General features: G+C 70.4%; 38 protein-coding genes and 1 riboswitch. Of the genes, 34 read left to right on the forward strand and 4 right to left on the reverse strand.

Going from position 1 to position 43196, the window contains the following annotated elements; translation table 11 throughout:
• The first annotated feature begins 235 nt into the window (after positions 1-235).
• The 13 genes from ACGFY5_RS30100 (at position 236) to ACGFY5_RS30160 (ending at position 13058) form a co-directional block, all read left to right on the forward strand.
• Positions 236-2203: a primosomal protein N' gene (locus ACGFY5_RS30100; protein WP_392725074.1), complete on the forward strand. Its 1968-nt coding sequence runs from the start codon at positions 236-238 to the stop codon at positions 2201-2203.
• A gap of 112 nt (positions 2204-2315) precedes the next feature.
• Positions 2316-2864 carry a peptide deformylase gene (gene def, locus ACGFY5_RS30105; RefSeq protein WP_392724975.1) on the forward strand — a complete coding sequence of 183 codons (549 nt, stop codon included), beginning with the start codon at positions 2316-2318 and terminating at the stop codon, positions 2862-2864.
• The gene (gene fmt, locus ACGFY5_RS30110) at positions 2861-3823 is read left to right on the forward strand and encodes a methionyl-tRNA formyltransferase (RefSeq protein ID WP_392724977.1); all 963 of its coding nucleotides are present in this window, start codon (positions 2861-2863) and stop codon (positions 3821-3823) included. The genes def and fmt overlap by 4 nt, the downstream gene beginning before the upstream one ends.
• Before the next feature lie 215 nt (positions 3824-4038).
• On the forward strand, positions 4039-5013 hold the full coding sequence (locus ACGFY5_RS30115; RefSeq protein WP_392724978.1) for a hypothetical protein: 975 nt from the start codon (positions 4039-4041) through the stop codon (positions 5011-5013).
• Positions 4905-6737 (forward strand): RsmB/NOP family class I SAM-dependent RNA methyltransferase, encoded by a 1833-nt coding sequence (locus ACGFY5_RS30120; RefSeq protein WP_392724979.1) that lies wholly within the window; start codon positions 4905-4907, stop codon positions 6735-6737. The genes ACGFY5_RS30115 and ACGFY5_RS30120 overlap by 109 nt, the downstream gene beginning before the upstream one ends.
• 10 nt (positions 6738-6747) lie before the next feature.
• Complete coding sequence (rpe, locus tag ACGFY5_RS30125) at positions 6748-7431, forward strand: ribulose-phosphate 3-epimerase (RefSeq protein WP_392724980.1); 684 nt, start codon at positions 6748-6750, stop codon at positions 7429-7431.
• Between the two features lie 54 nt (positions 7432-7485).
• Positions 7486-8544: a response regulator gene (locus tag ACGFY5_RS30130; RefSeq protein ID WP_392724981.1), complete on the forward strand. Its 1059-nt coding sequence runs from the start codon at positions 7486-7488 to the stop codon at positions 8542-8544.
• A gap of 140 nt (positions 8545-8684) precedes the next feature.
• A riboswitch (FMN riboswitch) is annotated at positions 8685-8818 on the forward strand.
• A gap of 104 nt (positions 8819-8922) precedes the next feature.
• The gene (locus tag ACGFY5_RS30135; protein ID WP_392724982.1) at positions 8923-9522 is read left to right on the forward strand and encodes a riboflavin synthase; all 600 of its coding nucleotides are present in this window, start codon (positions 8923-8925) and stop codon (positions 9520-9522) included.
• Positions 9519-10784: a bifunctional 3,4-dihydroxy-2-butanone-4-phosphate synthase/GTP cyclohydrolase II gene (locus tag ACGFY5_RS30140; RefSeq protein WP_392724983.1), complete on the forward strand. Its 1266-nt coding sequence runs from the start codon at positions 9519-9521 to the stop codon at positions 10782-10784. Before ACGFY5_RS30135 ends, ACGFY5_RS30140 begins: the two co-directional genes overlap by 4 nt.
• A complete protein-coding gene (gene ribH, locus ACGFY5_RS30145; protein ID WP_392724984.1) occupies positions 10781-11287 on the forward strand; it encodes a 6,7-dimethyl-8-ribityllumazine synthase in 507 nt (168 codons plus the stop codon). Before ACGFY5_RS30140 ends, ribH begins: the two co-directional genes overlap by 4 nt.
• 138 nt (positions 11288-11425) lie before the next feature.
• Complete coding sequence (locus ACGFY5_RS30150; protein WP_392724985.1) at positions 11426-11689, forward strand: phosphoribosyl-ATP diphosphatase; 264 nt, start codon at positions 11426-11428, stop codon at positions 11687-11689.
• A gap of 29 nt (positions 11690-11718) precedes the next feature.
• Complete coding sequence (hisG, locus tag ACGFY5_RS30155) at positions 11719-12573, forward strand: ATP phosphoribosyltransferase (protein ID WP_392724987.1); 855 nt, start codon at positions 11719-11721, stop codon at positions 12571-12573.
• Positions 12574-12575: 2 nt separating this feature from the next.
• Entirely contained in the window at positions 12576-13058 is a 483-nt protein-coding gene (locus tag ACGFY5_RS30160; protein WP_392724989.1) for a PH domain-containing protein, read from the forward strand.
• An 85-nt stretch (positions 13059-13143) separates the two neighbouring features.
• On the opposite strand, the gene ACGFY5_RS30165 is transcribed toward ACGFY5_RS30160, so the two are convergent.
• Both ACGFY5_RS30165 and ACGFY5_RS30170 read right to left on the reverse strand, forming a co-directional pair.
• Positions 13144-13296, reverse strand: coding sequence for a hypothetical protein (locus tag ACGFY5_RS30165; RefSeq protein WP_392724991.1), 153 nt, complete (start codon positions 13294-13296; stop codon positions 13144-13146).
• A gap of 165 nt (positions 13297-13461) precedes the next feature.
• Positions 13462-14703 (reverse strand): hypothetical protein, encoded by a 1242-nt coding sequence (locus tag ACGFY5_RS30170; protein WP_392724993.1) that lies wholly within the window; start codon positions 14701-14703, stop codon positions 13462-13464.
• A gap of 344 nt (positions 14704-15047) precedes the next feature.
• Here ACGFY5_RS30170 and ACGFY5_RS30175 point away from each other — a divergent pair, with 344 nt between their 5' ends.
• The 6 genes from ACGFY5_RS30175 to ACGFY5_RS30200 all read left to right on the forward strand — a co-directional run bounded on the left by ACGFY5_RS30175 (position 15048) and on the right by ACGFY5_RS30200 (position 25296).
• On the forward strand, positions 15048-15332 hold the full coding sequence (locus tag ACGFY5_RS30175; RefSeq protein WP_392724995.1) for a hypothetical protein: 285 nt from the start codon (positions 15048-15050) through the stop codon (positions 15330-15332).
• 5 nt (positions 15333-15337) lie between these two features.
• Complete coding sequence (locus ACGFY5_RS30180; RefSeq protein WP_392724997.1) at positions 15338-15691, forward strand: hypothetical protein; 354 nt, start codon at positions 15338-15340, stop codon at positions 15689-15691.
• Positions 15692-17961: 2270 nt separating this feature from the next.
• Entirely contained in the window at positions 17962-21219 is a 3258-nt protein-coding gene (locus tag ACGFY5_RS30185) for an ATP-binding protein (protein WP_392725075.1), read from the forward strand.
• A gap of 401 nt (positions 21220-21620) precedes the next feature.
• On the forward strand, positions 21621-23435 hold the full coding sequence (locus tag ACGFY5_RS30190; protein ID WP_392724999.1) for an MFS transporter: 1815 nt from the start codon (positions 21621-21623) through the stop codon (positions 23433-23435).
• A 166-nt stretch (positions 23436-23601) separates the two neighbouring features.
• The gene (locus ACGFY5_RS30195; protein ID WP_392725001.1) at positions 23602-24126 is read left to right on the forward strand and encodes a hypothetical protein; all 525 of its coding nucleotides are present in this window, start codon (positions 23602-23604) and stop codon (positions 24124-24126) included.
• A gap of 9 nt (positions 24127-24135) precedes the next feature.
• A complete protein-coding gene (locus ACGFY5_RS30200; protein ID WP_392725003.1) occupies positions 24136-25296 on the forward strand; it encodes a M23 family metallopeptidase in 1161 nt (386 codons plus the stop codon).
• Here the strand turns inward: ACGFY5_RS30200 and ACGFY5_RS30205 are convergent.
• Together ACGFY5_RS30205 and ACGFY5_RS30210 are read right to left on the reverse strand one after the other, a co-directional pair.
• Positions 25285-26070 carry an arginase family protein gene (locus ACGFY5_RS30205; RefSeq protein ID WP_392725005.1) on the reverse strand — a complete coding sequence of 262 codons (786 nt, stop codon included), beginning with the start codon at positions 26068-26070 and terminating at the stop codon, positions 25285-25287. The genes ACGFY5_RS30200 and ACGFY5_RS30205 overlap by 12 nt on opposite strands.
• Positions 26071-26074: 4 nt before the next feature.
• Positions 26075-26440 carry a DUF1844 domain-containing protein gene (locus tag ACGFY5_RS30210; protein ID WP_392725007.1) on the reverse strand — a complete coding sequence of 122 codons (366 nt, stop codon included), beginning with the start codon at positions 26438-26440 and terminating at the stop codon, positions 26075-26077.
• A 228-nt stretch (positions 26441-26668) separates the two neighbouring features.
• Between ACGFY5_RS30210 and infC the strand changes: the two genes are divergently transcribed.
• From infC to tyrS, 15 genes are all read left to right on the forward strand, one after another.
• On the forward strand, positions 26669-27247 hold the full coding sequence (gene infC / locus ACGFY5_RS30215) for a translation initiation factor IF-3 (RefSeq protein WP_392725077.1): 579 nt from the start codon (positions 26669-26671) through the stop codon (positions 27245-27247).
• An 82-nt stretch (positions 27248-27329) separates the two neighbouring features.
• Positions 27330-27524, forward strand: a complete 195-nt coding sequence (gene rpmI / locus ACGFY5_RS30220; protein WP_035850665.1) for a 50S ribosomal protein L35 — start codon at positions 27330-27332, stop codon at positions 27522-27524.
• A 79-nt stretch (positions 27525-27603) separates the two neighbouring features.
• The gene (rplT, locus tag ACGFY5_RS30225) at positions 27604-27993 is read left to right on the forward strand and encodes a 50S ribosomal protein L20 (RefSeq protein WP_035850667.1); all 390 of its coding nucleotides are present in this window, start codon (positions 27604-27606) and stop codon (positions 27991-27993) included.
• Positions 27990-28832: a TrmH family RNA methyltransferase gene (locus tag ACGFY5_RS30230; protein ID WP_392725078.1), complete on the forward strand. Its 843-nt coding sequence runs from the start codon at positions 27990-27992 to the stop codon at positions 28830-28832. The genes rplT and ACGFY5_RS30230 overlap by 4 nt, the downstream gene beginning before the upstream one ends.
• A 194-nt stretch (positions 28833-29026) precedes the next feature.
• Positions 29027-30097, forward strand: a complete 1071-nt coding sequence (gene pheS, locus ACGFY5_RS30235; RefSeq protein ID WP_392725010.1) for a phenylalanine--tRNA ligase subunit alpha — start codon at positions 29027-29029, stop codon at positions 30095-30097.
• On the forward strand, positions 30097-32592 hold the full coding sequence (pheT, locus tag ACGFY5_RS30240; protein WP_392725012.1) for a phenylalanine--tRNA ligase subunit beta: 2496 nt from the start codon (positions 30097-30099) through the stop codon (positions 32590-32592). The genes pheS and pheT overlap by 1 nt, the downstream gene beginning before the upstream one ends.
• A 678-nt stretch (positions 32593-33270) precedes the next feature.
• A complete protein-coding gene (gene argC, locus ACGFY5_RS30245) occupies positions 33271-34299 on the forward strand; it encodes an N-acetyl-gamma-glutamyl-phosphate reductase (protein WP_392725080.1) in 1029 nt (342 codons plus the stop codon).
• Positions 34296-35447, forward strand: coding sequence for a bifunctional glutamate N-acetyltransferase/amino-acid acetyltransferase ArgJ (gene argJ / locus ACGFY5_RS30250; RefSeq protein WP_392725014.1), 1152 nt, complete (start codon positions 34296-34298; stop codon positions 35445-35447). The genes argC and argJ overlap by 4 nt, the downstream gene beginning before the upstream one ends.
• A gap of 11 nt (positions 35448-35458) precedes the next feature.
• Positions 35459-36346 carry an acetylglutamate kinase gene (gene argB, locus ACGFY5_RS30255; RefSeq protein WP_392725081.1) on the forward strand — a complete coding sequence of 296 codons (888 nt, stop codon included), beginning with the start codon at positions 35459-35461 and terminating at the stop codon, positions 36344-36346.
• Positions 36343-37503 (forward strand): acetylornithine transaminase, encoded by a 1161-nt coding sequence (locus ACGFY5_RS30260; protein ID WP_392725016.1) that lies wholly within the window; start codon positions 36343-36345, stop codon positions 37501-37503. Before argB ends, ACGFY5_RS30260 begins: the two co-directional genes overlap by 4 nt.
• Complete coding sequence (gene argF, locus ACGFY5_RS30265) at positions 37500-38423, forward strand: ornithine carbamoyltransferase (protein WP_392725018.1); 924 nt, start codon at positions 37500-37502, stop codon at positions 38421-38423. The genes ACGFY5_RS30260 and argF overlap by 4 nt, the downstream gene beginning before the upstream one ends.
• Entirely contained in the window at positions 38420-38947 is a 528-nt protein-coding gene (locus ACGFY5_RS30270; protein ID WP_392725020.1) for an arginine repressor, read from the forward strand. The genes argF and ACGFY5_RS30270 overlap by 4 nt, the downstream gene beginning before the upstream one ends.
• Positions 38938-40371, forward strand: coding sequence for an argininosuccinate lyase (gene argH / locus ACGFY5_RS30275; protein ID WP_392725082.1), 1434 nt, complete (start codon positions 38938-38940; stop codon positions 40369-40371). The genes ACGFY5_RS30270 and argH overlap by 10 nt, the downstream gene beginning before the upstream one ends.
• On the forward strand, positions 40310-40969 hold the full coding sequence (locus tag ACGFY5_RS30280) for a DNA-3-methyladenine glycosylase (RefSeq protein WP_392725022.1): 660 nt from the start codon (positions 40310-40312) through the stop codon (positions 40967-40969). Before argH ends, ACGFY5_RS30280 begins: the two co-directional genes overlap by 62 nt.
• On the forward strand, positions 40962-42233 hold the full coding sequence (gene tyrS / locus ACGFY5_RS30285; protein ID WP_392725024.1) for a tyrosine--tRNA ligase: 1272 nt from the start codon (positions 40962-40964) through the stop codon (positions 42231-42233). The genes ACGFY5_RS30280 and tyrS overlap by 8 nt, the downstream gene beginning before the upstream one ends.
• Positions 42234-43196 lie beyond the last annotated feature (963 nt).

Here is a 43196-nt window from a genome sequence, read left to right on the forward strand (position 1 = left end):
CGACGCGCAGCCCGCGGTGGCCGAGCCCGCGACGAAGCCTGCGTCCCCCCGCGAGCCCGACGCGGCGCTCCCGTTCGACGTCGCTTCGGACGCGCCGCCCGGCACGGACGAGACCGCGGCGGATTCGGCCGAGCCGGCGGTGAAGCCGGCGAAGAAGCCGACGCCTGCCAAGAAGAGGGGGGCGGCCAAGCCGAAGGGGGCGCGGGAGCCCGCGGCGGAGCTGCCGGTCGCCCGGGTGTGCGTCGACCTGCCGCTCCCGCACCTCGACCGCCCGTTCGACTACCTCGTCCCGTCGGACCTCGCCGACACCGCCGTCGTCGGCGGCCGGGTCCGTGTGCGCTTCGCGGGCCAGCTCGTCGACGGCTACGTGCTCGACCGCGTCGCCACCACCGACCACACCGGCAAGCTCGCCTACCTCGACCGGGCGCTCTCCGCCGAACCGGTCGTGAGCCCCGAGATCGCCCGTCTCGCCCGCGCGGTCGCCGACCGCTCCGCCGGCACGCTCGCCGACGTGCTGCGTCTGGCGATCCCACCCCGGCACGCCCGGGCCGAGTCCGCCCGCCGGGGCGACGGCGTCCTCCCGGTCGACGAACAGGGCCGCCACCGCCCACCCACCGACGGTTTCGCCCGCTACCGCGGCGGAGCGGCCTACCTCCGGCTGCTCGCCGACGGCAACTCACCCCGCGCCGTCCTCGCGGCACTCCCCGGCGAGGACTGGCCGCACCGCATCGCCGAGGCCGTCGCCGCCACGCTCGCATCCGGACGAGGCGCGGTCGCGGTGGTCCCCGACGCCCGCGACCTCGACCGTCTCGACGGCGCCCTCGGTGACGTCCTCGGCTCCGGCCGCCACACCACGCTCGCCGCGTCCCTCGGCCCGGAGGAGCGCTACCGGCGCTGGCTCGCCGTGCGCCGCGGCGAGGTGCTCGCCGTCGCCGGCACCCGCGCCACCGCGTTCGCCCCCGTCGCCGACCTCGGTCTGGCCGTGCTCTGGGACGACGGCGACGACCTGCACGCCGAGCCGCGCGCCCCGTACTGCCACACCCGCGACGTGCTCCTGGTCCGCAGCCAGCTCGCCGGTGCCGGGCTGTTGATCGGCGGTTACGCCCGCACCGCCGAGGCACAGCTGCTGCTCGAGACCGGCTGGGCCAAGTCGCTGGAGGCCGACCGCGAGGTGGTCCGTGCCGCCGCGCCCCGCGTCGTGCCGGTCGGCGACGACCGCGACCTCGCCGCCGACCCCACCGCGTCGGCGGCCCGCCTGCCCACGGTGGCCTGGCGGGCCGCCCGCGAGGCACTCGTCGCGGACGCCCCGGTGCTGGTCCAGGTTCCCCGGCGCGGATACGTGCCGTCGGTGGCCTGCAGCCGCTGCCGCCGGCCCGCTCGCTGCACGGTCTGCTCGGGGCCGCTGGAGCTGCGCAACCGGAGCGAGGCGGGCGAGGGCGACGTGCCCTCGTGCCGGTGGTGCGGCCACCTCGCCGGAGGCTGGGCCTGTCCCGAGTGCGGGAACCGGGGTCTGCGTGCGTCGATCCTCGGTGCGCGGCGCACCGCCGAGGAGCTCGGCCGCGCGTTCCCCGGCTTCACCGTCCGTACGTCGGGCCGCGACGGCATTCTCGGCTCGGTGGGTCCGGGAGCCGCGCTCGTGATCGCGACGCCCGGCGCCGAGCCCGTCGCCGAGGGCGGCTACGGCGCGGCGCTGCTCCTCGACACCTGGGCGCTGCTCACCCGCGCCGATCTGCGGGCGTCCGAGGAGGCGCTCCGCCGCTGGGCGAACGCGGTGGCGCTGGTGCGTCCGGCCCGTGCGGGCGGCCGGGTGGTGATCGCCGCCGACGGCGCGATCCCGGTCATCCAGGCGCTGCTGCGGTGGGATCCGGCGTGGCACGCGGCGCGTGAGCTGGCCGACCGGGCCGAACTCGGGTTCCCGCCCGCGGTGAAGATGGCCAGCGTCACCGGCACCCCGGACGCCGTCGCCGACCTCGTCCGGCTCGCCGAACTTCCCGCGGAAGCCGAGGTGCTCGGCCCGGTGCCGATCGCGCCCCCGTTCCGTGCCGGCGCGGAGGACGAGGAAATCGAACGCGCCCTGATCCGCGTGCCCCGAGCCCTCGGCCCCGCCTTGGCCAACGCCCTCCACGACGCCGCCTCCGTCCGCAGCGCCCACAAAGCCCCCAGCCCAGCCCGGGTCGAAGTAGACCCCTTGGAGCTCCTCTGAGTGGCCGCCCCTGCGCGGATCGGACGTACCGGCGTTCGCCGTAGACTTGGGGGCTGGCGCGGTTGGGCGCGCCGGGTTCGTCGTGCCTGCCGCTCGTCGTGAGAGGAATTGCGTGTCTGTCCGTCCCGTCCGGCTCTTCGGAGATCCGGTTCTGCGCACCCCCGCCGACCCGGTCGTCGACTACGACCGGCAGCTGCGCAGCCTGGTGAAGGACCTCACCGAGACGATGCTGCAGGAGCGCGGCGCCGGCCTGGCCGCTCCGCAGCTCGGCGTCCCGCTCCGGGTCTTCACGTTCGACGTCGGCGACGTCGTCGGTCACCTGGTGAACCCGGTGCTGGAGTTCCCCGACGAGCAGGAGCAGGACGGCCCGGAGGGGTGCCTGTCGATCCCGGGCCTGTACTTCGACACGAAGCGACGCCTGAACGTCGTCGCCACGGGCTACGACATGCACGGCGAGCCGGTGCAGATCGTCGGTACCGAACTGATGTCCCGCTGCCTCCAGCACGAGACCGACCACCTCGACGGCGTCCTGTTCGTCGACCGGCTCGACGCCGCGACGAAGAAGGAAGCGATGAAGGCCATCCGCCAGGCCGAGTGGGCCAACCAGCCCGTGCCGACGGTCAAGCAGAGCCCGCACCCGCTGTTCGGCAAGCTCCGATGAGGCTCGTCTTCGCCGGAACGCCGTCGGTTGCGGTGCCGCCGCTGGAGCGGCTGCTGCAGACCGGGCACGAGGTCGTCGCGGTCGTCACCCGCCCGGACGCTCCGGCCGGTCGCGGCCGCAAGCTGCAGCGCTCGCCGGTCGGCGAGGTCGCGGACGCGCACGGCATCGAGGTGCTCACGCCGGCGAAGGCCGGTGACCCGGAGTTCCTGGCGCGGCTCGCCGAGCTCGCCCCCGACCTCGCGCCGGTCGTCGCGTACGGCGGTCTCATCCCGCCGTCGGCGCTCGCCGTGCCGCGCCTGGGCTGGGTGAACCTGCACTTCTCGCTGCTGCCGGCCTGGCGCGGAGCCGCGCCCGTGCAGCACGCGATCCTGCACGGTGACGAGCTCACCGGTGCCGCGGTGTTCCAGCTCGAGAAGGGGCTCGACACCGGGCCGGTGTTCGGGCAGCTCACCGAGGTGATCCGGCCGGACGACACCTCCGGAGCGCTGCTGGAGCGCCTGTCCGAGGCCGGGGCGGAACTGCTCGCACAGGTCGTCGACGGCATCGCGGCCGGGGCGTTGACGGCGGTGGCGCAGCCGGTGGACGGGGTGTCGCTGGCGCCGAAGCTCACCGCCGAGGACGCGCATCTCGACTGGTCGGTGCCCGTGTTCGCGGTCGACCGGCGGATCCGGGCGTGTACTCCGGCTCCCGGTGCCTGGACGACGTTCCGGGGCGACCGCGTGAAGGTCGGGCCGGTGCGAGCGACGCCGAGCGCCGGTGCGGGCGCGGGTACCGATGCGAGCGCGGACGCGGATCGGCTCGCACCGGGGGAGATCCGGGTCGAGCGGAAGCGGATACTGGTCGGCACCGCGACCGACCCGGTCGTGCTCGGCGAGGTCGTTCCGCCGGGCAAGAAGGCGATGCCGGCGACCGATTGGGCGCGCGGCGCCCGCCCCGAACCCGGCGAGCGGTTCGAGTGACGATCTTCTCCGAAGTGAAGGTGCAGCAGTGACCGAGGGCCAGGGCCGACCCCAGGGGAGCCGTTCCGACGGCGACCCCGACGCTTCCCGCTCGGCGGGTCGCCCGCCCCGAGACCACAGCGCCGACCGCGCCCGCCCCGACCGCGGCGCCGACCGTCCCAGCGGCGGACGTCCTGACCGCGGCGGCGACCGCCCGGACCGCGGTCGCTTCGACCGTGATGGAGACCGTCCGGACCGCGGGCGTTTCGATCGTGGCGCGGACCGTCCCGGCGGCGGGCGCCCTGATCGTGGTGGCGACCGTCCGGACCGTGGTCGCCCCGACCGCAGCGCGGACCGTCCCGGCGGCGGACGTCCTGACCGCGGCGGCGACCGCCCGGACCGCGGCCGCTTCGACCGTAGCGCCGACCGCCCCGACGGCGTACGCCCTGACCGCGGCGGCAACAGGCCGGACCGAAGCACGGATCGCCCTGACCGCGGCCGCTTCGACCGCAGCGCCGACCGCCCCGACCGCGGACGTCCCGATCGCGGTGGCGACGGCTCGGACCGCGGTCGCTTCGACCGCGGTGGCGATCGCCCCGACGGCGCGCGTTTCGATCGCGGTGGGGATCGGCCCGATCGGGCTCGCCCGGATCGTGGTGCGGACCGTGCGCGTCCAGCGCGAAGCGGCGACCGTCCTGACGGTGCCCGCTCCGACCGCGGCTTCAGCCGCCCGGACCGGGAGCGTCCGGCTTATGGCGGGCGGGGTGACGGTGGCTCCGAGCGTGGGGCTCGGCCCTTCCGGGGTGACCGGCCGTCGGGCGGAGAGCGGGGTGCCGGACCCCGTGGTCCGCGTCCCGAGCGGGGTGTACGGCCCGACCGGGGTGACCGTCCCGAGCGGGGTGTACGGCCCGACCGGGGTGACCGTCCCGAGCGTGGTGAACGGTTCGACCGGGGTGAGCGGTCCGATCGGGCCGGTGGGGCGCGCGGGGCGCGGGCCGGTGGCGAGCGGCCGCGGAACGCCGCAGGGCACGAGGGCGAGAAGCGTGCCTGGGGTTCGTACCAGAAAGCCACGCCCGACCCGGCCCGCCGAGCGGCCTTCGACGTGCTCGTCTCCGTCGCGGCCCGCGACGCCTACGCGAACCTCGCGCTGCCTCCGCTGCTCGTCGAACGCCGCATCACCGGCCGTGACGCGGCCTTCGTCACCGAGCTGACGTACGGCACCCTGCGCCACCGCGGCACGCTCGACGCGATCCTCGCCGCGGGGAGCAGCCGTCCGATCGACAAGGTCGACCTGCGGGTGCTCCAGGCGCTGCGGCTCGGCGCCTACCAGCTGCTCTTCACGCGCGTGCCGGACCACGCGGCGGTCGCCGGCACTGTCGAGGTGGCGCGGGTCGCGCTCACCGACGGTCCCGCGCGGTTCGTGAACGCCGTCCTGCGCCGGGTCGCCGAGCGCGCCCTCGACGAGTGGCTCACCGAGGTCACCCCGCCCCTGGGCGAGGATCCGATCGGGCATCTCGCGATTCGCTACAGCCACCCCGAGTGGGTGGTCCGGGCGGTCGCCGACGCGCTCGGCGAGGACACCGCCCGCCTCGGCGAGCCCGACAGCGAGACGGCGAAGGCGCTCGCCGCCGACAACGAGCGCCCGGGCGTCGACCTGGCGGCGCGCCCCGGCCGCATCGAGCCGAAGCAACTAGCCGCCGAAATCCAGTCCGAACTAGGCCGCTGGACCCGCCCACCCGCCCCCACCACAGCGCCCGCCCCGGATGCGTCCGCCGCCACACCGGTCGCAGATGCGGCCGTCGCCGCACCGGCGTCGGGCGCGGTCCCTGCCGCTGACGCGGCCGCCGCGACGGCCGAGGGCGCCACCCCAGCCGCGGGTGCCGAGGGCGCCACCCCAGCCGCGGGTGCCGAGGGCGCCACCCCAGCCGCGGGTGCCGAGGGCACCGCGTCGGCTGCGTCCGCCGAAGGCGTCGCCCCCGCACCCCCGGCTGCGGATGCCGACGGCGTCGCTGCGGCTGCGCCCGCCGAGGAGGCCGCGCTGGTCGGAAGTGATGAGGGACCGGCCGAGGGCGTCGTCGCCGAGACGGCGAGTGACGAGGAGGCGGAGGGCGAGGCCGATGCGGGCGGCTCAGGAGCGGCGGACGACGGGGTGGCGGAACTGCTCGGGCGGTGGTCGCCGGTCGCGGTGAAGCTCCCCGAGGGCGCCCCCGGCAACATCGCCGCGATCGCCGACGGCCGCGCCCACGTCCAGGACGAGGGCAGCCAACTCTGCGCCTGGACCCTCGCCACCGCCCCGCTCGAGGGCCAGGACAACCGCTGGCTCGACCTCTGCGCCGGCCCCGGCGGCAAGGCGGGCCTGCTGGCGTCGATCGGCGCCGATCGCGGCGCGCACCTCCTCGCGGTCGAAGTGACCGAACACCGCGCCAAGCTCGTCGAACAGGCAGTCGAGGGCATGCCCGCGACCGTCCTCACCGCCGACGGCCGCGACGTCGGCACCCACCCTGACCTGCCCGAAGGCGGGTTCGACCGGGTGCTGGTCGACGCTCCCTGCACCGGCCTCGGCGCGCTCCGGCGCCGCCCCGAGGCGCGCTGGCGCAAGGAGCCGGGCGACGTCCCAGCGCTGGCCAAGCTCCAGCGCGAACTGCTCACCGCGGCGCTCAAGGCCGCGCGGCCGGGCGGGATCGTCGCGTACGTCACGTGTTCGCCGCACCTCGCGGAGACCCGCGTGCTGGTGGCCGACGTCTGCCGTCGCACCGGCGCCGAGCCGATCGACGTCCGCATCGTGCCGGAAGCGGCAGCGGCCGCGGACCTCAACCCGACTCCGGAGCGCGTGAGTGCGGCCCGGGCCGCCGCGCTCCAGCTGTGGCCGCACCGCCACGGCACCGACGCGATGTTCCTGTCGCTGCTGCGCAAGCCTGTCGGAGGCCACGACTAAGCTTTCGGACGTGGAGCTATTCGTCGCACCGAGCATCCTGTCCGCCGACTTCGCCCGCCTGGCGGAGGCTGCCGCCTCGGTGGCGGGCCGTCCCGGCACGCCGGGCGCGGACTGGTTGCACGTCGACGTCATGGACAACCACTTCGTGCCGAACCTGACGCTCGGCCTGCCGGTCGTGAAGAGCATCAAGGCAACGACGGACATCCCGCTCGACTGTCACCTGATGATCGACGATCCGGCGCGTTGGGCGCCGGGGTACGCCGAGGCGGGTGCGCACAACGTCACGTTCCACGCGGAGGCGGCGGACGATCCGGCCGCGGTGGGGCGCGACCTGCGGAAGGCCGGGGCGAAGGCCGGGCTGGCGCTCAAGCCCGGCACCCCGCTGGAGCCGTACCTGGAGATCCTGCGGAACTTCGACACGCTGCTCGTGATGACTGTCGAGCCGGGCTTCGGCGGGCAGGAGTTCATGGCTGAGGTGCTGCCGAAGGTCACCGAGGCGCGCAAACGTGTCGAGACCGGGCATCTCGAGCTGCGCATCGAGGTCGACGGCGGCATCAACGCCGACACGATCCACGCCGCCGCCGAAGCCGGCGCCGACACGTTCGTCGCGGGCTCCGCCGTCTACAACGCCGACGACCCGGCGAGGGCGGTAGCGGCCCTGCGCGCGTTGGCCGACAAGGCAGCGGCCCGGTGATCCGCCACGCGGGGCACCCGTGATGACCCCACTGCGCGCGCGGGGGACCGATCGGTGAGTGGGCATGCCGCGGACGCTCCCGGCGGGAGCATCAGGCGCGGCTCCGACGGGCTGATCCTCGTCGTCGACGACGACACCGACGTCGCCACGCTGGTGGCGATGAACCTGCGGTTCGAGCGGTTCGAGGTCGTCACCGCCAACGACGCCCGCAGCGCGCTGGCCGCCATCGAACGCCATCGGCCCGACCTCGTGCTGCTCGACGTCATGATGCCGCGCGTCGACGGCTTCGAGCTGTGCCGGCAGTTACGGGCCTCACCGCTCACCGCCGCGCTGCCGATCATCATGCTCACGGCCAAGGACCTCTCGGCCGACCGCATCCAGGGCCTCACCGCCGGCGCCGACGACTACATCGTCAAGCCGTTCGATCTCACCGAGCTCGTCGCCAGGGTCAAGTCGACACTGCGCCGCAACCGCGAGATGCGGGACGTCTCGCCGCTGACGGGCCTGCCTGGCAACACCCGCATCCTGGAGGCGATCGCCGAGCGGATCGTGGCCCGGCAGGAGCACGGCTGGGAGTACGCGGTCTGCTACGTCGACCTCGACAACTTCAAGACCGTCAACGACGTCTACGGCTTCTACCGGGGCGACCAGATGCTCACCGCCGCCGCCGGGGCGCTCCACTCGTCGACGATCGGGGTCGCCGGTTCGGCGCCGTTCCTCGGGCACATCGGCGGCGACGACTTCCTCGTGGTGTGCACGCCGGAGCAGATCCAGCCGATCACCGACCGCGCGATCACGCTGTTCGACCAGGCCAGCCGCGTGTTGTACGACCCGGACGATCTCGCCCGCGGGTACTTCGAGGTGCTCGACCGCCAGGGGCGACTACGGCGCCACGGGCTGCTGACGCTTTCGATCGGCGTCGCGGTGTCCACTCAGCGCCAGTTCAGCGACCACCGTGAGGTCGTCGCCGCGGCCAGCGAGATGAAGTCGGTGGCCAAGCGCACCGAGGGCTCGATGGTCGCGATCGACCGTCGGCGTGACCCCGAACCCGGGCGTGGTCCCGCGGCACGCCATCTGGCCGCGATCGAGCCCCTGGTCGATCCCGAAGCGTGATCCCTGTCGCATCCGGCCGGTCACAAAGAGGTAACCGTGCCAGACTGGCCCGTAACGGTGGGATTTCGGCTGTATCAGTGGCGATCTCCCGTCGAACGACGTAAGACAGAGAAAGAGCACCAGACAGAAAGCAACGCAGTACGCGCGCTCCGGGGTCGGTGAAATTCCGAACCGGCGGTTACAGTCCGCGACCCGTGAGCCCTTCGGGGCGAGCGGTTGACCCGGTGGAACTCCGGGACCGACGGTTAAAGTCCGGATGGGAGGAAGCGCGCGGGCTGGCTGGCGTGCCCATCCGCGGGTGACGCCGTCGCGCCCGTGCATGCCCTCCTGCGCAGGAACCTCCGGAGCCCGCCCGAGGCGAGGAGGCGCACGGCGCACATGTTCACCGGCATCGTGGAAGAACTCGGCACGCTGGCCGGGGTCGAGGAACTCGACAGAGCGGCCCGGCTCACGCTGAAAGGTCCACGGGTCGCCGTGGACGCGACGCACGGCGACTCCATCGCGGTCAACGGCGTCTGTCTGACGGTCGTGGACAACACCGGCGACGAATTCACCGCCGACGTCATGGCCGAGACGCTCTCCCGCTCGGCGCTGGGCGGGCTCGCCGCTGGTGACCCGGTCAACCTCGAGCGCGCGGCGACGCTCAGCACCCGCCTCGGCGGCCACCTGGTCCAGGGGCACGTCGACGGCGTCGGCACGGTCCTCGAGCGGCGTCCGGACACGCACTGGGAGGTCGTCCGCATCGGTCTGCCCGCGGACCTCGGCCGGTACGTCGTCGAGAAAGGCTCGATCGCTGTCGACGGCGTGTCGCTCACCGTCACCGCCGTCACCGGGGACTGGTTCGAGGTGAGCCTGATCCCGACCACACTCGCCGTGACCACGCTCGGCACCCGGGCGGTCGGGTCCCGCGTCAACCTCGAGGTCGACGTCGTCGCGAAGTACGTCGAAAAGCTGTTGCCCGGAAAGGAGCAGTCATGACGTTCGGCACCATCGGGCAGGCGATCGCCGACATCGCGGCGGGGAAGGCCGTCGTGGTCGTCGACGACGAGGACCGCGAGAACGAGGGCGACCTGGTGTTCGCCGCGTCCGCGGCGACCCCGGAACTGCTGGCGTTCACGATCCGGTACACGTCCGGCGTGGTGTGCGCTCCGGTCACCGAGGCCGACGCCGACCGGCTGAACCTGCCCCCGATGCACCACACCAATCAGGACAGCAAAGGCACCGCGTACACCGTGTCGGTGGACGCTCGGGACAAGACCACGACCGGTATCTCGGCCGCCGAGCGGGCGTCGACGATCCGGCTGCTCGGAGACCCGGCGGCCACCGCGCACGATTTCACCCGTCCCGGCCACGTGTTCCCGTTGCGTGCGGTCGACGGCGGGGTGCTGGTCCGTCCCGGTCATACCGAGGCCGCCGTCGATCTCGCCCGGATGGCGGGCCTGTATCCGGCGGGTGCGGTCAGCGAGGTCGTCAACGACGACGGGACGATGAGCCGCCTGCCGGACCTGATCGAGTTCGCGCGCGAGCACGATCTCACGCTGGTGACGATCGCCGATCTGATCGCGTATCGGCGGCGCACCGAGAGCCAGGTCGTGCGGGAGGTCGACACCCGCGTCCCCACCCGCCACGGCGCCTTCCGCGCCGTCGGCTACCGCAACACCGTCGACGCCACGGAGCACGTCGCGTTCGTGCTGGGCCAGGTCTCCGCGGGCGACGACGTGCTGGTGCGCGTCCACTCCGAATGCTTGACGGGCGACGTGTTCGGGAGCCTGCGCTGCGACTGCGGGCCGCAACTCGAGTCGGCGCTGGCCGCGGTCGCCGCGGAAGGACGTGGTGTCGTCGTCTACCTGCGGGGACACGAGGGCCGGGGGATCGGCCTGCTGCACAAGCTCCGCGCCTACCAGCTGCAGGACAGCGGCTCGGACACCGTCGACGCGAACCTCGAGCTGGGCCTGCCCGTGGACGCCCGGGACTACGCGATCGGCGCGCAGATCCTGCTCGACCTGGGGGTACGGTCGGTCCGGCTGCTCACGAACAACCCGGCCAAGCAGGCCAGCCTGGAAAGCTACGGACTGCAGGTGTCCGGCCGGGTGACGCTGCCCGCCCACGCGCACCCGGAGAACGTCCGCTATCTGACGACGAAGAGGGACCGGATGGGACACGAAATCGTAGGCCTTCCCGACGAGGTCGCTGTGGCCTCGGCCGTGCTGGACCAGGCATCGCTGGGCGCGCCGGCGTGAGCGGCGGAGGGCTCGCCGACCTCGGAGCGGTCGACGCGGGCGGGGTGCGGCTCGGTGTGGTGTCCACGCGCTGGCACCCGGAGATCGCCGACCGGTTGCTCGACCGGGCCCTGGCCACGGCAGCGCTGAGCGGTGTCACCGACGTGCTCACCGCGCGGGTCGCCGGTGCCGTGGAGCTGCCGGTGGTCGCGCAGGAGCTGGCCCAGCGGTGCGACGCGGTCGTAGCGCTGGGCGTCGTCGTCCGCGGCGGAACACCGCACTTCGAGTACGTCTGCGACGCGGTCACCGCCGGCCTCACCCGGGTGGCGCTGGACGCCGGCACGCCGGTCGGCAACGGCGTCTTGACCTGCGACACCGAGGCCCAGGCCCACGACCGGGCCGGCTTCGAGAACAGCGCCGAGGACAAGGGCCGGGAGGCCACCCTCGCCGCGCTCGACGCCGCGCTGACCCTGCGCGACCTGCGCCGGGGATCGGTGCCGCAGGTGGGCTTCGGTGTGAGTTAGGCACGCGCCCGTCGCCGGGTGTACCGAGCGCTCCCGGCGACGGCGTGCCGTGTGCCGGAGCAGGGTTGGGCCGTCCTTCCCGGGGTCGGGGGTACAGCGGCACCCGGGCGATGCGTCGGCCCGTGAAAGACTGCGGTCGTGAAAACGTTCGATGCGCTGTTCGCCGAGTTGTCGGCCAAGGTGGCCGAGGGCACCCCGGGTTCCGGCACGGTGGAGTCGGTGCGGGCAGGCGTCCATACCGTGGGCAAGAAGGTCGTCGAGGAAGCGGCTGAGGTCTGGATGGCCGCCGAGCACGAGTCCGCCGAGCGGACCGCCGAAGAGATCTCACAGCTCCTCTACCACCTGCAGGTCCTCATGCTGGCTCGCGGTCTGAGCCTCGAGGACGTCTACGCCCACCTGTAGTTCCGCCCCCGCACTGGAGGAAACCCGGCATGCTGCGCATCGCCGTCCCCAACAAGGGTTCGCTCTCCGAGCGATCCACTCAGATGCTCGTCGAGGCTGGTTACCGTCAGCGTCGCGATCCCAAAGAACTGGTACTGACCGACGCCGAGAACGAGGTCGAGTTCTTCTACCTGCGCCCCCGCGACATCGCGGTGTACGTGGGCTCGGGCGACCTGGACCTCGGCGTCACCGGCCGTGACCTGCTGCTCGACTCGGGCGCCGACGCGGTTGAGATGCTCGCGCTCGGGTTCGGCAGGTCGACGTTCCGGTTCGCCGCCCGGCCCGGAACCGTCGAATCGGTGCAGGACCTGGCCGGCCGGCGGATCGCCACGTCGTACGCCGGGCTGGTGCGTTCGCACCTTGCGGACAACGGCATCACCGCCGAGGTCATCCGCCTCGACGGGGCGGTCGAGACCGCGATCCGGCTCGGCGTCGCGGATGTCATCGCCGACGTCGTCGAGACCGGAGCGACGCTCCGCCAGCAGGGCCTGGAGATCGTCGCCGAGCCGATCCTGCGCTCGGAAGCCGTGGTGATCCGCGGCAAGGGCCGGGCCGAGACCGGCGCCGACCACCGCATCGACCAGCTCACGCGCCGCCTCAACGGGGTGCTCGTCGCTCGTCGGTACGTGATGCTCGCGTACGACGTCGAACTGGCCCATCTCGACGAGGCCGTGTCGATCACCCCGGGCATCGAGGGCCCGACGATCTCGCCGCTGCACAAGGACGGCTGGGTGGCGGTGAACGCGATGGTGCCCCGCGACGAGACCAACCGGATCATGGACACGCTCTACGACCTGGGTGCGCGGGCCATCATCGTCACGTCGATCCACGCCTGCCGGCTGTGAGCGTGACCGATCAGCAGGCGGACGTCGTCCGCGCGCGTCCGCACCGGCTGACAATCGTGTGCTGGGCGCTCGCGGTCGCGGTCGTCGTGATCTTCAGCGTCGTCGCCGTGCTGCTGGGACGACCGACGACGACCGTGGACCCGGAAGTCGGGCCGCCGTTCGGTCTGGGCGACCAGATCGGCATGGTGTTCCTCGGCTTCCTGCTGGCCGCGGGAGTGCTGTCGCTGACCCGCCCCCGTGTCGTCGCGGACGCCGAGCAGATCAAGGTCCGCAACGTGGTCGGCGGCGTCACCGTCCCGTGGACGCTCGTCCGCGGGGTGCGGTTCGACCGCCATTCGCCCTGGGCCGCAATCGAACTCCTCGACGACGAGCTCGTCTCGGTGCTCGCGGTGCAGGCCGCTGACAAACAGCGGGCTCTGGACGCCGTGCGCGGCCTCCGTCGGCTGCACGCGGCAGCGTGGGAAGGCAAGGACCTGCCGTCCTGAAGGACGACTATTACGCCGCTCGGCTCCGCGGCAATGCGCAGCCGGGCGGCGTTCTGCTGTCGAGAGTTCTGAGTCTGTCGGCCGCCTAAACCAGGTTGGTGACGAACGCGCTCATGCCGCTGGCGATGTTCACGACGCCGTCCCCGAGCGAACGGACCACACCTGCGGCGTCCGCGGGTTGGGTCACTACGAAGAACACCAGCAGGGCAAGTGCTCCCCATTTGAGGAACTTCTTCATGTCACGCCTCCTCGTTGCGGGGTTGGCGCCCACTCACTCGCAGTGCTAGCCGCAGAGTCACGATGCATATACCAACAGTTAGAATCTAACACGCAGTTGTGACTCAGTGACCCTTACGCTTCATTGTGTCGGATGACGAAGCGCGGCGAGTAGTCAGCCCTGGATTCACTCATGCTCATCTTTACCCGGCTCTCCTGGGCCGGTACTCGGGGCGGGATTACAGGTCGCACCGGATACCGGCTCGTTGACACCGTTCTCTTCGGTGAGTGGCGTCGCGGGCGGCTCCTCCTCGTCGGGCAGGACGGTGAGTTCGGCGGCACCGGCCCTGGTCAGGGTACCGACGGGCGCATCCGGCCCCGCGGGGTCGATCAGCGCGAACGACGGGAGCCCGAGCAGGGTGCAGGTGCCGTCCGCGGTGCCCACCGCGAGGAACCAGCCGTCACTCTCGTCGTGGTACATCCAGCCGGCGTCCAGAGCGCCCCACCGCGGTTCGTCGCCGATTTTCGGAGCCGCCTCCACAGTGGGTGCCTCGTCGTCGTCGGATTCGCTGGGTAACCGTTCGGCCGTGGGCGTGGCGGCGCTCGCCGGGGCCGGGTCGCGCTGGGATTCCGGGTCGCGCTGGGATTCCGGGTCGCGGTGGGATTCCGGGTCGCGGTGGGATTCCGGGTCGCGGTGGGATTCCGGGTCGCGGTGGGATTCCGGGTCGCGGTGGGATTCCGGGTCGTCCGGGGACTCCGGGTCGTCCGGGGTGGGGTAGCCGCGGGTCGGGCCGGGTGCCGGGGCGGCGGGAAGGGTGAAGTCAGTGGTCGGGTAGCCGCGCGCCGGCTCGTCCGGTGTCGGTGACGTCTCCCAGCCTGCGGTGGCGGGCTGCATAACGTCCGGATAGGGCGAAGGAGCAGTGGGGCGCGGCGGAACCGGGACCAGGGGCGTGGCGTACCCGAAGGGTGTGGACTCGGCCGCAGGCCGGGGACCGGGGATGGCGGGCAACGCACGCTTCTCCGGAGCGGGTGAGGCAGCCGCGAGGGCCGCCCGGCGCGGAGGTGGCGAGATCGGACGATGCACTTCCTCGGGCACCTTCTGCAGGCGACGCTCTTCGACGCGGTCGGCGACCCGGGCGAAGCTCGCCCCGACCAGTGCGAACAGGATCACTCCCGCGACGATCGCGGCCAGCACCGCGGTGGCGCCGCGATCCGGCGCGAGTCGCCAGCAGAGCACCGCTCCGGACACGCTGGTGAGCAGAAACCCCAGCAGAGCCGAGAGCGCGGCCGGGAACTGGGTGATCGAACTGTGGCGTGGACTGTCGACACGCACCGCGGCCCGAGCGTGGGCGAGGATCACCGAGCCGCCACAGGCGAGCAATAACCCCAGGCCGAGCGCGACGGCTGCGACCAGAGTCGTCCTGTCCACCGGTTCCTCCGCGCAATCGTGCGCATCCCACGCCGCCGACGGTCGCCGTGCCGCGTGTGAATCAGGGTAACGGGTCGCACAGGGGACGATGGTGACTGATGGTGGCGTTGATCGTCCGTACCGACGAGCCGCGGAGGTCCGGATGGGGTGATTCACCGGGCTCAAGAGCTGAACACTGTTATTACCAACTCTCCGGACGTAGCGGTAGCGTGTCTTAGCGTCACCAGAGAGGTGGTGGTACGTCGGCATGCCGATCGACGGATGCGGGAACCCAGTAGTGTCCGTGGCCGTGTAAGGGCCGAGGAGTCGGCGTACCAATGCGGGAGGTACAGATGCTGACCCACGTGATCCAGGCGACCGCAGGGATTCCTGACGAGATCCTTGCCGCGGCTGACCCGGGCGGCACGACGCTGAACACCGACGGCATCGTCGGGTTCATCGTTTCCAAGATCGTGCCGATCCTGCTGGCAGTCGTGGGTGTCATCATTTTGAGTAGGTCCGGTAAGGGCCAGTGGTCGGCGGCGCTGACCACCGGTGGTATCGCCCTGCTCGGCATCGTCTTCATCGCGGGCGCGGGGCTGCTCTTCGCGTTCGGGCAGAGCTTTGCCGAGCTCGTCCTCGGAGGCTGACCCGGATGCGGCTACGCCCGGATGACGACATCTACCGCGCGAAACTGCTCTTCCTGGGTCCGAAGGGCTTCACGCTACCGGTGCACCTGCCCTATGTGGCGTATCCACTGTTCGCTGTGGTGCTCGCCGCGATCATCCTGATCCGGTACGCGCTGACCCAGCATGTGGACTATTTCCCTGCGATCGAGATCGCCCTGTCGATCGTCCTGACCTCAGTGATCCTGCGCCAGGTGAGTCCTGACCGGCCGGTCCGTGCGGTGCTGCGCACCGCGGCGACGGACTGGCGGCGGGACCGGACCGCCGGTGAGCGTGGCGGGCGTGCCCGGTCCAGGATCGTCGTTCGGGAGACCATTCGATGAGCGGACGTCACTCCTGGGGAGACGCGGATGCGGCTGCGGCCGCGGAGGCGGCTGCTCGGGGAGAGCAGGGTGGTCCTGGCGCCGCCTCTGACGGCGGTACCGGCGCTGACGGCGTCGGGACCAACGGTGGTGGCGCTAACGGCGGTGTGGGTGCTAACGGTGGCGCTAACGGCGGTGTGGGTGCTAACGGTGGCGCTAACGGCGGTGGTGTGGGTGCCAACGGTGGTGGCGCCAACGGTGGTGGAGCGAATGGTGGCGCGGGCGCCGGTGGCGCTGGTGTCGAGGAGCGGGAGAGCGTGGCTGCCGGTGCGAGGCGGGGTGGGGCTCGGCGCTCCGGGTTCCCGGTGTTCCGGCCCGCTGGGGCGCGGGTGCGGGGTGGGGATGCTTCTCCGGGGGCGTCTCCGGCGCAGCCGGAGGAGTCTGTGGCTGGTGCGGGGGCGCCAGATGTGACGGACGCGCCGGAGGCCGATGCGGACGGTTCTACGTCGACGGGTTCGGGGTCGACGGGTTCGGGGTCGACGGGTTCGGGGTCGACGGGTTCGGGGTCGACGGGTTCGGGTTCGGGGTCGACGGGGCCGGCTTCGACGGGCTCTGGGGCGGTAGGGCCGAGTTCGACGGATCCGTATGACGCGGATCTGGAGTCGGCGATATCCGATGCGTTGCAGTTGGTGCCGCCGGCACCTGCCGATCCGGCGGGAACGCCGGATCGGCAGGAGACTGAGTCGCGGGCGCCAGGTGCGCGATCGGGGCCAGGGACGCGGCAAGGGCCGCCTGCGTCAGAGGCGCAGTCGGCGTCGGAGCCGCAGGGATTTGAGGGGCAGTCGGCGGGATCGCAGGGGGCTGGGCGGCCGTCGGCGCCGCAGCAGGGGCGGCCGGTGCCGTCGAGTGGGCCGCCCGGAACGGGCGCGCCGTACGCCGGGCTGGTGCAGCCGTGGCCGGGAGAGTCCGGTGCCGTGCAAGGGGACCTGACCCGGCCCGAGGCTCCGCCCTCACCGTCGGGGGCGCACTCCGCGCCCGAGGCGTTCCATCCGGGCGTGCCGCAGTCGGGCATGCCGCAGTCGGGCATGCCGTATTCGGGCGTGCCGTATCCGGGTGCCTCGCAGCCCGGTCCGTCGCAGTACGGGCCGCAGTCCTCGGGGCCTGGCCCGTCGGGTGTCACCCGGTCGGGACAGGTCCAGTCCGGGGTGCAGTCTGGGCCTCAGGGCGGGGCGCGGGGGACCGGGGAGCCGGCGACCGGGGAATCCCGGGCCGGGGAGCCTGGGGCTGGGGAGCGTGGGGCGGGGGAGCGGGAAGCCGGGGAGCCGGGGGCTGGGGAGGTCGGGGCGGTGGGGCCGCAATCGGCGCCGCCCAGTCGGCCGGGACCTTTCCCGCCGCGGATCATGCCGCCCGGCGCTCGGCCGAACTACGGCCAGCCGCCCGCGGACCCGAACGCCGTGAACGGACCTTCCGGCGCCCACCGGATCATCAACCAGCCGTCCGGCGCCTACCCGGTGCTCCCACCGAATGCGGTGCCGCCGAGCGTGGGCCAGCAGTCCGGGGCACACCGTGTGCTCCCGCCCAACGGCCCACCCCAGGGGAACTTGCCACCCGGCACCGTTCCCCTCGGAAACGTCCACTCACGCGGCAACCCACCGCCCGGCAATGCCGGCCCCAGCAACGTTCCCCCGGGCAGCGGCCCGCACGGCAGCGGCCCGCACGGCAGTGGCCCGCACGGCAGCGGCGCGCCCAACAGTGGGCCGCACGGCAGCGGGGCGCCCGATGGTGGGCCGCAGGGCAATTGGGCGCCTGGCAGTGGGCCGCACGGCAATGGAGCGCCTGGCCGTGGCGCGCCCGGCAATGTGGGGCCCGGCAATGTGGGGCCCGGTAGTGGGGCGGCGGGGAATGTGCCGCCCGGGGTTGGACAGCACTCCGGGGCGCACCGCGTGCTGCCTCCGAACGGGACGCACCCCGGCAACGTTCCGCCGAGCGTCGCTCAGCAGTCCGGTGCCCATCCGGTGCTTCCGCCGAACGCCGGGCCACATCCCGGCCCGGCGCAGGGCTACCCCGGCCGGTCCGCCGGCCCGGCCCAGCGCCCCGGCGCAGGACCGCAGAACCAGGCACCCTACGGCGCGCCCTCTCAGGGCCAGGCGCCTCAGGGCGGGGGCCCTCACGGCCCCGGACCGAACAACGCGGGTCCACAGCGCGCAGGCGGGCGCGACCCACGCGGACAGGGCGGCCCCCAGGGCCCCGCACCGCACTCCGCCCCGCCGAACACTGCGCCGCGCTCCGGCATACCGCGCGGTGGCGGCTACCCGACCCCCAGCGGCCCCCAGGGCCACCCTGCTGATGGCCGCCCCGACTCCGGTCAGGGCGGATACCCCGGCCCCGGGCAGGGCGGGCGCCCGGTCTCGGGTCCGGTGGGCCGTCCGGTGTCCGGTCCGGTGGGCCGTCCGGTGTCCGGTCCGGTGGAGCGGCCCGGGATGGACTCGGTTGGGCGGCCCGTGTCCGGTCCGGTGGAGCGCCCCGGGATGGACTCGGTTGGGCGGTCCGTGTCCGGTCCGGTGGAGCGCCCCGGTTCGGGCCTGGTCGGCCGTCCGGTGTCCGGGCCGGTGGAGCGTCCGGTTTCGGGTCCGGTTGGGCGCCCCGTGTCCGGGCCGGTCGGGGCGGACGGGTTGGAGCGGGGGCCCGGTCCCGCGCCGTGGCCCGTGCAGCACCCCCTGAACGCGGCACCGCGCAACGCGGTGCCGCCGTCGACGCTGCCCACTCACCCGGCATCGGTCGCGGTCGCGTCGCCGACCCGGATGCCGAGTCGTCCGGTGACCGGCATCCCGGCCTCCGCGCCGCCGCAGTCGGCCCCGCCGGTCCCGCTCTACGTGCCGGCGCCCGAGCGCTACCCCGCGCTGGCTCCCCCCGAGCCAGACGACCCAAAAACAGCTCGTGATGAGCGTCGATCTAAGAAACGTAAGCCACGACGGGTGAAGAGCCGGGCTCCGAAGGAGCGGAAGGACCGGGCGGCGGTTCATGAACTCGAGCTGCGCGAGATCGCCGGGCACCTGACCTTCACCCGCAACGACGTGACCGCGTGGTACCACCTGCCCGACATCCAGTGGGCGTTCCGCGCTGACAAGGAGCGGACGTCGATCCTGCTCGGGATCGCGGCGCAGTACGCCGCGCTGGGCGGGTACCGGCTGCACATGCGGCGGACCAACCGGCCGTATCCGGCCGTCGGCTGGGCGCGACGGATGGCCGCGCTGACGCCGCACCCGGTTCCCGACGTGCGGGGCGCACCGAGCTGGTCGGACCACCTCGAGGCGGGGCAGCGACGACTGCACGCCACGAGCCTGGCCGAGGGCGAGGTGTACCTCGGTGTCGTGTTCCAGCGGCGCACCATGCGCGAGCAGATGGTCGAGACGCTGAACTCGCTGCGAAACCGGGGCTCCGGCAATGCGGAGCGGGCACGGCTCGAACAGCTCGTCGGACGGTTCGACGAGGTGCTCGGCGCGTTCGGTATGCAGGCCCGTCCCGCGACGGCGAAGCAGGTGGAGTGGCTGATCCACCGGTCGGTGGCGCTGTGCATGCCGCCGCCGCCGGCGCTCTCGCCGGCCGAGTCGGGGGGCTGGGAGACCGGGGACCTGCTCGCGTTCACCGAGCACACGATGCGATACCGGTCGCCGTACGGCAGCACGGTCAAGCTGCTCTCGCGGATCGGCGACGAGCACGTCGAGCGACACGTCGCGGTGCTGACGTTCGGCCGTATGGAAGAGCTCGCGATCCCCGAGCGGCACGAGCCGTGGCTGCACTTCCACGAGCAGTTGCCGTGGCCGATGGAGCTGTCGAGCCGCGTCGACGTGCTCGGTCAGGGCGACGCGTTGCGTTCTCTGGAGCACAAGCTGCTGACGATCCGGTCGCAGCAGCGCGACTACCACGAACACGAGATGGACGCCCCGCCCGAGCTGGAGCGGCTCGCGCAGCGGGCACTGGACATCTCCGACGAGATGTCGACGGGTCTCGACCTGGACGCCGCCCGGATCCACGGCTGGCACCGCATCGCGGTGTCGGGGCGGACCGAGGAGGAGTGCCTGAAGCGGGTCCGGGCGCTGACCGACCACTACCGGTCGATGCGGATCACCCTGAACCACCCGCGTGACCAGCTGCGACTGCTCGACGAGTTCATTCCGGGCCAGCCGGTCGCGAACACCGGTTACCTGCGGCGGATGCCGGCGAAGTACTTCGCGGCGGCGATTCCGCAGGCCGCGGCTGCGATCGGTGACCGGCGCGGACCGATCATCGGGGAGACGTGCGGGACCTCGCACCGCCCGGTCATGTGGGATCCGCACTATGCGACGGAGGTCCGGGAACGGTCCGGACTGACGGTGTTCGTGGCCGAGCCCGGTGGTGGTAAGTCGACGCTGATGGGCGGTATCGCCTACCTGGCGGCACGGCGCGGGGTGCAGTGCACGATCCTCGACCCGTCGGGTCCGCTGGCGCGGCTGGCGACGATGCCGGAGCTGGCGCCGTACTCCAAGGTCTACAACCTGACGCGCGGAGAGCCGGGGACGCTGGCGCCGTACGGGCTCATCCCGACGCCGCGGCGTGAGCACTTCGGCTCGGACGAACTGGGTACTGCGGAGTGGAACTCGGCGATCGCCGCCGCGCGCGCCGAGCGGAAAGCGCTGGCCACCGACATCTGCATGATGCTGTTGCCGCCGCAGATCCAGCGCGAGCGCTCGTCGCCGATTCTGCTGCAGCGGGCGGCTCGGCAGGTGGAGCCGGAGGAGTCCGCGACGCTGGACGATTTGGTGGCCACCGTGGCGACGTTCGGCGAGGAGGGGGCCGAGCTCGCCGAGACCCTCGGGGACGTTCGGGACATGCCGCTCTCGCGGTTGTTCTTCGGGCGGTCGACGGCTCAGTACGGTCAGGACGAGGCGGTGCTGACCATCATCACGATGGCCGGGCTCGCGCTGCCGGACCTCTCGATCGACCGGGAGTTCTGGCAGCTCGAGGAGCGCATGGCGTTGCCGATGCTGCACCTGGCCACGGCGTTCACCACGCGTCGGGCGTACGGGCGGGCGATGAACGAGCGGAAGCTCGTCGCGCTGGACGAGACGCACTTCCTGGCCGGCTGGGGGTCGGGGCGGGCGCTGTTCACCCGACTGGCCCGCGACTCCCGTAAGTGGAACATCGCGGCGCTGGCTGCTTCGCAGAACCCCGTGGACATTTTGGGCCTGGACGTCCAAAATCTAGTGTCGACGGTGTTCGTGGGGCGTATCGCCGAGGATCCGGAGATCGCAGCGCAGGCTCTTCGTATGCTCGGTGTACAGCGTGGAATCGGGTACGAGAACACGCTGGCGCAGTTGTCAGTCGCGGATACTCAGAACGACCAGCGGCTCGGCTACCGGGAATTCGTCATGCGTGACGTTGACGGCCGGGTCCAGAAATTCCGGGCGGACCTGGCTTATGTGGCCGGGCTGCTCGAACACCTTGACACCACCGCCGATCCGCTCGGCGATGCGGGCCGGAGTTCCGGCCAGGAGGGTGATGCCCGGTGACCCTTTCTTCTGAACCGATTGCGGCTAGCGCGTCGAGTGGGTCTCGTGCGTCGAGTGGGTCTCGTGCGTCGAGTGGGTCTCGTGCGTCGAGTGGGTCTCGTGCGTCGAGTGGGTCTCGTGGGTCGAGTGGGTCGAGTCGGCGGGTTGTGCCGGCTGGGCGGGTGGTGGCTTGGGTTTTGACGGTGTTGGTGGTGGCGGTGGCGACGCTTTTTGCGTCGCCGGGGGTTCGGCCGGCGCAGGCGGCTTGTGGGCCGTCGGATCCGGCGGCTTGTTTGCCGAGTAGTAGCGTGGTCGATTGCCTAGACCCGCCCACCCCAGCCATGCCCGACACGGGCGCAACTAGCTTCTTCGTCAAAGAGCCGGATACTTCGGTCGGTGCTGCCGTAGGTACCACTAGTTCATTGACATATTACAAGTATGGTTATGCTGGCCTGCAGTATCACACTTACGATCTAGGTTGCGGTCCGGATGGTGCCGTTGCGCCGGACGCATTGGTCAACACCAGCATCTCGAATATGATGTTCAGTGTTGCGACCTTTATTACCGGACTTACAAACTCAGTACGTGAGCACGCTTTCGATCCAAAGCAAATGTGGGGTTGGACCGACGAACTAGTCGGCACTGCGAGTGATGCACTATATAAGAGGATTTTTACTACTCTGGGATTTATATCGATCGTCATTGTTGGCGCCTGGCTAGTCTGGAGCGCGAAACGCGGCGATATGTCCGACGCTGCGCGGACTGCTGGTTGGGCCGTTCTGGTTCTGATTGTGACGTCTGCAATCGCCGCCTGGCCAATTCGTGCCGCGACGGTCGCTGACAACACGCTCACTGGGTCGCTAGGGGTTATCAATAGCGCTCTGCACCCACAAGGGTCGGATCGCTGCGGAAGTTTTGACTGCCAAGATGTTGACCCTCAAAGTCAGGCAAGCGGAATCGTTACCGATGTCGTTCTGTATCGGCAGTGGCTTAGCGGGGAGCTTGGATCGGCGGACAGCAAGACAGCCAAGGAATATGGGCCGAAGCTGTATGATGCGTCTACTTTTAGTTGGCAAGAGGCTGCTGCAGTCCGCGCAGATCCGAAGACTCGTGCGGCTTATGTAAAGAAGAAGCAAGAGAATTGGAAGCAGTACGCTTCCGAAATTCAGAAATCCGACCCTGATGCATACGAATATTTGACGGGCAAGCAAGGCTCTTCACGTATCGGTTCATCCTTCACGGCTCTGATTGCGGCTTTGGTGGCTGCGCCTTTCGACCTAATGGCGTCAATCCTCATTATTATTGCTTTCCTAATCATTCGATTGGCGGTAATCTTCCTGCCGGCTATTGCTGTGGTGGGGATATTGCGGCCTGCTTCCGGGCCTTTGCGGGGGCTGTTTCGGACTGTGGTTGCCGCGATTCTCAACTGCGTGATCTTCGGCGTGGGCGCTAGCGTCTATCTGCTTGCCCTCGAACTGATCACCAGCACAGCCTCGCTCGCCGGATGGCAGCAAATTCTGCTGATCTTCCTCACCGGCCTAGTCATGTGGTTACTGCTCCGTCCCTTCCGTCGGCTCACCAGCCTCGCCGGCGGTAACCCCTTCCACGACCTCGTCGGCGGCCTCGGTGCCGTCCGGCGCCGGGCGTTCGGCGACGCTCGCGCGGCCGGAATCGCCGCCGCGGGGGCGTTCATCGGCAACAAGGCGGCCGAGGACGACGACAAGCGCAGCGAGGCCCGGCCGGAGTCCTGGAGCCGGGACCGTTCGTTCGTGCAGGCCGGCGACGCTCCTATCGAGAGCGGCGCCGAGACCCGCACCCGCGGAGGCAGCAGACTCGCCGACGAGTCCCCGGTCGTGATGGCCGGAACCGGCGTAGGGAGCAGCTCCCGCCCGGAGAACAGCACCACTACCGGCGGCTCGTACACCGGCGTCGGCTCCCACTCGGGAGCCGGCAGGAGTACAGACGACGGCGACATGGTCACGCCCGCGGGCGCCCGTCCACCGATGCGCGTTCCCGCCGGCCCGGCACGTCCGGAGAACGGCTCCGGCCTCGACTACCGCGACCCGTCCTACCCGGTGTCGACCCGCGGCGAGTCGGTCCCGGTCGAAGCCGAGGAGCGGTTCGTCGTCTACCGGCCCGACAGCGGCTACCGCACCGTGGAGCCGGACATCCGTCCGGAATCCCGCCCCACCCCGCGTCAGAGCGCCGACGCCACCGCGGGCAGCCGCCCCGACTAGGCACCGGCAGCAAGAGCGCCAGCACCCAGAGCACCGGCAGCAAGAGCGCCCGCACCTAGAGCACCAGCACCGAGAGCGCCAGCACCCAGAGCGCCAGCAGCGACACCCCAAACAAGCACCGCCAACGACACCCCGAAACCACACCACCAGCGAAAGGAGCGCATGGATGGCACGGCTGCCGGCGGGTATCTACCTACGCCGGCCGGGTTACCGGATCCTCTCCGCGCTCGTGCTGGCCGTGATCGTCGCGGGCGTAGTGCTGCTGGCGCGGCTGTTCGGCTCGGTCACACCGAACGGTACGGAGGCGGCCCCCGCCCCAGCGCCATCCCGCACCGTGTCGTCCAGCGAAGGCGACGACAGCGTCTACGCGGAGGCGAGCCCGAAAACGACCCCCGCGACCCAGGTCGGTGAGGCGTTCGTGCGCGCCTGGCTGCAGCCGACCGACGGACGCTCGCAGGACCAGTGGTACGCGGGCCTCGCCCGCTACGCCCTCCCTGACCTCGCGACCCAGCTCAAGGACGTCGATCCGACGACGAACCCAGCGAAAGCGGTCACCGGTGACCCCACCGCCACCGTGGTGAGCGAGACCAGCGCCCAGGTCGTCGTCCCGACCGACGCCGGTTCGGCGACGACGCTGTGCGTACTCACCGGGGACGGTTGGCGAGTCGCGACGATCGACCTGGGGAAGTGAGGCGTCCCCATGGCTGTCGATCTACGTCCGGACGCGGAGGAGACCCAACCGGAGGGTAAGTCGCGGCTGCGGAAGTTCGTGGTTATCGGCATCGCGCTGGTGGCGGCCAGCGCGTTGCTCTGTCTCGGCTTCACGCCGATGGTCTTCAACTCGGTCGTCCAGAGCATGCGCGACTCGGCCGAGAACGCCCAGCAAGGGTGCGGCTCGCTGGGCTTCAGCGTCGACGACAACGTCAAGATCGACGGGCTGGCAGCCGACCAGCTGCAGAACGCGGCGACGGTCATCGGTGTCGGGCAGAAGATGAAGGTGCCGCCGCGCGGATGGGTGATCGCGCTGGCCACCGCACTCCAGGAAAGCCTGCTCCACAACTACACAGTCGCCACGGACCACGACTCGGTCGGACTGTTCCAGCAGCGGCCCAGCAGCGGTTGGGGCAACGCGCCGGCGAGCCCGAGCGACACCCGCTCGCCGGCCCAGCGGCTCACCGACCCGGCGTACGCGTCGGCCAAGTTCTACGAGAAGCTCCTACGGACGCCGAACTGGAACGCGCGCCGGGTGGCCGACGTGGCCCAGGCAGTGCAGATCTCCGCGTTCCCCGAGGCCTACGCGCGCTGGGAGGGTTTCGCGACGCTGCTGGTCAACCGCATCACGAAGGGTGCCGCGAACGGCGTCGTCGCAGAGCAGGGCGACCCGATCCGCTGCCCGGCGCCGGGTGAGGTGAGCGGCGCGGGCTGGACGGTGCCGGCGCTCGGCCACGTGGGTAGCGGTTTCCGGACGCCGGACCGGCCCGGTCACGCCGGTGTCGACATCATCGTGCCGCGGTACACGGTGATCCACGCGGCCAGCGCCGGGATCGTCGTCACCTCGAAGTGCAACGCCTCGACCGGGAACTGCGATGTCGACGGCAGTCCGGCGGTCAAGGGCTGCGGCTGGTACGTGGAGATCGCGCACACCACCGGCCTGACCACCCGGTACTGTCACATGGTCGAGCGGCCGGCCGTCGTGGTCGGGCAATCGGTGGAGGCCGGGCAGCCGCTGGGCAAGGTCGGGTCGTCGGGTAACTCGTCCGGGCCGCACCTGCACTTCGAGACGCGCGTCAACGGCGAGGCGGTGAACCCGATCGCGTTCATGGCGGCCCGCGGCGCGCCCCTGGGGGAGTCACAGCGATGACCAGGCCAGATCGGCGCCGAGCGCTCCCGCAAGCCGGGTGATCGTCGCGCGGGTGACTCGGTCGCCGACGCGGTCGGGAAGCCAGGCGCAGACGATCCCGGCGCCGGTCACGTCGGCGGTGGAGCAGACGGCGGCCAGACACTCCTCGATCTGGGTGAGGGAAGGTCCGGGGCCCGACGGGAAGCGCAGCCCGGGCAGCTGCGCGCTGTCGATGATGTCGATGTCGAGGTGCAGGTAGACCGGCATTCGGCCGAGCTTCTCGACGGCGGAGGCGAGGGCGGCCGGTTCGGCGGGCACGCGGACGACCTGGCTGGCGGTCAGAGCGGCGCGCTCGGCGGGATCGAGGTCCCTGGCGTCGGAGAGAATCACGTGGGCTTCTGCGACCGGCGCGAGCGCATCGTCGAAGAGGTCGGGTGTCCGGCCGGTCAGCATGGCCAGCGCCATGCCGCCGAGGTAGCCGCTGGTCGTGATGGCCGGGGTGTTGAAGTCGCCGTGCGCGTCCAGCCAGACCACGGCCAGGTCGCGGGGACTGTGCCGTAATCCGGCCACCGCTGCCCGGGCGGTGGGGCAGTCCCCGGACAGCAGCAGCGGCCTGGCGACCTGCGCAACCGCGTCGGCGACGTTCCGATGCAGCAGGCTCATCCGGTCGGGGACCGGGCCGGCCGGCAGGGACGGCCAAGCCATCTCCGTCGCGCCGGCCGGCACCGGAAAACCGGGAAGGTGCTCGTCGAGGTGCCAGGGCGTGACGATGGGGTCCCAGGCGCGGTTGGTCATGAGATCAATAAACTGGGCCCGTCAATTTCTCGCCCGGACCCTGCCCCGGCGGGTCGGGGATCACCGACGACTCACGGAACGCCCGCTGCAGGCTGGAGAGGCCGTCACGCAGCGGAGCCGCGTGCGCGCCGAGGTACTCCACGGACGACATGATCAGGCCGGCGAGGGCCGTGATCAGGCGTCGGGCCTCGTCGAGGTCGCGGTGGGGCGAGGAGTCGGGATCCTCGGACGCGAGCCCCAGGCGCTCGGCGGCGGCGCTCATCAGCATGACGGCGGCGCGGCTGATCACCTCGACCGAGGGAATCTCCGCGAGGTCGCGGACGTCCGGTTCGAGGGAATGCACGTCGCTGGCTGGGTGTTCGGAACTCATGCCTGGTACCCTGGCAGAACGACCAGCCGTCCGCGCAGCGGGTGGCAGCCAAGAGGAGCCCCGCTCCCACCCTCGCAGCCGCAAGGCAGCAGGGTCCGGTCAGAGTTTGACGTGGTGAAACACGCCAACAGACCGGTCGAGTGGGCCCCAGCATGCGCTGGGGCCTTCACGTGTTGTGGGGCTTCGGACCGGCAGGGTCACGACTAGAAGTACGTCCGAGGAGGTCCCATCAGCGTAGAGCTGCGTGTGAACGACCAGATCCGCGCCCGCGAGGTGCGTCTCGTCGGTCCTGAAGGAGAGCAGGTCGGCATCGTTCCGGTTGCCGAGGCCCTGCGCCTCGCCCAGGACACCGACTTGGATCTGGTCGAGGTCGCGCCCACCGCGCGGCCGCCCGTCTGCAAGCTCATGGACTACGGAAAGTTCAAGTACGAGAGCGCGCAGAAAGCACGGGAGGCGCGGCGTAACCAGAGCCTCACCGTGATCAAGGAAATGAAGCTTCGGCCGAAGATCGACCCGCACGACTACGAGACCAAAAAGGGTCACGTGGTGCGGTTCCTCAAGGCCGGCGACAAGGTCAAGATCACGATCATGTTCCGTGGTCGCGAGCAGAGCCGCCCCGAGCTGGGATTCCGGCTCCTCAAGCGGCTCGCCGACGAGGTGACCGAGCTCGGCTTCGTCGAGTCGTCGCCCCGTCAGGACGGCCGCAACATGATCATGGTGATGGCCCCGCACCGCGCGCTGAAGACCGTTGGTCAGCGCGGTTCAGGGGAAGAGACAGAGGAATCGGGCGCCCCAGCGGACGCCTGAGGCGGAACGGGAGGCGCGGCACCCGGACGACGGGCGCCGCGCCCCGGTACGCCCTGAGTAGGTAATCGAACAAGGAAAACTGATGCCGAAGAACAAGACCCACAAGGGCACCGCCAAGCGAGTGAAGCTGACCGGTACCGGCAAGCTGCGTCGCCAGAAGGCGAACCGGCGCCACCTGCTGGAGCACAAGTCCAGCACCCGCACGCGTCGCCTGGACGGCACGACCGACTTCGCGCCGACCGAGACCAAGCGAATCAAGCGCCTGCTCGGTATCTGAGTCTTTTTCCCTTGACCATTGATCGTCGCCGCCCGACAACGGGGACCGGACGACGACCGCTAGAAGGACAGGTGTACCCGTGGCACGCGTGAAGCGGGCGGTCAATGCCCAGAAGAAGCGCCGGACCACCCTTGAGGCCGCGAAGGGTTACCGCGGCCAGCGCTCGCGGCTCTACCGCAAGGCCAAGGAGCAGCTCCTCCACTCCGCGACGTACTCCTACCGCGACCGCAAGGCGCGCAAGGGTGACTTCCGCCAGCTCTGGATCACTCGCATCAACGCTGCGGCTCGGGCCGAGGGTCTGACGTACAACCGCTTCATCCAGGGCCTGCGCCTCGCCGAGATCGAGATCGACCGCAAGGTTCTCGCCGATCTGGCCGTCAACGACGCCGCCGCGTTCGCGGCGATCGTCGCCGTGGCCAAGGCCGCGCTGCCGGAGGACACGTCGGCGCCGCGTGAGGACGCAGCCTGACCAGGTCTTCCGACCGTTTGACGCGACCCGAGGATCCACCGCTCGCGAGCGGTCGGACTCCTCGGGTCGCTGCTGCTCGGCGTCTGACGCGCCGTTCGCGCCGGGACGACCTCCGTCAGTTCCTGGCGGAGGGACCGCAGGCGGTCCGCGAAGCGCTCGCGCTTCCCCCCGGTGCGCCGGGTGCACCGTCGTTGGTCTTCGGCACAACTGCAGCTTTGCGACGCTATGAGCAGCTTGTTGCGAGCGCGTCGGTACCGGTGATCCCGGTCGACGAGGCGGGCATGGCGGGGTTGTCGGAGACGGTGTCGCCGCAGGGGCTCGTCGCGGTGTGTTCGTTCCTGGACGTGCCGCTGTCCGCCGTGTCCGGACCGCTCGTGGCTGTGCTGGCCGAGATCCAGGACCCGGGGAACGCGGGAACCGTACTGCGGACCGCGGACGCCGCGGGCGCGGGTGGCGTCGTCTTCACCGACGGCAGCGTGGATCCGTACAACGGGAAGTGCGTCCGTTCTTCGGCGGGCAGCCTGTTCCATCCGCCGGTCGTCCGCGGGGTATCGGCTTCCGACGCCATCGACTCGCTGCGGAACGCAGGCATGCAAGTGCTGGCGGCGGACGGCTACGGCGAGGACGACCTCGACGACCTGGCCGACGCCGGGGAGCTGTCGCGGCCGACGGCGTGGGTGTTCGGGAACGAGGCGCGGGGATTGCCGCCCGAGTTGGCCGCGCTGGCGGACCGCAGGGTGCGGATTCCGATCCACGGGCGCGCCGAGAGCCTGAACCTGGCCGCCGCGGCTGCGGTGTGCCTGTACACGTCGGCGAGGGCGCTGCGTCGGATCCGCTAGAGTCCCTAGCAATCACGACGTACGAGGAGGGGCGAGCGGTGCGCTACCGGCACGAGTTTCGCCGGCCCGCCGGTCGGGCCTGACGCTCCGAACCCCGGCGGGCTGCGGCACAGCCGCCCGTACTTGATCACCCCGCGCGCTGTAGTGGTGTGTGCCCTCGCGCGCGATCAGTCGGAGGACGGAACCCCACTCGCATGTCTGGACCCAACGACAGTTACGACCCCAAGCAGGTCGCGCTCCTGAGCGAGGACGCGCTCGGCGACGCGGTGGTGAGCGCCGAGAAGGCGTTCGCGGACGCTGCCTCGCTGGACGGGTTGCACACCGCGAAGAGCGCGCACCTCGGCGACCGCGCCCCGGTGTCGCTGGCCCGCCGTGAGCTCGGCGCGCTCCCGCCGCAGGCCCGTGCCGACGCCGGCCGCCGCGTCAACGAGACCCGCAAGGCCATTCAAGCCGCATACGACGCCCGCGAGGCGGTCCTGGTCGCCGAGCGTGACGAGCGGGTGCTGCGCGAAGAGACCGTCGACGTGACGCTGCCGTTCGACCGGCGTCCGCGCGGCGCGCGCCACCCCGTCGCCGCGCTGTTCGACCGGGTCAGCGACCTGTTCATCGGCATGGGCTACGAAATCGCCGAAGGCCCTGAGATCGAGGCCGAGTGGCTGAACTTCGACGCGCTGAACATCGCGCCCGACCATCCGGCCCGCTCCATGATGGACACGTTTTTCATCGAGCCGCCCGAGGGCGGTCTGGTGCTGCGGACGCACACCTCGCCGGTGCAGGCACGCACGATGCTCGACCGCCGCGAACCCCCGATCTACATCGCCGCGCCCGGCCGGGTGTTCCGCACCGACGAGCTCGACGCCACGCACACGCCGGTGTTCAGCCAGGTCGAAGGCCTCGTCATCGACAAGGGCATCACGATGGCGCACCTGCGCGGCACGCTCGACCACTTCTCGAAGTCGATGTTCGGCCCGGAGGCGGTCACCCGGTGGCGGCCGTCCTACTTCCCGTTCACCGAACCGTCGGCGGAGTTCGACGTCTGGTTCCCGCACGCCAAGGGCGGTCCACGCTGGATCGAGTGGGGCGGCTGCGGCATGGTCAACCCGCGCGTGCTGATCGCGTGCGGCATCGACCCCGACGTGTACACCGGCTTCGCGTTCGGCATGGGCCTCGAGCGTGCGCTGCAGTTCCGGCACGAGGCCACCGACATGCGTGACATGGTCGAGGGCGACGTGCGCTTCTCGACCGCTTTCGGGATGGAGATCTGATGCGCGTCGCCGTGTCCTGGCTCGGCGAGTACCTCGACCTCTCGGGCCGCTCGGTCGAAGAGATCGACACCGCTTTCGTCCGCGCCGGTCTCGAGGTCGAGGCCGTCCACCGGCCCGGGGCCGAGATCACCGGTCCGCTGGTGATCGGCCGCGTGCTCTCCGCCGAGGAACTGACCGGCTTCAAGAAGCCGATCTGGTACTGCCGCGTCGACGTCGGCCCCTCGCACAACGACGAGACGGGGAGCCGCGGGATCGTCTGCGGAGCCCCGAACGTGGCGACCGCCGAGTACGTCGTGGTATCACTGCCCGGCGCGGTGCTCCCGGGTGGGTTCGCGATCGCCGCGCGCACGACGTACGGGCAGGTCTCGGACGGGATGATCTGCTCCGGCCGCGAGCTGGGCATCAGCGAGGACCACAGCGGGATCCTGGCGTTCACGGCCGGGGACCTCCCGGCGGACGTGGTGCCGGGTTCGGACGCCGCGCCGGTGCTCGGGCTCGACGACGTCATCTTCGAGCTGGCGATCACGCCCGACCGGGGTTACTGCTTCTCGGTGCGTGGCCTGGCGCGGGAGCTGGCGTCCTCGCTGGACGTGCCGTTCCGTGATCCGGCGTCGCTGGTTTCCGTTCCTGCTTCGTCCGACGACGTGCCGCACGCGGTCATCGTGGAGGACACGGCCGGGTGCGACAGGTTCTACGCACGGGCCGTGCGGGGGCTGAACCCCGCCGCGCCGTCACCGCTGTGGATGACGCGGCGTCTGCGGGCCGCCGGGGTGCGGTCGATCTCGCTGGCCGTCGACGTCACGAACTACCTGATGCTCGAGCTGGGCCAGCCGATGCACGCGTTCGACAGGTCGCGCGTCACCGGGTCGATCGTGGTGCGCCGCGGTCGACCCGGAGAACGGGTGACCACACTGGACGGCACTGACCGCACCGTGGACCCGGAAGACCTGCTGATCACCGACGACACCGGCCCGATCGGGCTGGCCGCGGTCATGGGTGGTGCGACCACCGAGATCGGACCCGACACCACCGACGTCCTGATCGAAGCGGCGCACTGGGACCCGGTCTCGGTCGCCCGCACCGCCCGGCGGCACAAGCTGCCGAGCGAGGCGTCGAAGCGGTTCGAGCGTGGCGTCGACCCGGAGATGACAGCGGTCGCGGCCGAAGCCGCGGTGCGCCTGCTCGTCGAGTACGGCGGCGCGGTGGCCGAGCCCGGTGTGCTGGACCTGGACGCGCGCCCGGCCGTGGAGCCGATCCGCCTTCCGGTGGGGCTGGCGTCGCGGGTCGTCGGTGTCGAGTACTCGCGGTCGGTGGTGGAGCGCCGGCTGCGTGACGTCGGCTGCACGGTGACCACCTCCGGCGAGGACGAGTTCTGGGTGCTGCCCGCGCCGTGGCGTCCGGACCTGACCGACCCGATCGACCTGGTTGAGGAGGTCGCGCGGCTCGAGGGGTACGACAACATCCCGTCGATCCTGCCGCCGACGCCGGCCAGCTCCGGTCTCACCGACGACCAGCGGCGCCGCCGGACTGTGGCGCGGGCGTTGGCCGAGGCCGGGTACGTCGAGGTGCTGAGCTATCCGTTCGTGTCGCCGACCGTCCACGACGCGTTCGGCCTGGACGCTGACGATCCGCGCCGGTCCGCGCTCCGGCTGGCGAACCCGCTGTCGGACGCCGAGCCGGAAATGCGGACGAGCCTGCTGCCGGGGCTGCTCAAGGCCGCGCAGCGCAACATCGGGCGTGGTCAGCGGGACGTAGCGCTGTATGAGCTCGGGCTCGTGTTCTCGGCGTCCGGTGCCGGGCCGGCGCCGCGGTTGGGTGTCGACCGGCGGCCGACCGACGACGAGCTTTCGGCGTTGTACGCGGCGGTTCCGTCGCAGCCGCGGCACGTGGCGGTCGTTCTGGCCGGTGACCGGGATCCCGCCGGGTGGTGGGGGCCGGGTCGCGGTGCCTCGTGGGCGGACGCGATCGAGGCGGCGCGGGTCGTGGCCGCTGCGGCCGGCGTTTCGCTGGAGGTGCGGCGGGGGGAGTTGGCGCCGTGGCATCCGGGGCGGTGTGCCTCGCTGGTCGTCGACGGCCGGGTCGTGGGGCATGCGGGTGAGTTGCACCCGCGGGTCGTGGCGGCGTTGGAGTTGCCGGCGCGGACTGCGGCGATGGAGCTTGATCTTTCCGCGGTTCCGGAGGCGCGGGTGGCTATCGCTCCGGTGATCTCGCCGTTCCCGCCGGCGCTGTTGGATGTCGCGCTGGTCGTCGAGCAGTCGGTGCCGTCGGCGGAGGTGCAGAAGGCCCTCGTCGAGGGGGCGGGGGAGTTGCTGGAGTCGGTGCGGTTGTTCGATGTGTACGCGGGTTCCCAGGTCGCCGAAGGCCACAAGTCCTTGGCCTTCGCCCTGACCTTCCGAGCCCAGGACCGCACCCTGACCGCCGAAGAAGCCACCAACGCCCGAGACGCTGCCATCTCCCAAGCCACCACCACCCAAGGCGCAACCCTGCGGGCGTAATTGCTCGTGTGCGGCTCACATTCGATGTGAGCCGCACACGTAGAATGGGGTAGTGTGCCTAGTCAAGTCGTTTGATCTGCTTTGCAGACAAACCAACTTAGATAACTTTTTTCGACAGTTATCCGGTAACCGATCCGAATATCGAAGGTCTTGTCGGCCCTCGACGCACTGATATCTGCGATCCCTTTTATGACATGCTTGTCACCGGACGCTGGTGCAGCCTCTGAGGGTATCCATGACAGTGCTTGGGGCTTAAAGCCCGCTTCGCTCAGACGGCCCTGTAGCCGATTTATGTGCGTGCTCGGGTCTTCGCCAGAGCAAAGCACATTAGCGAGTCGTTTCTCATCTCGAAACTGTATTGCATCGAAATACTCAACGATCGCACCTTGTGCGCTCCGCTGTTGACCTTTTTGAAATCGCCCCAGCCCAATTATGACTATTACGCCGCCACATATTAGAAGTGCAGCGACTACCGCGCCGATGGCTGTAAAGAGGAAAAGGCGGCGGCGGGGGTTTTGTGATCCAGTCGATTTAGTGTCCATTATAGTCCGATTTGGTAGTCGGATAGTGCTCTAGAGCGTACTCGACGGCTCAACCTAGCCACTTTGTTGGACGAGCGTTGCATGGGAATCCGATAGGATGCATACTCATACGTAGATCCGATCGATGGAGGACATGGTGGGTGTGCGCGCGGCGGTAGCAGGGGCCAGCGGTTATGCAGGAGGCGAACTCCTTCGCCTCCTCCTCTCCCACCCCCACATCGAACTCGGCGCCCTCACCGCCGCATCCAACGCCGGCACGACAGTCGGCGAACACCACCCCCACCTCACCCCGATCGCCGACGTGGTCCTGCAACCGACGTCCGAAGACGTCCTCCAAGGACACGACGTCGTCTTCCTCGCGCTGCCGCACGGTCACTCCGGTGAGATCGCCAACGCGCTCCCGGCCGAAACCATCGTCATCGACTGCGGTGCCGACTTCCGCCTCTCCGACCCTCTCGCCTGGAAGCGCTGGTACAAGTCGGACCACGCCGGCACCTGGCCCTACGGTCTCCCCGAGCTTCCGGGCGCCCGGGACGAGCTCACGAAAGCGACACGCATCGCGGTCCCCGGCTGCTACCCGACCGCCGCGAGCCTGGCCCTCGTCCCGGCCTACCGGGCCGGCCTGGCCGAGCCCGACGCCGTGATCGTCGCCGCGTCCGGCACCTCGGGCGCGGGCAAGTCGCTCAAGCCGAACCTGCTCGGCTCCGAGGTGATGGGCTCGCTCTCCACGTACGGCGTCGGCGGCGCCCACCGGCACACCCCGGAGATCATCCAGAACCTGAGCAAGGCGGCCGACGAGCCCGTGAAGGTCTCCTTCACCCCGGTCCTCGCCCCGCTCCCGCGCGGAATCCTCGCCACCTGCACCGCACCCGCGAAGCCCGGCGTCACCCTGGAAAACGTTCGTGCGGCGTATGAGAACGCGTACAAGAACGAGCCTTTCGTGCAACTCCTGCCGGAGAACCGCTGGCCCACCACCGCGGCCACCCTCGGCGCGAACACCGCCCAGATCCAGGTCGCGTTCGACGGGGACGCCGACCGGATCGTCGTCGTCGCCGCGATCGACAACCTGACGAAGGGCACCGCGGGCGCCGCGGTGCAGTGTCTGAATCTGGCTCTCGGGCTGCCCGAGACCACTGGTCTGCCGATGACGGGAGTAGCACCGTGAGCGTCACGAGCGCGCAGGGATTCGGAGCCGCGGGCGTCGCGGCCGGTCTCAAGGCCAGCGGCGACCCCGACGTGGCACTGGTCGTCAACTACGGCCCGCTCGACGCCGCGGCCGGTGTTTTCACGTCCAACCGTGTCAAGGCCGCGCCCGTGCTGTGGAGCGAGCAGGTCCTCAAGGCCGGTCGGCTGACCGCTGTCGTGCTCAACTCCGGAGGCGCCAACGCCTGCACCGGGCCGGGTGGTTTCCAGGACACCCACGCCACCGCCGAGCGTGTCGCCGAGCGGCTCGGCTGTGGCGCGGCCGACGTCGCGGTCTGCTCCACCGGCGTCATCGGCGAACGCCTCGACATGAACGCTCTCCTCCCAGGCATCGATGCTGCGGCCGGCGCTGCGAACAAAGACGGCGGCCAAACCGCCGCCACCGCCATCCTCACCACCGACACCCACCCCAAAACCGTCACGATCGAGAACAACGGCTGGGTCGTCGGCGGCATGGTCAAGGGCGCCGGCATGCTCGCCCCTGCCCTCGCCACGATGCTCTGCGTCCTCACCACCGACGCGGTCGCCGACGCGGATGCCCTCGCCACCGCCCTCCGCGCCGCCACGAAGAAGACCTTCGACCGCATCGACTCCGACGGCTGCATGTCCACCAACGACACCGTCCTCCTGCTCGCGAGCGGCGCCTCCAAAACCAGTCCCACACAGGAAGAACTGAACCAAGCGGTCACAGCAGCCTGCGAGGACCTCGCCCGCCAGCTCATCGGCGACGCCGAAGGCGCCTCCAAGGAGATCGCCATCCGGATCACCGGCGCCGCCAGCGAAGAAGAAGCCGTCACTGTCGCCCGCAGCATCTCCCGCAACAACCTGCTCATGTGCGCGCTGTTCGGCAACGACCCCTACTGGGGCCGGGTCCTGGCCGCGATCGGCACCACCGATGCCACGTTCGACCCCGACCGCATCGACGTGAGTTTCAACGGGGTCAAGACCTGCGTCAACGGCACCAAGAACCCCGAAGCCGAAACAGCCGACATCACCCCGCGTCATCTCGACCTCGAAGTCGACCTGCATGCCGGAACGAGCACAGCCACCGTCCACACCAACGACCTCACATTGGCCTACGTCCACGAGAACTCGGCCTATACCTCGTGAGCACAGATCACATGCTCTCCGCACGGGACATCGAGGCAGCTCAACGCAAGGCCAGCGTCCTCATCGAGGCGCTTCCCTGGCTCAAACGGTTCAACGGCGCGGTCGTCGTCGTGAAGTACGGCGGCCACGCGATGGCCGACGAGTCTCTCAAGCGCGCGTTCGCCGCCGACATGGTGTTCCTGCGCTACGCCGGCGCGCGGCCGGTCGTGGTGCACGGCGGGGGCCCGCAGATCTCCAGCATGCTGACGAGGCTCGGCATCGACAGCGAGTTCCGCGGCGGCTTCCGCGTCACCACGCCCGAGACGATGGACGTCGTCCGGATGGTGCTCGTGGGGCAGGTGGGGCGGGAACTCGTCGGACTGATCAACGAGCACGGACCGTTCGCGGTCGGCATGTCCGGTGAGGACGCGCACCTGCTGACCGCCACCCGGCGGTCGGCCACCGTCGACGGCGAGCAGGTCGACGTCGGCCTGGTGGGAGACGTCGCCACCGTCAATCCCGCAGCGGTCTGGGACCTGATCGAATCCGGCAGGATTCCGGTCATCTCGACGGTCGCGCCGGACGTGGACGGACAGGTGCACAACCTGAACGCCGATACCGCAGCAAGTGCGATCGCGGTCGCTCTCGGCGCGCAGAAGCTCGTGGTCCTCACCGACGTCGAGGGCCTCTACACCCGCTGGCCGGACCACGATTCGCTGGTCAGCCAGATCGGCACCGAGGATTTGGAGAAGCTGCTGCCGTCCCTGTCGGCGGGCATGATCCCGAAGATGGAGGCCTGTCTGCGGGCCGTCCGCGGGGGAGTGCCGCAGGCCACCGTCATCGACGGTCGGGTCGCGCACTCGCTGCTCCTGGAAATCTTCACCGAGGAAGGATTCGGCACGATGGTGGTGTCCACATGAGCGAGATGAAAGCCCGCTGGCGCGCCGCACTCATGGACAACTACGGCACCCCGTCCACCGCACTGGTGAAGGGCGAAGGCGCCGTCGTCTGGGACGACCAGGGCAACCAGTACGTCGACATGTACGCCGGTATCGCGGTGAACGTGCTCGGTCACGCGCACCCGGCGATCGTCGAGGCGGTGTCGGCGCAGGTCGCCACCCTCGGGCACGTGTCGAACCTGTTCGCGACCGTCCCGGCCGTGACCCTCGCCGAGCGTCTCCTGGAGAAAGCGGGACGCGACGGACGCGTCTACTTCTGCAACTCCGGCGCGGAAGCCAACGAGGCCGCGTTCAAGCTGTCCCGGCGCACCGGTAAGACGCACATCGTCGCTGCGGAGGGCGGTTTCCATGGCCGAACCATGGGCGCACTCGCACTTACCGGCCAGCCCAGCAAGCGGGATCCGTTCCTTCCGCTGCCCGGTGACGTCACCCACGTCCCGTTCGGCGACGTCGAAGCCCTTAAATCAGCGGTCACCGACAAAACCGCGATGGTCATCCTCGAGCCAGCGCTCGGCGAAGGCGGTGTCGTCCCCGCGCCGCCCGGTTATCTCGCCGCAGCGCGCGACATCACCCACAAGAACAATGCACTGCTCACGATCGACGAAGTGCAGACGGGCATCGGCCGCACCGGCTACTGGTTCGCGCACCAGGCCGACGGCATCCAGCCCGACGTCGTCACGCTCGCCAAGGGACTGGGCGGGGGGCTACCGCTCGGGGCCACGCTGGCGTTCGGTGACGCCGCGGCGCTATTCGGCCCCGGCAGCCACGGCTCCACGTTCGGCGGCAACCCGGTCTGCTGCGCGGCAGCCCTCGCGGTACTGGACACGATCGTGAACGACGATCTCCTGGCCCGGGCCAAGCACCTCGGTGAGCGGCTCCGCAACGGGATCACCCACCAGGCAGTAGCCGAAGTGCGCGGTTCCGGCGCCCTCCTCGGCATCGTCCTGAAAGAAGACATCGCGAAAGCCGCCGAAGCAGCCCTCGCCGAAGCCGGCTTCCTCGTCAACGCGATCGCCCCCGGCGTGCTGCGACTGGCCCCGCCGCTGATCCTCACCGACGACCAGGCGGACGCGTTCCTCGCGGCCCTCCCGGCAGCACTCGAGAAGAGCACGAAATGACCCGCCACTTCCTCGCTGACGACGACCTCAGCCCTGACGAACAGAGTCAGGTCCTTCGCTTGGCCGAGGAAATGAAAAAAGATCGGCACGGATACACGCCGCTCCAAGGCCCGAAGAGCGTCGCGGTGGTCTTCGACAAGCCGAGTACCCGTACACGGGTGAGCTTCGCGGTCGGTATCTCCGAACTCGGCGGCTACCCGCTCGTGCTCGACTCCGGCACCAGCCAGCTCGGCCGCGGCGAGACGATCGAGGACACCACCCGCGTGCTCGACCGGCAGTGCGCCGCGATCGTCTGGCGGACGTTCGGCCAGGACCGCGTCGAGGCGATGGCGAGCGTCAGCGCGGTGCCGGTCGTCAACGCGCTCACCAACGAGTTCCACCCGTGCCAGATCCTGGCCGACCTGCTCACGATCAAGGAGCGGTTCGGCGAGATCCAGGGCCGCACGCTCGCCTACCTCGGTGACGCCGCGAACAACATGGCGCACTCGTATCTTCTCGGCGGGGCCGTAGCGGGCCTCCACGTCAGGGTCGCGGGACCCGAACGACCGGACGAAGCGATCGTCGGGCGCGCCACGAAAATCGCCGAGAACACTGGCGGCAGCATCACGGTGACCGACGACCCCGAAGCAGCGGCCGACGACGCCGACATCCTCGCCACCGACACCTGGGTGTCGATGGGCCAGGAAACCGCGAGCAGCGCAGAGCGCCTCGCCACCCTCGCGCCTTATCGGATCGATCAGCACGCTCTGAAAACCGCCAAAGACACCGCGATCGTGCTGCATTGCCTCCCCGCCTATCGTGGCAACGAAATCAGTGCCGACGTCCTCGACGGGCCGCAGTCGGCGGTCTGGGACCAGGCGGAAAACCGCCTGCACGCCCAGAAGGCCCTCCTGACCTGGCTGGTTGAGCAACGACGATGAGCAACCCGGTGACCAAGGCGGCGCGCCATGCCCGGATCAGTGAACTGGTCCGCTCGACGCCGATCCCGTCCCAGACCGTGCTGGCCCGGCTCCTCGCCGATGACGGAATGGCCGTCACCCAGGCCACGCTTTCGCGCGATCTGGAGGAACTCGGCGCGGTGAAACTCCGCGGCGCCGACGGGTCACCGGCCGCCTACGTCCTACCGGAAGAAGGGGCGGCCCCGATGCGGCCGTCGGTCAGCCCGCCCGATCAGCTGATCCGCCGCCTCCAGGAGCTGCTCACCGGCGCCGAGGCCAGCGGCAACCTCGTGGTGCTCCGTACACCGCCCGGCGCCGCGCAGTTCCTTGCCTCGGGGCTCGACCGATCGGGCCTGCCTGACATCATCGGAACGATCGCCGGTGACGACACGATCCTCGTCATCACCCGCGAGACCGACGGCGGCGAAGCCTTCGCCGCCAAAGTCCTCGACTGGGCCCATCAACGGGGCACCGGCGCGGAAAACCTCGTCAAGGAATCTCAGTGACCGACACCGAAACCACCCGCCTCTGGGGCGGCCGCTTCTCCGGTGGCCCCGCCGAGGCCCTGGCACGGCTCTCCGTCAGCGTCCACTTCGACTGGCGGTTGGCCCCGTACGACCTGGCCGGGTCCCGCGCCCACGCGCGTGTCCTGAACCGCGCCGGGCTCCTCACCGCCGACGAGCTCCAGCTCATGCTCAAGGCACTGACCGAGCTCGAGAAGGACTGCGCGGACGGCGTCTTCACCCCGACGATCGACGACGAGGACGTGCACACGGCCCTCGAGCGCGGTCTCCTCGAGCGGCTGGGTGCGCTCGGTGGCAAGCTGCGCGCCGGTCGCAGCCGCAACGACCAGGTGGCAACCGACCTGCGCCTCTACCTGCGCGACCACGCGCGTGGCGTCGCCAAAGGCTTGACGGATCTGGCCACCGCCCTCCGTGACAAAGCCGAAGAGCACCAGACGACCCCGGCCCCCGGCATGACCCACCTGCAGCACGCACAGCCGATCCTGTTCAGCCACCAGCTGCTCGCGCACGTGCAGTCGCTGCTCCGCGACCTCGACCGGCTCACCGACTGGGACAAGCGTGCCGCGGTCAGCCCGCTCGGCGCCGGCGCGCTCGCGGGAAGCAGTCTGCCTCTCGACCCGGAGACGGTCGCGAAAGAGCTTGGCTTCGAAAAGTCAGCAGAAAACTCCATCGACGCCGTCAGCGACCGCGACTTCGCCGCCGAATTCCTCTTCATCGCCGCGCTGGTCGGCGTCCACCTCTCCCGCCTGGGCGAGGAGGTCGTGCTGTGGACGTCGCAGGAGTTCGGCTGGGTCACGCTCGACGACGCCTACGCGACCGGCAGTTCGATCATGCCGCAGAAGAAGAACTCGGACATCGCCGAGCTCGCCCGCGGCAAGTCCGGCCGCCTGATCGGTGACCTCACCGGTCTGCTCGCCACGCTCAAGGCGCTCCCCCTCGCCTACGACCGTGACCTGCAGGAGGACAAGGAGCCGGTGTTCGACGCCGTCGAAACGCTCGGCCTGCTCCTCCCGGCGCTCACCGGAATGATCGCGACGATGACCGTCCACACCGAGGTGCTCACCACGAGCACGCCCACCGGTTTCGCGCTCGCGACCGACGTCGCCGAATGGCTCGTCCGCAAGGGAGTGGCGTTCCGCGACGCGCACGAGATCGTCGGAGCGCTGGTCGCCAAAGCCGCGCAGCGCAACCAGGAACTCGACGACCTCACCGACGACGACCTGGCCGAGGTCAGCCAGCACCTCGACCCGTCGGTCCGCCAAGTCCTCTCGGTCGAGGGTGCCCTGAAAGCCCGCACGACGCCGGGCTCCACCGGCCCCGAAGCGGTCGCGGTCCAGCTGACGAATGCCAAGACCACGATCGCCGAGTTCACCACCTGGGCACAGGAGAACGTTGTCCCTCGCTGACATCCTGGCCGGACCGCCCGAGGACGCCGCCCCGGCGCTCCTCGGGCGGTACGTGCGCGCACACGGCGTCACGCTGCGCATCACCGAGACCGAGGCCTACGCGGGCACCGCCGGTGACCCCGCGTCCCACGCGTACCGCAGCCGCACCGCGCGGAACGCGAGCATGTTCGAAGGCCCCGGCACGCTGTACGTCTACTTCAGCTACGGCATGCACTGGTGCGTCAACATCACGTGCGGCCCGGTCGGCGTCGCGGCGGCAGTGCTCCTGCGCGCGGGCGAGGTGGTCGACGGCGTCGACGAGGCCCGCCGCGGCCGCAGCGTGGCACACCGGGATCTCGCCCGCGGCCCCGCCCGCCTCACCAAGACCCTCGGCATCGACCGCGCCGCCGACGGTACGAACCTCCTCGACGGCAAGGGCCCGCTCGTTCTGCTGGACAGGAAAGACCCGGAACCCGTCATCCGGAGCGGTCCGCGCACCGGCGTTTCCCAGGGCGCCGACACCCCGTGGCGCTTCTGGATCGACGGCGACCCGACCGTCAGCCCGTATAGGCGTTCGCCGCGCGCCCCGGCGATACGGAATGATGCTCTGCGTGAGTGATTTCCTCGACGAACTACGCTGGCGCGGTCTGATCGCACAGACCACCGATGAAGAGGCCCTGAGCAGGGCACTCGACGATGCCCCGCTCACGGTCTATGCCGGTTTCGATCCCACCGCCGCGAGCCTGCACGCCGGCCACCTCGTCCCGCTGCTCACGCTCCGCCGTTTCCAGCAGGCCGGGCACCGCCCGATCGTCCTCGCCGGCGGTGCCACCGGACTCATCGGTGACCCCAGCGGCCGCTCCAGCGAGCGAGTGCTGAACACGCCGGAAAAAGTGCGCGAGCTGGTCGAGAAGCTCCGCCCGCAGCTCGCCAAGTTCGTCGACTTCGAGCAGGGCGCGATCCTCGCGAACAACCTCGACTGGACCGCGAACATCTCCGCGCTCGACTTCCTGCGCGACGTCGGCAAACACTTCCCGGTCACGCAGATGATGGGGCGCGAGTCCGTCTCCGCCCGCATCAACTCCGGCGGCCTGAGCTACACCGAGTTCAGCTACCAGCTCCTGCAGGCCAACGACTACCTGCAGCTCTACCGCGACCAGAACTGCCGCCTCCAGATCGGCGGCAACGACCAGTGGGGCAACATCACCGCGGGTCTCGACTACATCCGCCGCGTCACAGCGAACGACGGCGGCCCCGCGCACGCCCTCACGCTCCCGCTGCTCACCAACGCCACCGGCGAGAAGTTCGGCAAGAGCACCGGCGGTGGCTCGGTCTGGCTCGACCCGTCGTTGACCAGCCCCTACGCGTGGTACCAGTTCTGGTTCAACACCGACGACCGTGACGTCGTCAGCCGCCTCAAGACGTTCACGTTCCTCGACCGCAAGGAGATCGAGGACCTCGAGGCCGCGGTCGCCGAACGCCCCGCGGCCCGGTTGGCCCAGCGCCGGCTCGCGGAAGAGATGACCACGCTGGTCCACGGCGCCGACGAGACCGCTGCCGTGACCGCCGCGAGTGGCGCCCTCTTCGGTCGCGGTGACCTCGGTGGCCTGCCTGCCGACACCCTCCGCGCCGCGTTGGCCGAAGCCGGCCTGCACGAGGTCAGCGGCGAGCTCCCGTCCGTCACCGCCCTGTTCCAGGCCTCCGGACTCTGCTCCAGCCTCTCCGACGCCCGCCGCACCGTCAGGGAGGGCGGGGCCTACGTGAACAACACGAAGGTCACCGACGGTGAGGCCCCTCCCGCACGGGAGGAACTGCTCCACGGCCGGTACCTGGTGCTCCGCCGCGGTAAGCGCACCATCGCCGGGGTCGAGGTCACTTCTTAGATCTACGCCTGCCTGGCGCGCGTCAGTCCCTTCCGCCCCTGCCGCGCGCCATGTGCCGCGCGTTACGCGCGGTACGTCCGAGGTCGGTACCGGAGGGGTCCTCACCCCGCTCACTACGAGCATCCGTCGCCCTCGTCGCGACGGCGCCATCGCGCCGAGCCGACGCGGTGCGGGGCTGGCGTCGAGCCGAGCAGAAGGTGCAGGGCCGGCGTCGAGCCGAGCGGACGCGGTGCGGGGCTGGCGTCGAGCCGAGCAGAGGGTGCAGGGCCGGCGTCGCGTCGAGCTGGCGGTGTGCGGGATGGCTTCGCGCCAGGCTGGCACGTGCGAGGAAGGGATCGCGCCGGGTGGAGCGGGCGCTGGGACGTAGGCCCGGGTAGCCGCCGCGAAGCGGGCCGCTGATCGGAGCGCTCTGCGCTGTGGTGACTTCGCAGGGTGAGCACGACGGGGTGTGGCGCGGGACACGTCCGGGCGGGTTTGCAGAACTGGCGGGAGCCGCGTAGATTTCGTCGGGCCCGCAGGGGAGACGGACACGAGCCGGACGCGCAAGCGCCGGAGTGGACGGCCCGCGGGAAAGCAGCCGAATCAACCGGTGCAAGCCGGTGGACAACGCTGCGCCCGGGCGAAGTAGAGCCGATTTGGCACTACGAACTCGACCGGATACGCTGGAATGACCGACCGAAACTGCGCCCTGGCGGCGCGGTTCCGCAACGTCGCAGTACCAGGAAGAACGAATATCGCGAATTTGGCGGTAGGAATTCGACCGGGTACGCTAGGAATCGCAAGAATGCGAGCCGATAAGGCGAGCAGGAAAGCATTCTTAGGTACCAGGAAAGGCCGCAGAGCGAATTTGCTCAAGCGAAACCAACCAGGTACAGTAAGAAACGCAGGACAAGCCCTGAGTGAGGCTCTGACGAGCGGATCCGGTGCGCGTGTGTTGTTTGAGAACTCAACAGTGTGTTTGAA

This window comes from Cryptosporangium sp. NPDC048952 (assembly GCF_043197895.1).
GTDB lineage: Bacteria > Actinomycetota > Actinomycetes > Mycobacteriales > Cryptosporangiaceae > Cryptosporangium.

What these genes read in the sequence shown, in the direction of transcription:
- fmt (WP_392724977.1), top strand. Translation starts at nt 2,861, where the DNA reads ATGAGGCTCGTCTTCGCCGGAACGCCGTCGGTTGCGGTGCCGCCGCTG.
- ACGFY5_RS30135 (WP_392724982.1), top strand. Translation starts at nt 8,923, where the DNA reads ATGTTCACCGGCATCGTGGAAGAACTCGGCACGCTGGCCGGGGTCGAG.
- ACGFY5_RS30140 (WP_392724983.1), top strand. Translation starts at nt 9,519, where the DNA reads ATGACGTTCGGCACCATCGGGCAGGCGATCGCCGACATCGCGGCGGGG.
- hisG (WP_392724987.1), top strand. Translation starts at nt 11,719, where the DNA reads ATGCTGCGCATCGCCGTCCCCAACAAGGGTTCGCTCTCCGAGCGATCC.
- ACGFY5_RS30165 (WP_392724991.1), bottom strand. Translation starts at nt 13,296, where the DNA reads ATGAAGAAGTTCCTCAAATGGGGAGCACTTGCCCTGCTGGTGTTCTTC.
- ACGFY5_RS30180 (WP_392724997.1), top strand. Translation starts at nt 15,338, where the DNA reads ATGCGGCTACGCCCGGATGACGACATCTACCGCGCGAAACTGCTCTTC.
- ACGFY5_RS30195 (WP_392725001.1), top strand. Translation starts at nt 23,602, where the DNA reads ATGGCACGGCTGCCGGCGGGTATCTACCTACGCCGGCCGGGTTACCGG.
- ACGFY5_RS30200 (WP_392725003.1), top strand. Translation starts at nt 24,136, where the DNA reads ATGGCTGTCGATCTACGTCCGGACGCGGAGGAGACCCAACCGGAGGGT.
- ACGFY5_RS30205 (WP_392725005.1), bottom strand. Translation starts at nt 26,070, where the DNA reads ATGACCAACCGCGCCTGGGACCCCATCGTCACGCCCTGGCACCTCGAC.
- ACGFY5_RS30210 (WP_392725007.1), bottom strand. Translation starts at nt 26,440, where the DNA reads ATGAGTTCCGAACACCCAGCCAGCGACGTGCATTCCCTCGAACCGGAC.
- rpmI (WP_035850665.1), top strand. Translation starts at nt 27,330, where the DNA reads ATGCCGAAGAACAAGACCCACAAGGGCACCGCCAAGCGAGTGAAGCTG.
- pheS (WP_392725010.1), top strand. Translation starts at nt 29,027, where the DNA reads ATGTCTGGACCCAACGACAGTTACGACCCCAAGCAGGTCGCGCTCCTG.
- pheT (WP_392725012.1), top strand. Translation starts at nt 30,097, where the DNA reads ATGCGCGTCGCCGTGTCCTGGCTCGGCGAGTACCTCGACCTCTCGGGC.
- argB (WP_392725081.1), top strand. Translation starts at nt 35,459, where the DNA reads ATGCTCTCCGCACGGGACATCGAGGCAGCTCAACGCAAGGCCAGCGTC.
- ACGFY5_RS30260 (WP_392725016.1), top strand. Translation starts at nt 36,343, where the DNA reads ATGAGCGAGATGAAAGCCCGCTGGCGCGCCGCACTCATGGACAACTAC.
- argF (WP_392725018.1), top strand. Translation starts at nt 37,500, where the DNA reads ATGACCCGCCACTTCCTCGCTGACGACGACCTCAGCCCTGACGAACAG.
- ACGFY5_RS30270 (WP_392725020.1), top strand. Translation starts at nt 38,420, where the DNA reads ATGAGCAACCCGGTGACCAAGGCGGCGCGCCATGCCCGGATCAGTGAA.
- ACGFY5_RS30280 (WP_392725022.1), top strand. Translation starts at nt 40,310, where the DNA reads ATGCCAAGACCACGATCGCCGAGTTCACCACCTGGGCACAGGAGAACG.